This is a genomic window from Neisseria sp. HMSC067G12, assembly GCF_001812725.1.
In the GTDB taxonomy this organism is placed as follows: domain Bacteria; phylum Pseudomonadota; class Gammaproteobacteria; order Burkholderiales; family Neisseriaceae; genus Neisseria; species Neisseria perflava.
Genome location: NZ_KV810182.1, coordinates 456,148 through 513,384, shown reverse-complemented (window position 1 = coordinate 513,384; position 57,237 = coordinate 456,148). Strand labels below are relative to the sequence as shown.

Below are 57,237 nucleotides of genomic sequence, written 5' to 3'. Positions count from 1 at the left end.
CCTTTACTGGAGAGTTGGTTGGTGCTGCAACGCTTCGGTTTGAGCGAAGAGGATGTGCCGCTGCTGCATGAGACTGTTGCCGGATTGAATGTGCATTGGGGGTTGGACCAAACCATGCGCGAGGGTAAAGACAACCTCTTTACTTGGCAGCAGGCGGTAGAGCGTTTGGCCTTGGGCTGGATGCTGCCTGAAGGCGGCAACGGCATGTGGCAGGGCGTGAGCGCGTGGCATAGCAATGTCAATCAGCTGGACGTGTTCAGCGGTTTTGCCGAATTTATCCGTACTTTAGCCGATATGGCGGCGCAATGGCAAGAGCCTGCCAATGTGGAGAGCTGGGTGCAGCGTTGCCGTGATTTGCTGGAGAAACTGTTTGCTCCGGATACGGACGACCAATACGCCAAGCAGCAGTTTGAGCAGTCTTTGGCGAAATGGCAGGAAGAGGCGCAGTTGGCCGAATTTGACGGATTGTTGCCGTGTAAAACCGTTATCCGCCATATCCGCCGCTTTTTGGACAGCGAAAGCCAAGCCGGATTTTTGAGCGGCGGCATCACTTTTTGCAGTATGGTGCCGATGCGCAGCCTGCCGTTTAAAATGGTTTGCCTACTGGGTTTGAATGACGGCGATTTTCCTCGCAATACCAAAGCGGCGGTGTTCGACCTGATTGCCAAACATCCGAAAAAAGGCGACCGCGCCCGCCGTGACGACGACCGTTATCTCTTCCTCGAAGCCTTAATCAGCGCGCGCGAAATGTTGTATTTGTCTTATATCGGCCGCGATATACGCAATGATGCCGAGTTTGCGCCGTCTTCATTAATCAGCGAGCTGCTGGATACCATCGCCGCCATGACGGGGAAAAGCGGGCGTGAGTTGTCGGAGAAATGGGTGAAACATCATCCTTTGCAGGCGTTTTCGCGCCGTTATTTCCAAAAGGACGCGCTTTCAGACGGCCTCTTCAGTACGCGCCAAGATTATGCCGATGCATTGAACCAACCGCAAGCGGAAGCGCAGCCGTTTTTCCTTGAGGCTTTAAGTCAGGAAGAGCCGGGCAAAACCATTCATCAAGGCGAACTCATCAGTTTTTGGCGCAATCCTGTCAAAGTTTGGCTGAAGAAAAATTTAAGCTGGGATCAGCCGTATCTGGACGGCGCATGGGAATCTGCCGAACCGTTTGAGCCGCAACATGAAGGTCGGATTGCCGATGCCTATTTGGATGCGCGGCGCAAAGGTGAAGATTTTGAAGATACGGCCATTCGGCTGAATGCAGAAAGTCTGATGCCGGTAGGCGAGTTGGGCGGCTTATGGCAGAAGCAGTATCAGATATCTGCGAAAAACGTGGATACCGAGTTGATACACAGTAACAAAAGGCCGTCTGAACCTTATGAAGAATCCTTTGACGATTTGGTTTTACAAGGCACCATCGGCAATCTTTATGAGTGCGGCCGCATTGTGTTCCTAAATCAAAAAGACAATGCACCCAACCGCATTGCCCGTTTATTGGAGCATTTGATTTTTTGCGCCATCGCCCCTAAATCCGTTGAAAGCCGACAAACCTATATTGTCAGCCTGGGACAGACCGAAACCTATGCCGCCATCGGGCAAGAGGTGGCGAGGGCACTTTTGAAAGAATGGTTGGTATATTTCCGAATCGGACAAAATACCCCCTTGCCGTTTTTTGCCAAAACCAGCCTTGCCGCTGCGGAGGAGTACAACAAGAAAGAGGATTGGGATGCTGCCTTGAGAAAAGCCCATGATGTTTTTAATGGCAATAAAATGAGCAAAGGGCAGAAAGAATATACCGAAGTGAAGCTGGTGTTTGGTCATTCGGAAGAATCGCCGCTTGATGAGCCACTATTTGAAAACCTCGTCGTCAATCTACTTGTTCCACTTTTGACCGGCGTAGCAGGGAAAACCAATGCAACAGAACAGGAGTAAAGCATGGCCACTTATGCAGAATATTTGGATTTTGATACTGAAGAAGACAAATTGAAACAGCAGCAACTCTATCAGGCGACCGAGTTGTCGGCGCAAACGGTAGCAGAGGTTAAAAAGATCAGTCGTCCGCAAAACTGGTTGCTTGCCGCTGCGCCATATTGTCCTGATTGTCGCGTGTTTGTGCCGTTTATTCAGAAAATGGCGGAGTTGAACCCCAATATCCGCGTCAACTATATTGCCCGTAACGATTTTGACGACAGCAGCCGTTTCGATAATCCTCGCCAACAGGAAATCGTCCGTACCAACCAAAAAATTCCTGCACTGTTCCTGATGGGGCATGAAGAGGCCGGGCCTGTGTTTAACGAGTTTCCGCAAGTGGTGTTAAACCAAATTGCGGCAGATGAAACCGGTCGCACGGAATTGCGCGATGCGTACCGTGCCGGCGAATTTAATGCCGATATTGAGGCTCAGATTGTAGCGGCGTTGGCATGGGCAGAGCAGCGTTGTTGAGTAGATATTGTTGGTGTGTAAGACTATATTTTGAGCCACTTTGATAAAGGGGACAATTTCTAGTGTAATTTAGTTCTTACCTAGATTTTCTCATTATGTATTTACGTTCTGGAACTTCAATGGTTTGAACAATTTCAAATCCCTCTTTTTGGTAGAGGTCTCTAGCTATTTGATTTGACTCAAAAACCGTTAGGGAAATACTTTCTATTTCTTCATTTTCAAACATTTCTTGAAGAAAGTATTGAAAAGCTTTTCTACCTAATCCTTTTCCCTGCTTCTGTGGAGCTATGAGAAATCTTCCAATATGAAGATTTTTATCTTCTAGTTTGATTTTCTGGATGATGCCTACAAACTCTTCTCCAACAAAAATGGAAAAAATCCCTTCCATCTTTTGCAAGGATTGGGCAATCAAGGGATAAGAAATCTTTGGCCCCATCCATTGCTTCTGAAAACTTTCTCCCAAAGCATTAGACCACTGACAAATGAGTTGGGCATTTTCTAACTGAAGTCCTTTTTCAAAGTGAATTTTCATATTTGCTCCTAAAACTTCTCTTATATCCAACTATTATACTCTTTCTCATATTTTTTCCGAATAATTAAGTATGATTCAACTTTATTTTTTTCTTGTTGGAACGATTCTTGCTTCCTTTCTTTGCTTTGTAATAAAAAGGCCGTCTGAAAAGATTTCAGACGGCCTTTTTTGATGCTCAACGTTTGATCAAATCTCGATTTTATTCGGCGTAAAGGTTTGCCATTTGTTGCAGGCTGGGCAGTGCCAGAAGAAGACTTGGGATTTGAAGTGGCAGTTGCGGCAGCGGTACATAACGCTTTTTTGCAGCTGGCGGCCGATAATGGAACGAATCATATCGGTGTCGGCTTTCCACTCCGGATTCATACTGCTGAGTTTCAAGCCAAGCAGGCGGTACACGCCGTTGAGGTCGGGTTTTTGGCGGACGAGTTCGACAGCGATTTGCGCCGCTTCGGTTTCGCCTTTGAGCAGCAGAGCCTTTTCGTAGATGACGTTGATCAGGTCAAGATCGGGAAAGGTTTGCATATAGCCGATGAGGCGGTTGAGGCCTTCTTCCTGCTTGCCTTGCGCGGCATAGGCTTCATAGAGCTTCTCGCCGACCATGCTCAGATAGGCGTGGTTTTGCTGCTCGATGGCGGAATACGCTTCCACTGCGGCAGGGAAGTTGCCCTGACGGTATTCGATGTCGCCGAGGATGATGTTGGCGCGCGTACATTTCTTGTTGGCTTCGAGTGCTTTGCCGATGTTGTAGCGTGCGGCGTCGAAGTTGGACTTGAACAGTGCGGCTTGGGCGATTTCGCAATAGAACTGGGCGATTTCAAACTGGTAGGTTTGTTCGTCATGGCTCAAGAGTTGCGCCATTTCGATGGCTTTTTCCCAGTCGCGGTCTTGTTGGTAAATACTCAAAAGGTGTTGGCGGGCTTCGCGTGCCATATCGCCTTCCTGCAAGCCGAGGAAGATTTGTTCGGCACGGTCCACCAAGCCTGCGCTTTGGTAGTTTTGCGCCAATTCAAAAAGCACGCGCGCGCGTTTTTCGTTGACTGTGTCGGGCGAATCGAGCAGGGCGCGGTGCATATTGATGGCTTTGTCGTTTTCGCCGCGTTGACGGTAGAGCTTGCCTAGGGTCAGGTTTAAGTCGTATGACTGCGGCTGTTGGTCAATCACTTCCGCCAATTCGCGCGCGGCGCGGCCACTGTTGCGGTCAACGAGGGCGTCAAGGCTTTTGTAAAACCCTGCCGGTATGCTTTTAGCCTGTTTCAGGACGGTCTTCATATCGACGCGCGCGGCAAACCAGCCCATAGCGAAGAAAACGGGGAGGAGGACGATGGGCAGTAAGATGACCCACAATTCGTTGTCCATGGTATTCCTTTATTGATTGGTGGCATTACGCTTTGGGAGTGGCTTCGGAAGTCGTTGCCGGTGTTTCGGTTTTGACCGGGGTCAGGTCTTTTTCGGAAAGGTGGGCGTATTTTTTCACTTCGGCACGCAGGCGGTTGTTTTCGCTGCGCAGGGACAGCAGACGGCCGAAGAGGGCAAACATACCGAACACGATACCGATAATAAATGCACCGAAAAGCACGACAATTAGCGGCAGATTGATGTTTTGGCCGGGCAGGTAGAAGAAGGATACGGTGTGGGTATTGGTAATGGCCAGCAGGAGGAAAACAAGAAGAATCAGGATTTTGATGATGGTATAGATGAGTTTCATGGGTTACTCCGGGTTGGCTGCGGTTGGGGCAGGCCGTCTGAAAAATGGTATCAGTTTAAACGATTTGCCGGATTTCGGATAGAACGGCATGTTTCAGACGGCAGGGGAGATGGTGTCTTTATGCTGACGGGTACTTGTCAAACCCATATTGAAAGGCGTATTGTTCAGTCTTTAGTTATTATCTTACAAATCAGAATAAGAAAGGCAATCATCATGAGCAGACCAGTCCCAGCCGTATTCGGCAGCGTTTTCCACGCTGAAATGCCCGTTATCGCTTATCGTGAAGGTAAATGGCAACCGGTAGAATGGCAATCTTCCAAAGACCTGACACTCGCCCCCGGCGCACATGCTTTGCATTATGGCAGCGAATGTTTTGAAGGTTTGAAGGCATTCCGTCAGGCAAACGGCAAAATCGTGATGTTCCGCCCGACTGCTAACATCGCGCGTATGCAGCAAAGCGCAGATATTCTGCACCTACCGTGTCCTGAGACAGAGGCTTATTTGAATGCTTTGATCGAATTGGTCAAACGTTCCGCCGAGGAAATCCCTGATGCGCCTGCCGCTTTGTACCTGCGTCCGACTTTGATCGGTACCGACCCTGTGATCGGCAAAGCCGGTTCTCCTTCCGAAACAGCCTTGCTGTACATTCTGGCTTCTCCTGTCGGTGACTATTTCAAAGCCGGTTCGCCCGTTAAAATCTTGGTGGAAACCGAACATATCCGTTGCGCCCCACATATGGGTCGTGTGAAATGCGGCGGCAACTACGCTTCCGCCATGCCTTGGGTATTGAAAGCCAAAGCAGAGCATGGTGCAAACCAAGTATTGTTCTGCCCGAATGGCGACGTTCAGGAAACCGGCGCGTCCAACTTTATCCTGATTAACGGCGATGAAATCATTACCAAACCGTTGACAGATGAATTCCTGCACGGCGTTACCCGTGATTCCGTGCTGACTGTTGCCAAAGATTTGGGTTACACTGTTACCGAGCGCAACTTTACTGTCGACGAGCTGAAAACTGCGATTGAGAATGGTGCGGAAGCGATTCTGACTGGTACGGCTGCGGTTATTTCTCCAGTAACTTCTTTCGTGATTGATGGCAAAGAAATTGAAGTGAAGAGCCAAGAGCGCGGTTACGCAATCCGTAAGGCGATTACCGACATTCAATACGGTTTGACAGAAGACAAACACGGCTGGTTGGTCGAAGTTTGTTAAGTAGAACGTTAATATAAAAGGCCGTCTGAAATATTTTTTCAGACGGCTTTTTTATTGGCATTTAGAAGGAAAAAGCGATAATAAAATGCTAAATTTTTTAAACAAACGGTAGTATTTTTAGATAATCGGTATATAATGCGCAGTCATGTTGTAAAAATACATATTGGAAATATCGAATTTTATTGATTTTTAGAAGAAGTTAAAAACAGTTATAGATATTTATTCTGTATATTTTGTAAATTTAGTTAAATAGGGAATGCTAAAAACATATCGTGTTAGAATTTCCCTCCTTTTTGGCTTCGCGGGATTCACTCTGTCAAGTCAAAAAGGAAACCAGTGCAAGATAAAACCATTTTTATTTTGCTATAAAAATCAAAAATAACTTAACTCTGGATGAACTAATCAATTAAAAAGGGACTCTGATACATTTCCGTCAAAAATAACCGGATACATGGTACGCGGACAGATCGCCTATATAAAGTCATCCAAGGGTTCTGTCTGACACCATGACCGTTTCCAATCAGAAAACCGGCAGAAGGGGAAACGCTGCCGAGTTTCTCAAAGCGGCCAACTTCAGTTTGGCCTTTATACAGGCAATTGTTGTTACGACAGAATCCGTCTTACCTCTTTAATCAATCGGCTTTTTTGTTGCACGCTTGTGCGGTGGGAAAGGCGATATTCGATACAAGGAAATACGCTGATTATGTCACATAAACTTGCTCCTCTTGGCCGTACCCACATTCGTCACGGCTCATCCACACCTGAAGCAAATTCCAAATCATCTTCTCCTCTAAAAGAATGGATACACACCCACAATTGGGGGGATATGCCGTCGGTTTCTCCTGAGCTTAAGCAATTAAGCGGTAAAAATACGGTAACGAGAGAAGTAGTGCATGTGGCGGAGGCAGCAAGATTTGACAGTTCATCATCATCTTCAGACGGCCTTGTGACAAAAATGCATGTTGCACGGGCCAGTGTTGCTTCTGTAAGCAGCGTTTCCAGTAAACATATCATTGCGCCTAAAGTAACAAATAAACCTGCCGCTACCGATAAAGCAACGGCAGCTAAACCAGTCAATAAATCGATGGAAAAAATTCTGGCTGAAAAGCAAAAAATTTACGAAGAGGCTAAAGCAAAAAAAATAGCCGAGGCTGCCGCTGCCAAAGCAAAGGCGGTCGAACGCGCAAAAGAAGCGCATAAAGCGGCAGTCGAAAAAGCGATTGCAGAGCGTAAAGCCAAACAAGAAGCCGCACGCAAAGAAAAAGAGGCGGAAGACAGAGTTGCCGAAGAAAAAGAAACCGTTGAGATTGTCCATAAAAAGAATCTGAAGGATTCAGACGGCCATGACAAAATAGCGGGCGTTTCTTCCGGTAAAAAAGCAATCAATAGCCACGACGGCCACCTCAGTTCGGGTAAAGCAAACAAAATTGACGACCATGCTGAAGGCAGGGAAGGTCTATCCGGAAAATACCGCGTGTATGAATCTAAAGAGTATGGAAATTACGTTCGTGTGAATGATTTTGGTGCCGATGCGCAGGGTAAAAAAGACAGCCTTCAGGCATTTAAAGCAGCTTTAGAGGTGGCGCACAAAGAAAAAGCCATGGTCTTCTTGGATGGCACTTACTATATTTCCAATCAGATTGTGATGGATAAAACCGTCTCCGGCGCGCGTGGTTTGTTTGGTTCGGGCATGGGCAAAACCAAAGTAACGTTTGATAAAGCGCAAACAGGCGAATTCAATCCGGACACCAACCATGACGATATCCGCGAATTTGCCGGTATCTTGATCGATGGGCAAAACAATAAAACCATTGCCGATTTTTCGGTTCTATATACTAACCCTGATTTTTACCGCAAAGGCTTAAGCTATTTTGGCAAGGTAAACGGTATTTTGGTGAACGATGCGGACAATACTTTAATCAGTAAAGTAGAGGTTTCCGGTGCCAATCGCGCTGGTGTGATGTTTACCTCGACCGCTTCTTTGGAGACGGAAAAAGGTCAAAAGCTGACCTTTAAAGCGCGCGTACAAAGCGGCGAAATCGATGAAAAATATGAAGCGCTGCCTTTGGGTGAAAACAACCGTATTGTCGATTCGTATCTGCACCACAACCGCGTTGCCGGTGCGCTGATCGGTTTCCAACAAAACTTTATTGGCGAGGGCAACCGTTTGGATTGGAACGGCCACGAAGCGGACGGCGGGACAGGCTACGGTATGGCTGTGGCTGCCGGCAGCTACAATTACGGCATCACATACCGTAAAAACACGACCGACCACAACTACCGCAAAGGCTTGGATGTGCATGATGGTACAGGCATTGTCATTGAAGACAATGTGTTAACGGGTGACCGACTGTATGGCATTGTTGCCTACAACCGCCAGTTTTCTATGGATAAAGTCAAAATTACCGGCAATACCATTATCCAAGACCCGAGCTTCCGTTTGAATGTTGATGATGACTTGGGTAAGTACTACCACATGTATTCAGGTATCCAGGTACAAACCAATACCCAATACAAAGATTTGCACTCGGCTGATAAAGGTTATTTCGATATCAGCAATAATGTCATTAAAAATCTGACGGTTTATCAAAACAATATTCAGACTTACGCGATTGAGTTCCGTAACCATGAAAGCAAAATGGATTACACGCTCAATATGGCAAACAACAAGATCAGCGGCGAATCCACCAAATATCTGATTGCCGTCATCAACGATACCTACGACCGCGTTTTATCTAAAAACGGCATTGGTAGCGGTACCATTACCATCAGCGGCAATAATGCCGATATCGGCAAGATTATGAAAGGTGCAGTACCGGTTTATGTGGAAGAACACCATGGCAATGTTGCTATGCATGGTGCGGTAACGATTCACAATAACAAAATTTCCGTGCGTGAAGAATCTGCCGGCTATGTCGAATTTGCTTATTTAAAGAGCAATGCCAAAGAGTACAACATCACCAATAATACATTGAAACTTGGTGGTGATTTGAATGATGCATTGATAGACGTACACAGTACCAACCCTAAAGGCAAAGCATCTTTAAATATAGCCAACAACAAAATCATGACGGACATTAAAGGCAAGTTGTATGATTCATGGCTGCGCTTTGAGAATGACATCAACACGTATTCTGAAGGCAATAGCCATAATGGTGCAGCACTGACAAAGGTGAATACGACCGGCAGTAAAGTTGCCTTGAGCGATATCTTGTCAGAAGTCAACCATATTGTTGAAACGACTAAAGAGACTGTGTATCACCATACTCAGAACGTGTATACATCAGGAGTGGAAGAACATCATACAACGACAGGGATTTTGTAAGCTGTTGAAGCTGTAATCTTTATGGTTTAAATATCGATAAATAAAAAAAGGCCGTCTGAAAATTTTCAGACGGCCTTTTCATCTAACTCACATTATTTAGCCAGTTCGGCACGCAGTTTGTGGGTTACGTTCATCATCACTTGGAGTTGTTCCAGAGTTTCTTTCCAACCACGTGTTTTCAGGCCGCAGTCTGGGTTCACCCACAGACGTTCAACCGGTACAACCTCGATGGCTTTGCGCAACAGGTGCTCAACTTCAGCTTCAGTCGGTACGCGTGGGCTGTGGATGTCGTAAACACCTGGGCCAATGTCGTTCGGGTATTTGAATTCGCCGAACGCAGTCAAGAGCTCCATATCGGAACGTGAAGTTTCGATCGTGATGACGTCAGCGTCCATAGCGGCGATGGCTGGCAGGATGTCGTTGAACTCGGAGTAGCACATATGAGTGTGGATTTGGGTGCTGTCTTCGCAACCGGTAGAGGACAGGCGGAAAGATTCGCCGGCCCAGTTCAGGTAAGCATCCCAATCGGCACGTTTCAAAGGCAGACCTTCGCGGATGGCAGGTTCGTCAATTTGGATGACTTTGATGCCGGCTTTTTCCAGATCCAATACTTCGTCGTTCAGGGCCAGTGCGATTTGTTTGCACACGGTAGAGCGAGGAATATCGTTGCGGACGAAAGACCATTGCAGAATGGTTACAGGGCCGGTCAACATACCTTTCATCGTGCGTTTGGTCAGGCTTTGTGCGTAAGTAGACCAAGCGACAGTCATGGCTTCAGGACGGCTTACGTCACCGAAGATGATAGGTGGTTTAACGCAGCGTGAGCCGTAGCTTTGTACCCAGCCGTATTGGGTGAATGCAAAACCGCTCAACAATTCGCCGAAGTATTCAACCATGTCGTTACGCTCGGCTTCGCCGTGTACCAGTACGTCCAAGTCCAGTTTTTCTTGCTCTTCAACCACCAAGGCGATTTCTTTTTTCATCGCGGCTTCGTAATCGGCAGCAGACAGTTCGCCTTTTTTGAAGGCTGCGCGTGCTTGGCGGATTTCGGTAGTTTGTGGGAAAGAACCGATGTTGGTAGTCGGCAGCAGAGGCAGGTTCAACCATGCTTGTTGCGCTTTGATACGGTCGGCAAATGGAGATTTGCGTTGGTCTGCGTTGGCAGGCAAATCTGCCAGGCGTTTGGCAACGTCTGCACGGTGGATTTCGCTGCTGTTGGCACGGGAGTCGGCAGCAGCTTGGCTGGCAGCCAGTTCTTCGGCAACGGAATCACGGCCTTCGTTCAATGCGGCTTTCAGAACGCGCAATTCTTGGGTTTTTTGCAGGGTGAATGCCAACCAAGAGTACAGATCAGGTTTGTTGGCTTTCAGTTTTTCTTCGACTGACAAGTCAAATGGAGTGTGCAGTAGAGAGCAAGAGCTGGAGATCCACAAACGGTCGCCCAGTTTGGCTTGCAGAGGCTCGACAGTTTCCAAAACTTTGTTCAGGTTGGCGCGCCAAATGTTGCGGCCGTCGATAACGCCGGCAGACAGAACCTTGTCGTAGTCAGCAAATGCGTCCAGTTGCTCAGGAGCGCGTACCAAGTCGATGTGCAGGCCGTCAACAGGCAGGGATTTCAGCAAAGCAGCGTGTTCGGCAACAGAACCGAAGTAAGTGCTCAACAGGATTTTGGCGTTTACTTTGCTCAAAGTGGCGTAAACGTCTTTGTAGGCTTCTACCCATTCTTTAGGCAGGTCAACAGCCAAAGCTGGCTCGTCGATTTGAATCCATTCGGCACCGGCTTCAACCAAAGTGTTCAGGATTTCAACGTAAACAGGCAACAGTTTAGGCAACAGGCTCAGACGGTCGAATTCGACAGCGCCTTTTTCTTTACCTACCCACAGGAAAGTCAATGGGCCGACGATGGTCGGTTTGGCTTTCAGGCCCAAAGCTTGGGCTTCTTGCAGTTGTTGAACGTAGTGTTTGGCGTTGGCTTTGAATTCGGTATCGGCGTGGAATTCAGGCACCAAGTAGTGGTAGTTGGTGTCGAACCATTTGGTCATTTCGATAGCGAATTGGTCTTTGTTACCACGGGCCAGTTGGAAGAATTGTTCCAAAGACAGGTTTTGGCTGTCGAAGCCGAAACGGGCAGGGATGGCACCGGTGGCAACTTGCAGGTCGAGGATGTGGTCGTAGAAAGTGAAATCACCTACGGCAACGTAATCAGCGTTGGCGGCAGCTTGGTGTTTCCAGTTTTTCTCGCGCAAGTCTTTAGCAACAGCCAGCAATTCTTGCTCGCTGATTTCTTTGCGCCAGTATTTTTCTTGTGCGAATTTCAATTCGCGGAAGGCACCGACGCGCGGGAAGCCTGAAAAATGCAATGTTGTCATGTTAACTCTCCTAGTTGGAATTTTGAATCAGGCCGGTATGGCCTGAATGTTCGATATTGTAAATCAGAATGGGGAGGCCGTCTGTTTTATTAACGGGGGCGCACACCCAAAATATGGCAGATGGCGTAAGTCAGTTCGCTGCGGTTGAGGGTGTAGAAGTGGAAGTCTTTGACACCTTCGCGCGAGAGGACTTTGACCATGTCGATGGCGATGCTGGCGGCAACAAGGTTGCGCGTGCCTTGGTCGTCATCCAAACCTTCGTACATTTTAGACAGCCAGCTTGGGATTTTGACGTTGGTCACTTGGGCCATTTTGGTCAATTGTTTGAAATTGGTTACGGGCAGGATGCCGGGAACGATTTCAACGTCAATGCCCATCATCACGCAACGGTCGCGAAAGCGCAGATAGCTTTCCACGTCGAAGAAGAATTGGGTAATAACGTGGTTTGCACCCGCATCGATTTTACGTTTCAGATTAATCAAATCGGCTTGTGCGGATTTGGCTTCCGGGTGCACCTCTGGATAGGCCGCTACGGAAATGTCAAAGTCGGCAACGGAGCGCAACAGCTTGACCAAATCTTCGGCATAGAAAGGTTTTTTCTCATAGCCGGGCGGCTCGTCACCACGCAGGGCAACGATGCGGCGGATACCGCTGTCCCAATAGTCTTTGGCAATTTGACGCAACTCGTCAGGGCTGGCATCGATACCGGTCAGGTGGGGGGCGGCGTCAAGGCCGGTTTCTTGTTTGATGCGTTTGACGATACTGTGTGTGCGGTCGCGTTCGCCGGAGTTTGCACCGTAGGTTACGGAAACGAATTTCGGATGCAAGGTTTGCAGGCGATGGATGGAATCCCATAACATGGTTTCCATTTGTTCGTTTTTCGGCGGGAAAAATTCGAATGAAACGTTGATGTCGCCTTTCAAATCGGAAAGGCTGTTGTTTAAAGCGGCGATTTCTCGAGCGTGATTCATGGTTATGCACCTTCTGCATATCTTTTATTTGTTGTCAGACTGCATAATAAATTTGAGGTTAACATGAGTCAATTTCGAAATTTTCCGAAATTGTATGAATAGATTTAATAAAGACCTCGGGCCGTCTGAAAAACTGCCTGAGGTCTTGTTTGATAGGGAAGGGGGGAAAGATTATTCTGCTTCATCTATCCATGCTTGTTGCACGGCTTCGAGAATACGCTCGCCGCAACGCGCTGGATCATCGTCAAATTCAGGCAAAGCCATAATCAAATCACGCAGTTGGGTAAAACGTACGGTTTTCGGATCGATGCTGTCGCCGTGTAAGTCGTAGAGTTCTTCGGCGATGCGTTGGGTATCTGTCCATTTCATGATGTGTTCCTTTATTGGGTTTGGGCTATTAGTAATTATTTTAATCAAGAAGAAGTCGGACTGCCAGATTGTTTTACGGAAGATGGGCAGATAAATGATGGCGCTATTTTTTAACAAAATAGCATAGTTGCGTTAAAATACGGCAAGACACTTAAAATTCACGGCAATCTGCCGTTTTACACTTTCTATTCCGCTTTGAATGATTTGGTTTTCATGCAAAATTTACATTTCGCTATGCAACCAAATTTTTTGGAATGGCTCTTAAGAAAATCCATCGCTTAAAAATAAAAGGAAAAAAAAGATGAATAACGCACTCAACGCCAAGCTGTCCAAACTGATTTACGCGCTTGCTTCCGATGATCCGGAGTATCTGTCTAAAGCAGGCGCATTTGACCGTTTGCTGTTGTTGGTTCGCGAACTTTATCGGATGCTGGACGAAACAGAAGGTTTGAAGCAGCTGGTGTTCCGTCTGTATTACGGCAAGCATTATGGTTTGATTAAACTGGATGCCGCTTCACCCAATGACGATGCAGGCGCGTTGAGGTTGAAACGTTGGATGGTTTATTCGCGTATCGCCGAGCGTATCGAAAATTGCGGCAAGCATTTGTCGGTCGTGCTTGAAGATGCGGTGTTGGAAAATGGTGCGGACAAATCTCATTATATAGATGAAGCCAATGCCATTATCGAGCGTTTCGGTTTGGTAAGGGATGAGGCTACACTTTCGGCCATCGAGGCGGAGGAGGCGTTGAAAACAGAGCAAGAGTTGCAGGCGACAAATGAGCCTCAAAAATCTGCTCCTAAGCATAACGGCAATCTGCATCAAATCAGAATTCAAGAAAAAATCGAAAATTATTCTGCTACTCAGAAGGTGGCTGCTATGCAGATTTCCCGTATGCGTTTTATTTTTCCTCATATCGAATAATTTGGGATGTAACCAAAAGGCCGTCTGAAACCATAACGCACATGGTTTCAGACGGCCTTTTTCATTGAACCTTGTTTTAATGGTCTTCACGAGCGTGGTTGATGGTGTATTTAGGAATTTCTACAACCAAATCTTCATCGGCAACGACCGCCTGACAGCTCAAGCGTGAATCGGCTTCCAAGCCCCATGCCTGGTCGAGCAGGTCTTCTTCCAGTTCACTCGGCTCTTCTAAGCTGTCAAAACCTTTGCGGATGATGACGTGGCAGGTTGTGCAGGCACAGGATTTTTCGCAGGCGTGATCGACTTCGATATCGTGGTCAAGCAGTACGTCAAGGACGGTTTGGCCTTCCGGTGCATCTTCGATAACTGCGCCTTCGGGGCATAATGTCGCGTGTGGGAGTACGGTAATTTTTGGCATTTTTATTGTCTCGGTTGTTTAAGAGTGGTTGTGGTTAAAGTGGTTTCAGACGGCCTTGGATATTCAATATTCAGGCCGTCTGAAAAATGGGTTTATAACATGATGCCTTTACTTTTTAAATTTTCCAGACATTCGTCCAAGTAAGCATCATCATGTTCAGCATAAATCGGCGAAGTAGCTGTTTCAGCTGCGTGCGAATGGTATGGGGCAATGGCTTTGCCACGATATAGCGGGTCTCTCCATAAAGCATCGGGTTTGTAACCGCGCTTTTCCATCTCTTCCATAATTAACGCGTGATACAGATAGAGTTTGTAGGGCGAATGGGTAAAAACGTAATTTACCGTCGCATGCGGCCTGCCCCAGCCTGCTCCGCGCAGTGCTGCGCATTCGCGGTGTTGCCCCAAAAGCTGGGCGCGGGGGGGTAGGGGGATAAGGGTTTGGTGCCAGAGTCTCATTAAATAAATTACATTTGTGGTTTTAGATCAAATTTTTTGATAACACTTTCTGAGGGACTTGAGAAAGTGGGCAAACTCTTCTAATGTTTTAATACTCTCATCATCTAAACCATCTGGATCGAAGTGCATAATATCGTTTCTAATTTCACGAATTTTATCTAGAGTTTCTATGAATGTTTGTCTATCAAGACTCAATCCGAGACGCGACCAAATGTCAGGTTTGCCCAGAAGAGTGTAATACCCTCCAAAACTCAAATCAGCAATTGATTCAATTGTTTCTGAACTGTTTGGATTTTTTGCGGCTTCAAGTTCACTATTTGTCAAATCAAGTTTATCAAGAAGTTGACGAATTCCATTCTCAATTTCACTAATAAGCAAGAATGGTTTTGCAAGCATATGAAATTGATCGTTTAGATCACTTATGGTTACTATTCCTGTAATAAGAGAATTATTTGTTGACTCCTTAATCAATAAAAAATCATTTTTTGAGATTTGCGTAAGTACACTGAAGATGGTTTCATCTTTAGTTACTATTACGACATCGTCGGACATAAAGTCAGATACAGTTTTGTTTTCTAAGTCACTTAATGAAGACGGAATAGCTAATTTTTCACCTATAGTTTTCCAGCTAATAAACCCATTTGGCAAACGTTCACTTTGCATGACAGGAAGCTGAGAGAAATCATTTAAAAGCATTAGCGTCAAAGCCTGTGATAATTTGGCATTTCTATTAATGAAAGTAGGCTTGCTATTAGCTGCTTTTAAACGACCAATTTTATGGCTTGGATCTATATCAAGATTATCAGATAACGTTTCTGATAATTTTTTCTTGAATGTAACTGATTTATCTATATAAACCTGTTCAAAATCTGGATCAGTAATTAATTCATATTTTTTTAATTCACTACGAATTTTATTAGATATCTTTGCTCCTCTCCTAGATACTCCAAACCATCCTAAAATAGTGCGAACAGGAAAGGTTTGTTCTCTATTGGTAGAATCTGAATCTAAGGAATTTTTTATTGAATTGAGCTGATTTTCATATTCTTCCATTATTATCCCTCTGATGTCTTAGTTAAATATCATCCACACTTTGACCTGTCAGCGCACGTTGGATGTTGCGGTTCATGCGTTTGGCGGCGAAGTTGTCGGTGCTGTGGCTGAGTTTGGCAACGGCGGCACGGATGTCTTCGGCTTTGCCGTCTTTCAGACGGCCTTGCAAGTTGGTGATATCTTGTTGAATCTGTTGCAATTCTTCGGCTTCCAATAAATCGCTATCCAATTCAAGAGCGGCGTTGACGGCGTCGGTCAGACTTTCGGCTTCGACTATGGCTTCGGCGCGTGCTCGTGCGGCCATGTCTTCGGCAGCGTTGCTCATGCTGTCTTTGAGCATTTGAGTGATGGTGCTGTCGTCCAAGCCGTAGGAAGGTTTGACTTCGATTTGCGCCTGTACGCCGGTGCTTTGTTCTTGTGCGGAAACAGACAGCAAACCGTCAGCGTCAACTTGGAAGGTCACGCGGATACGCGCTGCGCCTGCAGCCATGGGCGGAATGCCGCGCAGGGTAAATTTGGCAAGGCTGCGGCAGTCGGAAACGAGTTCGCGCTCGCCTTGCACGACGTGTATCGTCATAGCGGTTTGACCGTCTTTGAAGGTGGTGAAGTCCTGCGCGCGTGCAGTAGGAATGGTGGAGTTGCGAGGAATGATTTTCTCGGCAAGACCACCGTAGGTCTCCAGACCAAGCGATAAGGGTGTCACGTCCAGCAGCAGCCATTCGCCATCGGTTTTGTTGCCGGCAAGGACGTTTGCCTGTATGGCGGCGCCGAGTGCGACGACTTCGTCAGGATTGAGGTTATTCAGCGGGGTTTGGCCAAAGAATGTGGCAACTGCTTGTTGAACGTGCAACATGCGAGTAGAGCCGCCAACCATAATCACGCCCTTAACATCCGCCTTAGTTACTCCGGCATCTTTCAAAGCCTGTTTGACGGGCTCGATGGTTTTTTGTACCAGATTTTGGGTCAGATTGTGAAACTCTTGGCGGGTAATGACGGTATGGACTTTATGGCCGTCTGAAAGTGTGGTTTCGATGACGGCTTCGGTTTGAGTGGTCAGTTTTTCTTTGGCGGTACGGACAAGGGAAAGCAGAAGTTGGCTGTCTTGTTCGTTGAGTTTGGAAAGGTCGTTTTGTTCGAGCAGGTAGCAGAACAAACGATGGTCGAAGTCATCGCCACCCAATGCGCTGTTACCTCCGGTGGCTTTGACTTCAAACAGGCCTTTGGTCAGTTGCAATACGGATACGTCGAATGTGCCGCCGCCCAAGTCATAAACGACAAACGTGCCTTCTGAGGCGTTGTCCAGTCCGTAGGCGATTGCGGCGGCGGTCGGCTCGTTGAGGAGGCGCAATACATTCAAGCCTGCCAAACGCGCGGCATCTTTGGTGGCTTGACGTTGGGCATCGTCAAAATAAGCGGGTACGGTAATGACGGCACCAACCAAATCGCCGCCTAATGATTCTTCTGCACGCGATTTGAGGGCTTTGAGAATTTCTGCCGATACTTCGATAGGCGTTTTGGCACCTTGACGGGTGTTTAACTCGACCACGCGCTCATTGGGTGTAAATCGATAGGGCAGGTATTGCGCCTCTTGTGCGAGGTCGGTAAGGGTGCGGCCGATCAGGCGTTTGGCAGAGCTGACTGTATTTAGCGGATCGGTTTTTTGGGCAGAAAGGGCGTTTTTGCCGACTTCGACTTCGCCATCCAAATAACGGACAACTGAAGGCAGGGTGGTGCGGCCGTCTGAATCGGGCAGGCAGACTGCGCTGCCGCTGCGGACGGTGGCAACCAAGCTGTTGGTTGTACCTAAATCAATGCCTACGGCGAGGCGGTGTTGATGGGGGGCGGCGGACATGCCGGGTTCTGAAATCTGCAAAAGAGCCATGATTGTGTGCCTTCTGATGCTGTATTTATTAGGATGGGGCAGATTTTAGCAGATTTTTGGCAGATAGTTGAGTGGTTTGCTAGGAAATAACCATAAGGCCTAATGTTGTTTTTTAATTGAAAAGAAAGTGGATTTTGAATTCAGACTTGTATTTTTTAAGAAATGCGGATAAAATTCAGCCTCTTTGCCTTGCCTTTTACTTCGCATGGTGAAAGGCTGTTTTTAATCATCCATAAGGAGATAACATGCGTCATTACGAGATCGTGTTTATCGTTCATCCTGATCAAAGCGAGCAAGTGCCTGCTATGGTTGAGCGTTACAAAACCATGATTACTGAAGCCAGCGGTAAAATCCACCGTTTGGAAGACTGGGGCCGTCGTCAATTGGCTTACCCAATCAATAAAATCCACAAAGCACACTATGTTTTGATGAATATCGAAACTACTCCTGAAGTGGTTGAAGAGCTGGAAACTGCTTTCCGCTTCAATGATGCCGTACTGCGTCACCTGACCATCAAAACAAAACACGCTGTAACTGAAGCTTCCCCAATGCTGGGCGGCGAAAAAGCAAAAAACTTGCTGAACGGTGCAGCTGAAGAAGTTGCAGCAGCTGAATAAGATTGAACAATCTGATTAAGCTTACCGCCCGTATCTTGCAGGTTCAGCCTTTGAGATATACGCCGGCAGGAATCCCTGTTTTAGATATTGTGTTGCAACATGAATCTTGGCAGGAAGAAAACGGACAAAAATGTCTGGTCAAATTTGAAATTCCCGCGCGGATTTTAGGTAAGCAGGCTGAGGAATGGCAGTATCGGCAAGATGCAGTCATCGAGTCGGAAGGTTTTTTGGCGCAACGCAGCCAACGCTTCCCCAAGCCGGTACTACGCATACAGAACATTAAAGAATATAAAGGTTAAACGACAATGGCTCGTCAATCATTCAAACGTAGAAAATTCTGCCGCTTTACGGCTGAAAAAATCCAAGAAGTTGATTACAAACAAGTTGATTTGTTGAAAGACTTCATCTCTGAAAACGGCAAAATCATCCCTGCCCGCATTACTGGTACTAAAGCACACTACCAACGTCAGTTGGCTACTGCTGTGAAACGTGCCCGTTTCCTGGCTCTGTTGCCTTACACCGATCAACACAAATAATTTTGGAGTTTAAATCATGCAAATTATTCTGTTAGAAAAAATCGGCGGTCTGGGTAACTTGGGTGACATCGTTACCGTTAAAAACGGTTACGCACGCAACTTCCTGATCCCTGCCGGTAAAGCAAAACGTGCAACCGAAACCAACATGAAAGAATTCGAAGCACGCCGCGCTGAATTGGAAGCCAAACAAGCTGAAATCTTGGCTGATGCTAAAGCCCGTCAAGAAAAACTGGAAGGCCAAACCATTACTGTTGCTCAAAAAGCCGGTGTTGATGGTCGTCTGTTCGGTTCTGTTACCAATGCTGACATCGCTGAAGCGATTGTTGCTGCCGGTATCCAAGCTGCTAAAGCAAACGTACGTCTGCCTAACGGTCCGTTGAAAGCTGTTGGCGAATACGAAGTTGAAGTAGCTCTGCACACTGACGCTGTTGCTAAAATTACCGTTGCTGTTGTTGCAGCCGCTGAGTAATTGATTCATTCAAGGCCGTCTGAAAATCAAGGGTTTCCTTGAATTTCAGACGGCCTTGTTTATCTGCTTGAGCCGAAGTAAGTAAATATTGATTTGTCTATATTTTTAAGTCTGTCTAGAAATATAGCGGAAGAGATGATGTATTGGCCGAATATTCATTCGTGTTCGGGTTTGTCGTATTATTTAGTAAAGAGATTATTTATGAATAAAATCAAAATCTTTGGGATAGGTTTGACTGCTTTGGCTTTAGCTTCATGCGGCACTCCGCAAAAGCCTGCTGTTGATACGGCAAAACCTGTCGAGCCTGTTTCCTCTGCAAAACGCCCTGTATTTGATGCTGCGGCTGAATCTGTTGCCAGCAGCGGTTTTAATGAGAACGTCAATGTTCAGCAGTTTATCCAATATGAAGTGAAAAATCGCCGTTTCAGTGCGGAAGAGTTGCGCAATTTCTTTAATGGCGTGGTGTATAAAGGCAACATTATTACCATTATGTACCGCCCAAGCACTTCGCGTCCTTGGTATGAATTCCGCACCGGTAACTCTGGTGCAGCCAAATTTAATGGCGGCAGACAATTCTATGCGGCAAACCGTGCCGTAATTGATGATGTGGCACGCAAATACGGCGTACCTGCCGAATTGATTGTGGCGATTCTCGGGATTGAAACCAATTATGGTAAAAATACAGGCAGCTTCCGCGTTGCCGATGCCTTGAGTACATTGGCCTTTGATTATCCTCGCCGTGCCGAGTTTTTCCAAAATGAATTGAGTGAACTTTTGCAGATGGCAAAAGAAGAAAAAGAAAATATCTTTGACTTCAAAGGCAGCTATGCCGGCGCGATGGGCATGCCGCAATTTATGCCTTCAAGCTACCGTAAATGGGCGGTGGACTATGATGGTGATGGTCATCGCGATATTTGGAATAATGTTGGCGATGTGGCGGCTTCTGTCGCCAATTATATGAAACAGCATGGCTGGCAGACCGGCGGTAAGATGGTTGTGCCGGTAAGTCTGACGATTACTCCGCACTTGCAGGCGATTATTGATGAGAAAACTGCCTTGACGCGCACTGTCGCAGATTTCAAAGCTTTGGGTGTCGTGCCTCAAGCTGCTATTGCCGATAATGAAAAAGCTGTGCTGTATGCTTTGGAGACCAGCCCGGGCGTATTTGAATACTATTTGGGTCTGAATAACTTCTACACGGTATGGCAATACAACCACAGCCGTATGTATGTAACAGCGGTACGCGATATTGCGAATGCAATCAATAACAATGGCCTGTAAGCCATAAGAAAACCACCCTTTGGGGTGGTTTTTAAATATCGAGGATTTGTAAAGGGGGTTAAGCTATCAGTCTGATTTTCATGGCGTAACGTTTTTTGCTGTGTCCTGAAACAAACTGTCCTCCTCGGGCAGGGGATAAAAACGCATTGCCTTCTGCGGTTGGCTCTGCACAAGTATATTGACCGTTTCGATCGCTCCAAAGGGCATACACAGGCAGATTGTGGGTACGGATATCCAGTTTCAAGCCGTCAAATGCAACGTGTGCATCCTGGTCGGAGGAAACAAATTCGGTATGGGAGATATAGTCGGCATCGTATGGGGCGCCGTTGAAATCAAATTGTGTGCCGGCGGCGGTAAAGTAGGGGTGGAATCCTGGGGACGTGCGGATGGGTGATTCGCCGTAATTGCAGACAGTTAGGATGGCGATGGCTTCATTTTCGTTAGGCAGACTGTAATCGAGCAACCATTCGACGTGTTCATAGCCTTTTTCTGTGCTGATTAATTTTAAGCCGATATCTGATTCATTTTGATGGCGGATTTCCCAGTCTGAAGTTCTGCCGAAACCATGTTGGGCCAGATGATTTTTGCTGTCAGGTCCGAATTGAGGTAGGCAGACGTGCATGCCGCCGCGTAATTTTGTGTCATCGCCTACTTGAACGCTGGTTTTCGGAAATAAGACTTCCCATCCTTTTAGAATCAGGGAATCAATATATCCGCCCATTGTATTTACTTGCATAGTGGCTGATTGGTTGCGTAGTATGATTTCGGACATGATGTTTCAAACTTCAAATTACTTATCATTTATGTAGCATTCTAACATTGCAATGACATGCTGTCGCTGTCGGTTTGATAGAAAATCCTTAATAAAAATCAAAAAAATGCTAGAATATATGCCATTTTCTGAGGCCGTCTGAAAAGCGGAGAATTCTTTTCAGACGGCCTTCCGATTTATTTCCCGTAGAGAAACAACATGGCTTATCAAGTTCTTGCACGAAAATGGCGTCCGAAAACCTTTGCCGATTTGGTCGGTCAGGAACACGTCGTCAAAGCCCTGCGTAACGCGCTGGACGAAGGCCGTCTGCACCATGCCTATCTGCTGACAGGGACACGCGGTGTGGGTAAGACCACGATTGCCAGGATTTTGGCCAAGAGCCTGAACTGCGAAAATGCCGTGCATGGTGAGCCGTGCGGTCAGTGTGAAAGCTGTACGCAAATCGACAGCGGCCGTTATGTGGATCTATTGGAAATCGACGCGGCATCGAATACCGGTATCGACAATATCCGCGAAGTGTTGGAAAACGCGCAATACGCGCCGACTGCGGGTAAATACAAAGTCTATATCATCGACGAAGTGCATATGCTTTCCAAAAGCGCGTTCAATGCCATGCTGAAGACTTTGGAAGAACCGCCTGAACACGTTAAATTTATTTTGGCGACCACCGATCCGCATAAAGTCCCCATTACTGTATTGAGCCGCTGTTTGCAATTTGTGTTGCGCAACATGACAACCCAGCAGGTTGCCGAGCATTTGGCGCATGTCTTGGATCGTGAAAACGTTCCTTATCAGCCACAGGCTTTGCAACTTTTAGGCCGTGCCGCCGCCGGCTCGATGCGCGATGCGTTGAGCCTTTTAGATCAGGCGATTGCCATGGGTTCGGGTAAAGTGGCCGAACAAGATGTCCGCCAGATGATCGGAGCGGTCGATAAACAATACTTGTTTGAATTGCTTGAAGGAATCATCAATCAAAACGGGGAAGCCTTGCTGGAAAAGGCTCAGGAAATGTCCGCCAGAGCGATTGGTTTTGACAGCGCGTTGGCAGAATTGGCCATGTTGTTGCAACGTTTGGCTTTGATTCAAACTATTCCTTCCGCCTTGGCAAATGACGATCCTGAACGTGAAACTTTGCAGCGATTAAGTCAGGCTTTGAGTGGCGAGCAGATTCAGCTTTATTATCAATGCGCTATTCATGGTAAACAGGATTTACCGCTGGCTCCAGACGAGTATGCCGGTTTTGTCATGACGCTTTTGCGCATGCTTGCATTTGCGCCGTTGGCCGCTTCGGGTTGCGATACGCAAAGTCAGATTGAACACACGGATTTGCATTCCGACCATCAGAAAGCTGAGGCCGAAAAAAAGCCTTTTCAGCTGCCGAAATCTGAGCCGATAGCAGCACCGGCGGTTGAGAAAGAGGCTGTTCCGACTAAACAGGATATCGTTGAAAGGCCGTCTGAAGAAACTATTCAGTCTGCTCAACAACAGGGGGATGTCCCGCCTTGGGAAGACATGCCGAGCCAAGTATCGGCTGAGCCGCCTCAAACACAAACGGCGCAGATGCAAGAAACTGCGGAGCCATTGCCTGTTGCAAAAGTTCAGACGGCCCCTGAACCGGAAGAATATCCGCACATAGATGAGGAAATTCCACCTCCGTATTTTGATGAAGCATATGCATATGAAGATTCACACCGTGCTGATGTGATGGAAGTACTGCAGCCGGTTGTGTCTGAAGAAGAGGAGGGAGATGAAGAAGAGCTTCAGTTCGCTCCTTTGCCTGAGTTTAAAACTGAGAATTGGCACAGCATTATCGAACGATTTGCCCGTAAATTAGGCGCGGCGCAGATGTTGGCACAAAATGCGGCATGGACGAGTTATGATACGGAAGCAGGATTAATCATGCTGTCGTTGACGGATGAGGCCAAAGCTACTGCCAATAAAGAGCGCTTGGACAAAATCTGCCAGACGTTGAGCGAGGCTTACCATCTTGGCAATTTAAGGCTGCAAACCGAGCCTTGGCAGGATGATAAAGGCTGGGAAACGCCGGTGATGCGCCGCAAACGTATTCAAGAAGAAGGACGGCAGCAGGCGCAAGATTTGCTGGAAGCGGATACAACGGCGCAGAAAATTTTGCAAATCTTTGAAGCGCAATGGCTGCCGGATTCTTTAGAGTTAGTAGGGCATTCTTAAAATACTGACATACAAGGCCGTCTGAAAGGCAATAGCGTTTTTCAGACGGCATGAGTGAAACCCATTTATTCAAACCCATAGGAGTAAAACATGTTCGGAAAAGCCGGATTAGGCGGCCTGATGAAACAGGCTCAACAAATGCAAGAAAACATGAAAAAGGCACAAGCCAAGCTGGCTGAAACCGAAGTTGAAGGTGAAGCAGGCAATGGTTTGGTGAAAGTTGTGATGACGTGTTCGCACGTTGTTCGCAAACTTGAAATCAGCCCTGATTTGATTCAAGAAGCCGCAGACGACAAAGAAATGCTGGAAGATTTGGTATTGGTCGCTATCAATGCCGCTTCTGAAAAAGCCGAAGAAACGACCAACAAAACCATGGGTGCATTTACCCAAGGCCTGCCGGCAGGCATGGGCGACTTCTTCCGTTGATTTAAAAATAAATAAAAGGCCGTCTGAAGCCAGATTTGGGTTTCAGACGGCCTTTTTTATTATGAGGATTCATGGGCTTTCTTTGGGAAAGAACAAGCGTTCCTTATTGATGTAAAAAAGCCTGAACAGAAGTTCAGGCTTTTAAATTTGGCTCCCCGACCTGGGCTCGAACCAGGGACCTGCGGATTAACAGTCCGTCGCTCTACCGACTGAGCTATCGGGGAATGGGGCGTATTATAATGGCTGGAAAAAATGTGTCAATCAATATTTTTAAGGAAATGGTGCAAAATATTTCAAATGTTTGAATGTTAAAAATATTTTGTAATCAAGTTTCACATGCTCCTCAGCCGTTTCAGACGGCCTTTAGTATTTGGCGTTAACCAATTTGCCGTTTTGGAATACTTGTTGCTGCATCACCGTGCCGTTGTAGGCGTAAGTGGTTAACGAGCCATTGCTTGGCGTGGCGCGGAACTGCATCAGTTGGTTACGGCTGAGAACGTAGGGGTCCGTGCGTTTTTGACTGTTGTCGCTGTAAAAGTCTTGGACGACGTATTCGTTGTTACGTTTGCTGATCAGTTGGCGATGGAAGCCACCTTTGACTGCGCTGTTGCTGGGTGTGCCGTGTGCATCAAAATAGGTCACGATTTGTTCTTCTGAGATACGGATGCCGTCTGAATCCGTGCCTTTGGTGGTTTTGGTTTTATCCAAGCCGACAGGGATGTTGATGGATGTACCTAAGCCGACATGGCGGCCGATGCCGGTGCCGACACCTAAGCCGACGGAAACGCCGGGTGTGCCGACTGTACATGCGCTGAGTGAAGCGGCCAAAAGGGCAGGTAAGAGAATTTTTTTCATAATGTGTATCCTTGTAATAAGAAATGTTTGTAATGTTGGAAGTATAGTATTTTTGCGGGGTGGCTGGTGTTAGTATTGGTAAAAGGACGCAAGGCCGTCTGAAAAACAAGATAGAAACGGATATATCATTCTGGTGTAGAATGTGCCGGAATAATGATTTAATAAGAATGTGAATGAATAATGAAAACTTTAAAATTTACGAAGATGCACGGCTTGGGCAATGATTTTATGGTGGTCAATGCCATCGAGCAGGACTTTGATCCGTTGGCTGCGCCGCTTGCCCAATGGGCAGACCGCTATCGCGGCGTGGGGTTTGATCAGTTTTTGGTGGTGGAGAAGCCTTCTTCTGATGCGGTCGATTTTCGGTATCGTATTTTCAATGCGGATGGTCGGGAAGTAGAGCAGTGCGGCAATGGTGCGCGTTGTTTTGCGCGTTTTGTCGCGGATAAGGGTTTGACGGATAAAACGGAAATTTTGGTTGAAACGGCCAAAGGGATTATTGTGCCGAAGCTGTTGGATAACGGTTTGGTTACCGTCAACATGGGTAAACCGCGTTTCATGCCGTCTGAAATTCCGTTTGTGCCTGCGCATGGTGAAACGGAAGATGCGCTGACACATATTGTCTTGGTCGGTTTGGAATCTGTACCGGTAAGCTGTGTGAATATGGGTAATCCGCATGCAGTGATTTTGGTTGATGATGTTGAGGCTGCGCCGGTGGAGCATTGGGGCGGTGCCATTGAATCGCACGAGCAGTTTCCTGAACGGGTCAATGTCGGTTTTATGCAGATTGAAGATGAGTTGTCCGTCCGGTTGCGTGTGTTTGAGCGCGGGGTGGGGGAGACTCAGGCCTGCGGCACTGGAGCGTGTGCGGCCGTGGTGGCCGGCGTGCGCAATAGCCTGCTGAAAGCGGGTACGCCTGTGCGTGTTACTCTGCCTGGGGGCGAACTGTTTATCAGTTGGGAAGAAGGCGGCGATGTGCAAATGACCGGCCCTGCTGAAACCGTTTTCGAAGGCGAGTTGCAGTATTCATGATGGTTTCTTTGGATTTTTGGTTTGCCATTGCGTATGCTGCGGTATCGTTGGCGTTTATTTTTCGTGCGCAGCGGTTTCAATGGTTTTGGGCTGCGATATTGTTGTGGCTGGGGATTTCGGCTCTGGGCGCGCGCCTGTTGCCCGGAATGTGGGGCTTTACGCATACAGGCCCTTTGTTCATCCCTCATTTTTACCTGACCGCCGCCAGTGTTTTCTTCTTTATTGACGATTGCAGTAAAACGGAAGACAGAAAGTTTTGGTCGGCAGGCGAATATGCCGGTTTGACCTTATTTGCCGTTTCCAACGTCGTCATGACTTTGGCCTTTGTTTTCCTGGCCTGCACGGTTTATTTCATCTTGCCACTGGCAGGCTCGGTTTTTGCATGGGCGGCCTTGCTGAAAATTTATGCGTTGAAACCTATTTATTGGTTTGCATTGCAGGGCGTCCTGATGCTGGTGTTTTATCTGCACAGAGTGGTTGTTTGCAAGCAGTCTGCCTCTCTTTTCAGTATGCGGCAGATGTGGGCAGGCTGGACGGTTGCCGTCGTGATGCAGGCTGTGGTTGCCGTTGCATTGATTTTTGAGCGCAGTGGATATTGACCGCGCTTGAACCAAAAGTTATAAAGAAAGAAATTTTCGATATTAGTTTTTCAGACGGCCTGAGTTTAATATGCAGGCTATATTACATCTAAATCAGGAGCAGGAAATGAAAATTGCAAATAATATTACCGAGCTGATCGGCAACACACCTCTGGTGAAACTGAACCGCCTGACCGAAGGTTTAAAAGCGCAAATCGCCGTTAAACTTGAATTCTTTAATCCGGGCAGCAGTGTGAAAGACCGTATTGCCGAATCTATGATTGAAGCGGCCGAGCAAGCCGGTAAAATCAATAAAGATACCGTTATCGTTGAGGCAACCAGTGGCAATACCGGTATCGGTTTGGCCATGGTGTGTGCGGCCCGCGGTTATAAATTGGCCATCACCATGCCTGAAAGCATGAGTAAAGAACGCAAAATGCTGCTGCGTGCGTTTGGTGCAGAATTGATTTTGACCCCTGCTGCCGAAGGCATGGCAGGCGCTATCGCCAAAGCCCAATCTTTGGTGGACGAACATCCGAGCACTTATTTCATGCCGCGCCAATTTGATAACGAGGCCAATCCTGAAGTTCACCGTAAAACCACTGCCGAAGAAATTTGGCGCGATACAGACGGTAAAGTGGATATTTTCGTGGCCGGTGTGGGTACGGGCGGCACGATTACCGGTGTGGGCGAAGTATTGAAAAAACACAAACCCGAAGTTCAAATCGTGGCTGTCGAGCCTGAAGCTTCCCCGGTATTGAGTGGCGGCGAAAAAGGCCCTCATCCGATTCAAGGTTTGGGTGCAGGCTTTATCCCCAGCGTTTTGAATACGACTGTTTACGACAGCATTTCCAAAGTACCTAACGAGGCAGCGTTTGAAACTGCACGCGCTATGGCCGAAAAAGAAGGCATTTTGGTGGGTATTTCTTCAGGTGCGGCAGTATGGAGCGCTTTGCAACTGGCCAAAAAACCTGAAAACGAAGGCAAGCTGATCGTTGTCTTGTTGCCGTCATATGGCGAGCGCTATCTTTCTACACCTCTGTTTGCCGATTTGGCATAATATAGGATTGTTGTTAAAAGGCCGTTTTCAGACGGCCTTTTTTGCGTATGGGCTTGAGATATCGTATGAAATCTGTTGTAATTCAGTAAATGAGCTTTGAATACCGTTATTCAAAAGTTGGTTTCTTCAACGAATCATGCTTATAATGCGCATTATGAAAAAATACATTCTTCCTATCCTTGCCGTAGCGGCACTTGCCGGTTGTGAATCGATTTATGTTCCAACATTGAAAGAAGTGCCAGTTCGACCAACCAATGTCAAAAAGCCTAAGGCTGATTCACAAGTTTCAGCTACCGGTTATCATTTGGCTCCTTCGCATTGGGCAGATGTTTCCAAGATTCATGATGAAGCACGTCGCTTGAGTACCCAAGTGAGCCAAGGTAGTCTGACCAAAGTTCAGGCTGCCCAATATTTGAACCGCTTCCGAATCCAACAAGTGGGACGCAACTCTGTCGATGACAGTATGTACGAAGTTTATCTGCGTTCTGCCGTTGACAGCCAACGTGGTGAAATTACTACCGAGCAATCCAAACAGTACATCCAAGGTGCTTTGCGCGGTTGGCAACAGCGTTGGAAAAACATGGATACCAAACCAAGCAATCCTGCGTTTACCAACTTCCTGATGGAAGTTATGGGTATGCAGCCTTTGAAATAAAAAGTCATAAACTGAGAAGGCCGTCTGAATATTCAGACGACCTTCTTTTTGTATTTATATATGTGTAGTCGGACTTTATCCAATTAAGAACCAAACAGCTTGTCAGCCGCTTGACGGGCTTTTTCTTGAATATCTTCGGTCAGATAGTTTTTCATCTGAGAATAAACCAGCGCAATGACGGCAATGTCATCGCTGAAGCCAAATGGAATCAGAAGGTCGGGAATGCTGTCAATAGGACTGAGGAAGTAAACCAGTGCGCCGACAATAATCATTTTTGCACGTTTGGGTGTATGTTCGGATTCCCAGAGATAATAAAGCGCATAAAGCTGGCGGACGACAGGTTTACCCAAGCGACCGGCAAAGCGTCCGAGTTTTTTCATGAAGCCGGATGTGTCTAAGTTTCGACGGCGGAAGGAGGGGATGTAGTCTTCCGGATCGGGTGTGTTTTGATGAGGGGAGTGTGTCATGATGCAGCTTCCTTTTTAGGTATGGAAACATGGTTGGTGTTACGTCGTATTTTAGTCTATTTTGGGCGGATGAAATGTCTTTGAATGTATAACTATGTAAGAGTAGTGATGATAATGCAATGGTAATAAGTTAAGAATGGCTTATGCCTTTGTAAAGATTAGGTATCAAGAGTGAGAATTTATCTCACAATAGATACAATTCTCAAACAATAATGATGTTATCGTAAGTGCTTTGATGGGGAGATGGCTTAATTGCAGGAAAGTAACAAAAAAGGCTAGCCACACAAAAAAAATCTAAGAATGATTGTTTGATTTTATTAGTCTTTTGGTAAAAATCATTAGAGCATTCATAAATTGCACTGTTCAAAATGAGATAAAACAGGTAAATTATGGTTTATGTAGCTTATTGTAGTGCTGAGCTATAGGTTTTGAGCTGATAATAAATCTAGAGGAACTGACCATGTCCGCCAAATCACGCCCGGTATTTTTGGAAATTCCGAATATCCGATTGCCCATACCGGGGATTGTATCTATTCTTCACCGTATCAGCGGCGTCGGCTTGTTTGTGATGCTGCCTGTTCTCTTGTATTTCTTCTCCGGAACGCTGGATCGCGAAGCGTCGTTTGAAGCATATCGTACTGCTATTTCCAATCCGTTTGTGAAGCTGATCCTTATCGGTCTGTTGTGGGCATATCTGCACCACTTTTTCGCCGGTATCCGCTTTCTGTTTTTGGATGTGCATAAAGGCCTGGAATTAAATACTGCCCGTACTACTGCTAAAGTTGTATTTGCTTCTGCTTTGATTCTGACCGTCGTTTTGGGAGCTTTGTTATGGTAGAACGTAAATTGACAGGTGCGCATTACGGTTTGCGCGATTGGGCAATGCAACGTGCAACTGCGGTCATCATGTTGGTGTACACCGTGGTTCTTTTGGTTGTTTTGTTTACGTTGCCTAAAGAATATTCGGCATGGCAGGCATTTTTTGATCAAACTTGGGTAAAAGTATTTACCCAAGTGAGCTTCTTGGCTGTATTCCTGCATGCATGGGTAGGTATCCGCGATTTGTGGATGGACTACATTAAGCCTTTCGGTCTGCGTTTGTTTTTACAAGTTGCCACCATCGTTTGGTTGGTAGGCTGCTTGGTGTATTCTGTTAAAGTAATTTGGGGGTAAATATGGGTTATCCTGTTCGCAAGTTTGATGCCGTGATTGTTGGCGGTGGTGGTGCAGGTTTACGCGCAGCCCTCCAATTGTCTAAATCCGGCCTGAATTGTGCTGTTTTGTCTAAAGTCTTCCCAACCCGTTCTCATACTGTAGCGGCTCAAGGTGGTATTTCTGCTTCATTGGGTAATGTGCAAGAAGACCGTTGGGATTGGCATATGTACGATACCGTGAAAGGTTCTGACTGGTTGGGCGACCAAGATGCGATTGAGTTTATGTGTCGCGCCGCGCCTGAAGCCGTAATTGAGTTGGAACACATGGGTATGCCTTTTGACCGTGTGGAAAGTGGCAAAATCTACCAACGTCCTTTCGGTGGTCATACTGCCGAACATGGTAAACGTGCGGTAGAACGTGCATGTGCGGTTGCCGACCGTACCGGTCATGCGATGTTGCATACTTTGTACCAACAAAACGTCCGTGCCAATACACAATTCTTTGTGGAATGGACGGCACAAGATTTGATTCGTGATGAAAACGGCGACGTCGTCGGTGTAACCGCCATGGAAATGGAAACCGGCGAAGTTTATATTTTCCACGCTAAAGCCGTGATGTTTGCTACCGGTGGTGGCGGCCGTATTTATGCGTCTTCAACCAATGCTTATATGAATACCGGTGATGGTTTGGGTATTTGTGCCCGTGCAGGTATTCCGTTGGAAGACATGGAATTCTGGCAATTCCACCCGACCGGTGTAGCCGGTGCCGGTGTATTGATTACTGAGGGTGTGCGCGGTGAGGGTGGTATTCTGTTGAATGCCGATGGCGAACGCTTTATGGAACGTTATGCTCCAACCGTAAAAGACTTGGCTTCCCGTGACGTGGTTTCCCGTGCGATGGCGATGGAAATCTACGAAGGTCGCGGCTGTGGTAAAAACAAAGACCACGTTTTGCTGAAAATCGACCATATCGGCGCAGAAAAAATTATGGAAAAACTGCCGGGCATCCGCGAGATTTCCATCCAGTTTGCCGGTATCGACCCGATTAAAGACCCAATTCCTGTTGTGCCGACTACCCACTACATGATGGGCGGTATTCCGACTAACTACCATGGCGAAGTTGTCGTTCCGCAAGGTGAAGATTACGAAGTGCCTGTAAAAGGTCTGTATGCGGCAGGTGAGTGTGCTTGTGCTTCCGTGCACGGTGCGAACCGCTTGGGTACCAACTCCCTGTTGGACTTGGTGGTATTCGGTAAAGCTGCCGGCGACAGCATGATTAAATTCATCAAAGAGCAAAGCGACTGGAAACCTCTGCCTGCTAATGCCGGTGAGTTGACCCGCCAACGTATCGAGCGTTTGGACAACCAAACCGATGGTGAAAACGTTGATGCATTGCGTCGCGAACTGCAACGCTCCGTACAACTGCATGCCGGTGTGTTCCGTACCGATGAGATTCTGAGCAAAGGCGTTCGAGAAATCATGGAGATTGCCGAGCGCGTGAAACGTACTGAAATCAAAGACAAGAGCAAAGTATGGAATACCGCGCGTATCGAAGCTTTGGAGTTGGATAATCTGATTGAAGTAGCGAAAGCGACTTTGGTGTCTGCCGAAGCACGTAAAGAATCGCGTGGCGCACACGCTTCAGACGACCATCCTGAGCGCGATGACGAAAACTGGATGAAACATACCCTGTATCATTCAGATACCAATACTTTGTCTTACAAACCGGTACATACCAAGCCTTTGAGCGTGGAATACATCAAACCGGCTAAACGCGTTTATTGATGAGTTTTCAGACGGCCTTTACCTTAAAGGCCGTCTGAAACCTAACCATACCCACATTGAACTGCTTGAATTCATAATACAAAATCATTGAGCAGTTTATGAGAAAAGGAACACTTCTCATGGAAAAAATGAGTTTTGAAATTTACCGTTACAACCCGGACGTTGATGCCAAACCTTATATGCAACGTTACGAGTTGGAATTGGAACCAACCGACGTTAAGCTTTTGGACGCTTTAGTGCGCCTGAAAGCACAAGACGATACATTGTCTTTCCGCCGTTCTTGCCGCGAAGGTATTTGCGGTTCTGACGGTATGAACATCAACGGTAAAAACGGCTTGGCATGTCTGACCGATCTGCGCAGCCTGAAACAGCCGGTTAAAATCCGCCCTCTGCCAGGTCTGCCTGTTATCCGCGACCTGATTGTGGATATGACCCAGTTCTTCAAACAATATCACTCAATCAAACCTTACGTTGTCAACGACAACCCTATCGATGCGGACAAAGAGCGTCTGCAAACTCAGGAAGAGCGTAAAGAGTTGGACGGTTTGTACGAGTGTATTTTGTGCGCCTGCTGTTCGACTGCCTGCCCGTCATTCTGGTGGAATCCTGATAAATTCGTTGGTCCGTCTGGCTTGCTGAATGCTTACCGTTTCATTGCGGATAGCCGTGATACCATCACTAATGAGCGTTTGGATAATCTGAACGACCCATACCGTTTGTTCCGTTGCCACACCATTATGAACTGCGTAGACGTATGTCCTAAACACTTGAATCCGACCCGAGCCATCGGTAAGATTAAAGAGATTATGTTGAAACGAGCCGTTTAAGAAATGATGGTTTTTGACGATATTGCCAAACGGAAAATCCGTTTTCAAACCCGCCGGGGATTGTTAGAACTAGACTTAATCTTCGGCAGGTTTATGGAAAAAGAATTCGAGCACCTGAGTGATCAGGAGTTGTCCGAATTTTCCGAAATCCTCGAATTTCAAGACCAAGAGTTGCTTGCCTTGATTAACGGACATTCGGCAACGGACAAGAAACACCTGATTCCCATGCTTGAAAAAATCAGACAGGCATGATGTGTTATAGAGCTTGTTTGCGATGCCAATCCGAACAAGCTTTTTCCATACTGAGGCCGTCTGAAAAAAGGACCGTGCCGCTTGGGCGGCAACGAAAGCCCCAACTTACAAAGGAGTTTAAGAATGTCTAAATCAGTCAAGCTCACCACCCCAAATCAAGAGACCTTGGAACTGCCAGTATTGGAAGCAAGTATCGGCCATGATGTGGTTGACATCCGTGCGTTGACAAAAAATACAGGTCTGTTTTCATTCGACCCAGGATTCGTGTCCACTGCAAGTTGCGAATCCAAAATCACTTATATTGACGGCGATAAAGGTCTGTTATATTACCGTGGTTATCCTATCGAGCAGTTGGCCGAAAAATCCGATTACTTGGAAGTTTGTTACCTGTTGATCTACGGCGAGCTGCCTACGCCCGAACAGAAAAAAGAATTTGATGCTACAGTCAGCCACCATACTATGGTGCATGAACAGTTGACTTGGTTCTTCCGCGGTTTCCGTCGCGATGCGCACCCGATGGCGATGATGGTGGGTGTGGTTGGCGCTTTGTCTGCTTTCTATCAAGACAGCTTGGATATTACCAATCCTGAACACCGCAAAATCGCGATTTACCGCTTAATCTCCAAAATTCCGACCATTGCGGCAATGTGTTACCGTTATTCCAACGGTTTGCCGTTCAATTATCCAAAAAATAACCTTTCCTATGCTGAAAACTTCTTGCACATGATGTTTGCCACACCGTGTGAAGAATACAAACCTAATCCAGTCTTGGCCCGCGCGCTCGACCGCATCTTTATTTTGCATGCCGACCACGAGCAAAATGCTTCTACTTCGACCGTACGTTTGGCAGGCTCTTCAGGGGCGAACCCATTTGCCTGTATCGCTGCTGGTATCGCCTGTCTGTGGGGTGCTTCACACGGCGGTGCAAACGAAGCTGTGTTGAAGATGCTGGATGAAATCGGCGATGTGTCTAATGTTGCCGCATACATGGAAGGTGTGAAACAACGCAAATACCGTCTGATGGGCTTCGGTCACCGCGTATACCGCAATATGGACCCACGAGCCAACATCATGCGCGAAACCTGTTATGAAGTCTTAAAAGAATTGGGCTTGGAAGACAGTCCTAAATTCAAGCTGGCGATGGAATTGGAACAAATTGCACTGAAAGACCCATTCTTTGTTGAACGCAAGCTGTATCCAAACGTCGACTTCTACTCTGGTATCGTCTTGTCTGCATTGGGCATTCCAACTGAAATGTTTACCGTTATCTTCGCATTGTCGCGCAGTGTAGGTTGGATTTCTCATTGGCATGAAATGATTAGCGATCCGGCACTGAAAATCGGTCGCCCACGTCAACTTTATACCGGTGCAGAACGTCGCGATTACGTTCCGGTAGATAAACGCTAATAAACAATACATTAATATATTGTTGAAAAGTCGTTTGAAAAAATCGAATTGCCGTTTTCAATGAGGTTGGTCGTAATTAATTAAGTTGATAGCAGGTAATTTGATTTGAAATAGGGTAGAATAAAGTGTCATTTCAGACGGCCTGAATTCCGTTCGGAGAACACGGGATTCTACCCTTTGTTTATATTTTAAAGAAAAGAGCTCACGCCATGATGGACGAAAAACTCAATTTCTCTTATCTGTTTGGTTCTAATGCGCCATACATCGAGGAGTTGTATGAAAAGTTTCTGGATAATCCGGAATCTGTCGATGAAAAATGGAAACAGTACTTTACCGATTTGAGTAAACAGCCGGGCGCAGTCGCTGTCGATGTTGCCCATACACCGATTCGTGAATCATTTGCCACTTTGGCTAAAAAGAAAATTGCCGCAGCCGTCTCAGGCGGTGTAGATGAGGCAATGATGAAAAAGCAAGTCAGCGTTTTGCGACTGATTTCTGCCTATCGTATCCAAGGCGTGGGTGCAGCCCAACTTGATCCGCTCAAACGTATTCCTCCTCAAAATATCGAAGCTCTCGATCCTAAATTCCATGGTCTGTCAGATGCCGATATGGCGCTTCAGTTCAATATGGGCGAGGGCGATTTTTCCGGTCAGAGCAAACTGCCTCTGTCCCAAATCATCAGTAACCTCAAACAAACCTACTGCGGCCATATCGCGGTAGAGTACATCTACATTCCAAATACCGAAGAGCGTCGCTGGGTTCGCAATTATTTTGAAAGCGTACTGTCTACGCCAAGCTACAACGTTGAACAAAAACGCCGTATCTTGAAAGAAATGACTGCTGCCGAAACTCTGGAACGCTACCTGCATACCAAATATGTCGGCCAAAAACGCTTTGGTGTAGAAGGCGGTGAAAGCGCGATTGCCGGTTTGAATTACCTGATTCAAAACGCTGGTAAAGACGGCGTGGAAGAAGTCATCATCGGTATGGCACACCGTGGCCGTCTGAATGTTTTGGTTAACATTTTGGGTAAAAAACCGGCTGATCTGTTTGCTGAATTTGAAGGCCGTGCCGAAATCAAATTGCCTAGCGGCGACGTGAAATACCACATGGGCTTCAGCTCCGACATTGCTACGCCACACGGCCCGATGCACGTTTCTTTGGCATTCAACCCGTCACACTTGGAAATCGTTAACCCGGTAGTGGAAGGTTCTGCACGCGCCAAACAAAAACGTTTGGGCGAAAACGGCCGTGATAAAGTTTTGCCAGTATTGATTCACGGTGACTCCGCATTTATCGGTTTGGGTGTTAACCAAGCAACATTCAACCTGTCTAAAACACGCGGTTATACCACCGGTGGTACTGTTCACATCGTGATCAACAACCAAATCGGCTTTACGACTTCCGATACCCGCGATACCCGTTCAACCGTACACTGTACCGATATCGCAAAAATGGTTTCCGCTCCGGTTATCCATGTGAATGGCGATGATCCTGAACGCGTTTGCTTTGCCATCCAAGCCGCTTTGGATTACCGCAAAAAATTCCATAAAGACATCGTGGTCGACGTTGTCTGCTACCGTAAATGGGGTCACAACGAGGGCGATGATCCGACCCTGACCCAACCGATGATGTACAAAAAAGTATCGCAACACCCAGGTGCGCGTGCTTTGTACACCGAGCAACTGATTGCCGAAGGCGTGGTAACTCAAGCTGAGGCTGACGGCTACATCCAAGCTTACCGTGATGCTTTGGACAAAGGCGAACATGTTGAACAAACAACTTTGAGCAACTTCCAACGCACACAAATCGACTGGAGCAAATACCAAGGCAAAGATTGGCGCGAAAAAATCGAAACCGGTTTGCCTGCCGCGGATATTGAGCGTCTTACCGAGAAATTTACCGCCGTGCCAGAAGGCTTTGCCTTGCATCCGACTGCAAAACGTGTGATTGAAGCGCGTAAAGCAATGGCATCTGGCAAACAAGCCATCGACTGGGGTATGGCCGAAACCCTCGCATACGCAAGTCTGCTGACCAAAGGTCATGGCGTGCGTATCTCCGGTGAGGACTCCGGCCGCGGTACATTCTCACACCGTCATGCAGTGTTGCACGATCAAAAACGCGAAAAATGGGACGACGGTACTTATGTTCCTCTGCGCCATATGGGCGAAGGCATGGGCGAGTTCCTGGTTATCGACTCCATTTTGAACGAAGAAGCCGTGATGGCGTTCGAGTACGGCTTTGCCTGCTCCGCTCCTGACAAGCTGACCATTTGGGAAGCTCAATTCGGTGACTTCGCCAACGGCGCGCAAGTAACTATCGACCAATTCCTGTCTTCAGGCGAAACCAAATGGGGTCGTTTGTGCGGCCTGACCACCATCCTGCCGCACGGCTACGACGGTCAAGGCCCTGAGCACTCTTCTGCACGCGTAGAACGTTGGTTGCAACTGTGTTCTGAGAACAATATGCAAGTCATCATGCCGTCTGAAGCGTCGCAAATGTTCCACCTTTTGCAACGCCAAGTCTTGGGTTCATACCGCAAACCGCTGGTGATTTTCATGTCCAAACGCCTGTTGCGCTTCAAAGGTGCAATGAGCCCGCTGGAAAACTTCACCGAAGGTTCGACTTTCCGTCCGGTTATCGGTGATACCGCCGAACGCGCAAGCAACGACAGCGTGAAACGCGTGGTATTGTGTGCCGGTCAGGTTTACTATGACTTGGAAGCTGGCCGTGCCGAGCGTAAACTGGAAGATGATGTTGCGATTGTTCGCGTTGAGCAGCTGTATCCGTTCCCATACGACGAGGTTAAAGCTGAACTGGCGAAATATCCGAACGCAAAATCTGTGGTTTGGGCACAAGAAGAGCCGAAAAACCAAGGCGCGTTCTACCAAATCCGCCACCGCATCGAAGACGTCATCAGTGAAGAGCAAAAACTGTCTTATGCCGGTCGTCCAAGCAGCGCATCGCCTGCAGTGGGCTACTCAAGCAAACACATTGCTCAATTGAAACAATTGGTTGAAGACGCTTTGACATTGTAAACCAAGTAGCATTCCGTCTGAGTCTGCTCAGGCGGAATGCCCATATGCAGAATTACAAACACACAACAGGCCGTCTGAAAGGGCCATTGGAGACACAAAATGATTATTGATGTAAAAGTACCTATGCTGTCTGAAAGCGTATCTGAAGGCACGCTCTTAGAATGGAAGAAAAAAGTTGGCGAAGCAGTTGCCCGTGACGAAATCCTGATCGATATCGAAACTGACAAAGTGGTTTTGGAAGTACCTTCTCCACAAGCCGGCGTATTGGTTGAAATCGTAGCGCAAGACGGTGAAACCGTTGTTGCCGACCAAGTTTTGGCGCGCATCGATACCGCTGCTACTGCCGCTGCTGAAGCCCCAGCCGCCGCGCCTGCAGAAGCAGCTCCAGCCGCTGCTCCTGCTGCTGCACAAAACAACGCCGCTATGCCTGCTGCCGCCAAACTGGCTGCCGAGACCGGTGTTGACGTGAACGCATTGCAAGGTTCCGGCCGTGACGGTCGCGTATTGAAAGAAGACGTACAAAATGCCGCTGCCAAACCTGCCGCAGCCGCTGCTCCTGCTGTTGCACTTCCTGCCGGCGCACGTCCTGAAGAACGCGTACCAATGAGCCGCCTGCGTGCCCGTGTTGCAGAACGCCTCCTGGCTTCTCAACAAGAAAACGCTATTCTGACTACATTCAACGAAGTCAACATGAAACCAATCATGGACTTGCGTGCGAAGTACAAAGAAAAATTCGAGAAAGAACACGGCGTGAAATTGGGCTTTATGTCCTTCTTCGTTAAAGCCGCTGTTGCCGCCCTGAAAAAATATCCGGTTGTGAATGCTTCTGTTGACGGCAAAGACATCGTTTACCACGGCTACTTCGACATCGGTATCGCAATTGGCAGCCCACGCGGTTTGGTTGTACCAATCCTGCGCGATGCCGACCAAATGAGCATTGCCGACATCGAACAAGCAATTGTTGATTACGCGAAAAAAGCCAAAGACGGCAAAATCGCTATCGAAGATCTGACCGGTGGTACATTCAGTATTACCAACGGCGGTACTTTCGGTTCTATGATGTCTACCCCGATCATCAACCCGCCTCAATCTGCGATTTTGGGTATGCACGCCACTAAAGAGCGCGCTGTGGTTGAAAACGGTCAAGTTGTTGTCCGTCCAATGATGTATCTGGCTCTGTCTTATGACCACCGTATCATTGACGGCCGCGAAGCTGTATTGACCTTGGTAGCCATTAAAGACGCGTTGGAAGACCCAGCTCGCCTGTTATTGGATCTGTAATCGTTTCAGACGGCCTTTTATTTGTTAATGAAAAGGCCGTCTGAATTTTTATTTAGATGTAGCGTAATGTAGTATCGTGCTACAATAGGCTCAACGAACGATTGAGGCCGTCTGAAACATTTGATTCGAATGAATCGGCAGATATGGACTTTCAGACGGCCTTTTCTTAAAACCATCAAAACGCAGTCATTCAAAATAAAAAAGAAACGAAAAGTATCGTTTTTATTTTGAGATACTGCTAAAAGCAAAGGATGACACGATGTCTCAATATGATGTAGTAGTGATTGGTGCAGGCCCGGGCGGATACGTTGCCGCCATCCGTGCCGCGCAACTGGGTTTCAAAACCGCTTGCGTTGATGCAGGCGTTAACAAAGCAGGCAATGCCCCTGCATTGGGCGGTACTTGCTTGAACGTAGGTTGTATCCCTTCCAAAGCCCTGTTGCAATCCAGCGAACATTTCCACGCTGCGCAACACGAGTTTGCCGAACACGGTATCACTGTCGGCGACGTAAAATTCGACGCGGCCAAAATGATTGAGCGCAAAGATGCCATCGTGACCAAACTGACCGGCGGCGTGAAATTCCTGTTCCAAAAAAACAAAGTAACTAGCCTGTTCGGTACTGCTTCCTTTGCCGGTAAAAATGGCGATGCCTACCAAATTGAAGTCGATAACAAAGGTGAGAAAACCGTTATCGAAGCCAAACACGTCATCGTAGCCACCGGTTCCGTACCGCGTCCGCTGCCACAAGTTGCTATCGACAACGTGAACGTATTGGACAACGAAGGCGCATTGAACCTGACCGAAGTACCTGCCAAACTCGGCGTGATCGGTTCCGGCGTAATTGGCTTGGAAATGGGTTCCGTATGGAACCGCGTGGGTGCAGAAGTTACCATTCTTGAAGCTGCGCCGACCTTCTTGGCTGCCGCAGACCAACAAATCGCCAAAGAAGCCTTCAAATACTTCACTAAAGAGCAAGGTTTGAGCATCGAATTGGGCGTGAAAATCGGCGACATCAAATCTGAAGGCAAAGGCGTTTCCGTTGCTTACGAAACTGCTGCCGGCGAAGCCAAAACCGAAGTATTCGACAAACTGATCGTTGCCATCGGCCGTATTCCAAACACCAAAGGCCTGAACGCCGAAGCCGTAGGCTTGGAAAAAGACGAACGTGGCTTTATCAAAGTAGATGGCGAATGCCGTACCAATCTGCCTAACGTATGGGCAATCGGTGACGTGGTTCGCGGCCCGATGTTGGCACACAAAGCCAGCGATGAAGGCGTTGCCGTTGCAGAGCGCATTGCCGGTCAAAAACCGCATATCGACTTCAACAACGTACCGTTCGTGATTTACACCGACCCTGAAATCGCTTGGGTGGGTAAAACCGAAGAGCAACTCAAAGCCGAAGGCGTGGAGTACAAAAAAGGTACTTCAGGTTTCGGCGCAAACGGTCGCGCATTGGCAATGGGCAAAGCCAAAGGTACGGTTAAAGTGTTGGCAGATGCCAAAACCGACCGCATCTTGGGCGTACACATGATTGGCCCGGTTGTCAGCGAATTGGTTACCGAAGGCGTGACTGCGCTCGAATTCTTCGCCAGCAGCGAAGACATCGCCCGCATTATCCATGCCCACCCAACCTTGTCCGAAGTGGTTCACGAAGCTGCATTGGCGGCCGACAAACGCGCTTTGCACGGTTGATAGACATTAAGGCCGTCTGAAATTTTTCAGACGGCCTTAAGACCTTCGACAAATTGAATGTTCCGAGAGCTCCGTTTTCTGATTTATAATTCCGTCAGACAAACAAACAGCATTTACATTCATTATGAACAAAGAAATAGTCGGTATTTTCTTTATACCGGCGGGCATCATCAGCATGTGTATGGCCGCATTGTGGCAGATGTATGTGATGATGACCGAAACTTATACGCTCAACCGTTTCAAAGATAAAGAATTGGTTTGGCGCGTGGCATTGTTGTTTATCAGTTTCAGCCTTGCCGTTTATCTGCTCTGCCCGAATTCGCGTAAAAAAGGCATCGTCTTTTTTATTCTCGGGGGAGGCGGTGCAACCATGTATCTGCTGGCGCGGATGTGGTTGCCCTTCAGTAAATAGTAGGGCCGTCTGAAAATATGGGATTGGCCGCAGGGCGATTCCTAAAACCCACTCACCTTAAGGAGAAATCCATGAATTTACACGAGTATCAGGCTAAAGAACTGCTGGCTAGCTACGGTTTGCCCGTACAAGGCGGTATTTTGGCACACAACGGCGAAGAAGCCGCTGCAGCTTACGACAAATTGGGCGGCAAATTCGCTGTTGTCAAAGCACAAGTACACGCTGGCGGCCGCGGTAAAGCGGGCGGCGTAAAAGTCGTTAAAAGTCGCGAAGAAGCTAAAGAAGTGGCTGAAAGCCTGATTGGCACCAACTTGGTAACTTACCAAACCGATGCCAACGGCCAACCTGTCAACAGCGTTTTGGTTTGCGAAGACATGTATCCTGTTCAAACCGAGCTGTACTTGGGCGCAGTGGTTGACCGTTCTACCCGCCGCGTTACATTCATGGCTTCTACCGAAGGTGGCGTGGAAATCGAAAAAGTTGCTGCCGAAACTCCAGAAAAAATCTTCAAAGTAACCGTTGATCCTCTGGTCGGCCTGCAACCTTGCCAAGCTCGCGAAGTTGCCTTCCAACTGGGCTTGAAAGACAAACAAATCAACGAGTTCGTCAAACTGATGACCGGTGCGTACAAAGCGTTTATCGAAAACGACTTCGCCCTGTTTGAAGTAAACCCACTGGCAGTTCGCGAAAACGGCGCACTGGCTTGCGTGGACGGCAAAATCGGTATCGACAGCAACGCGCTCTACCGCCTGCCAAAAATCGCTGAATTGCGCGACAAATCTCAAGAAAACGAACGTGAGCTGAAAGCTTCTGAATTCGACCTGAACTATGTTGCCCTGGAAGGCAACATCGGCTGTATGGTTAACGGTGCCGGTTTGGCGATGGCCACTATGGACATCATCAAACTCAAAGGCGGCCAACCTGCCAACTTCTTGGACGTTGGCGGCGGCGCAACCAAAGACCGCGTGGTTGAAGCGTTCAAACTGATTTTGGAAGACAAATCCGTTAAAGGCGTATTGATCAACATCTTCGGCGGTATCGTACGTTGCGACATGATTGCGGAAGCCATCGTGGCAGCCGTTAAAGAAATCAACGTCAACGTTCCTGTCGTTGTTCGTTTGGAAGGTAACAACGCCGAACTCGGCGCGAAAATCCTGAACGAATCAGGTCTGAAACTGACTTCTGCAGACGGCCTGAATGACGCAGCCGAAAAAATTGTTGCAGCCGTAAACGCCTAAGGAGAAAAGAATGAGCGTATTGATTAATAAAGACACCAAAGTATTGGTTCAAGGTTTCACCGGTAAAAATGGTACTTTCCACTCCGAACAAGCTCTGGCTTACGGCACTAAAGTTGTCGGCGGCGTTACCCCAGGCAAAGGCGGTCAAACCCACCTGAACCTGCCTGTATTCAACACTATGAAAGAAGCCGTTAAAGAAACCGGCGCGGACGCATCTGTAATTTACGTTCCAGCTCCGTTTGTTTTGGATTCTATCGTTGAAGCCGTTGATTCAGGCGTAGGCTTGGTCGTTGTGATTACCGAAGGCGTGCCAACTCTGGACATGCTCAAAGCCAAACGCTATCTGGAAACTAATGGTAACGGTACCCGCTTGGTCGGCCCTAACTGCCCTGGCGTGATTACTCCGGGTGAGTGCAAAATCGGTATTATGCCGGGCCACATCCACACTCCGGGCCGCATCGGTATTATTTCCCGTTCCGGTACGTTGACTTACGAAGCTGTGGCACAAACCACCAAACTGGGCTTGGGTCAATCAACCTGTATCGGTATCGGCGGCGACCCGATTCCTGGTATGAACCAAATCGACGCACTGAAACTCTTCCAAGAAGACCCAGATACTGACGCCATCATCATGATCGGTGAAATCGGTGGTACTGCGGAAGAAGAAGCAGCCGAATACATCCAATCCAACGTAACCAAACCTGTTGTAGGTTACATCGCTGGTGTTACCGCTCCTAAAGGCAAACGTATGGGCCACGCCGGTGCGATTATCTCAGGTGGTAAAGGTACTGCCGAAGAAAAATTCGCCGCTTTCGAAAAAGCCGGTATCGCTTACACCCGCAGCCCTGCTGAGTTGGGCACTACCATGCTGGAAGTGTTGAAAGCAAAAGGTTTGGCATAAGATTAAGTCTTTAAGCTGAATGGAAAAGGCCGTCTGAAGTTTTCAGACGGCCTTTTTTAAATTTCATCGGGTTGTTTTCATAATAAGCACTTAATTTTATTTAAATTAACGTTTATTTTGGAATAAACGGTTATAATTTATTAACAGATAAATATTCTGTAACCATATCAACCTATATCAAGGAGAGAAGCATGAAAAAACACGATTTTGAAGCACGTCGCGAGGCTTTACTGAAAGACATCCGAGAAGTAATGGATGATGTGGAAGAGTTGTACCGCAATGGTGTTGAAGCCGGTTCGGAAGAGGGCAGCAAAGCTCGAGCCAAATTGGAAGAAAAATTGGCCGTGGCCAAAGAGCGCTTGAGCCGTTTTGAAGAAGAGGCCGGCGAACGTTTGCGCCATCATGCCGAGCGTGCGCGTGAAAAATACGAGCAGTTTGAAGAAGCGGCTCAGGAGCGTTTGAAAGAAGGCAAAGAGCGTTTTGCCGAATTTGAAGCCGATGCGGGCGAACGTTTGAAACGCGGTGCCAAACACGCTGATGAAGTGGTGCATGAAAAACCATATTATGCGATGGGTTTTGCCGCATTGGCCGGTTTGGTTGTCGGTGTGTTGTTGAATCGCCGTTAATGCGAATATGTTAAGGCCGTCTGAACAGGCGTGCACATGAAATCATGGATTTCATTGCGCTGTGCAGACGGCCTTAGCCTTATGTTTCCTAAGAAAAAGGATAATCGAGATGGGAATTCGCCAGCGTTTTGAACATGGCAAGGCTTTGTTGAATCAGGGCGCGGATTTGCTGTTGCTGCGTTTGCAGGTATTGAGCTTGGATTTGACGCGTCAGGCGGAGAATGTGTTTCGTTTGGCGATATGGCTGGTATTGTCCGGCGCGCTGTTGATGGTGGGCTTGGTCGGTTTACTGTTCGGCTTGAACCGCGTGTTGTCGGATGTGGCTGCTTTGTGGGTATTTTTCGGCATTTTCTTTGTAAGCCTGTTGATTATTGCTGTATTGTTCCGCAAAGTATCGGCAGATTATCGGGAGCAGGGCAGCCGTGTGGCTGAGACCTTGCAGGATATTCGATCGGACATTGCGTATTTGCGCGGTGAGATAGACAAGGATACGGACGATGAAGCGACAGGAGTATGAAGAAGCGCGCGAGCTGCTGCTTTTAGAAGCCAAGCTGGTGCGGCTGCGGATTGAAGCGGAAAATTTGAAACTGCGTAAAGCGGAAGAAAGTAATGCTCGGCAGACTAATCGCTTGGTAATGTTGGCCGATGTGGCGTATCAGTTGAGCCAAACGCGTTTGCTGTCTCAACGCTCTTTGTTCTCTACATCGCGCCGTCGGCATTGGATTTGGCTGGTATTGGCAATCATACTGGGTTTGTCGAGATAACCGAGGGCGGAGGTTTGGTCAAAATGATATTTGCGGCGTGTTGTTGGCTCGTGTGAGCCGCTTGTTGAGGACGCTGCGTCATTGTGTTGCCGAAACTGAAACTTTATCTATGTTGAGTATTTTTTACAAAAGACACCGGCCGTCTGAACATTTCAGACGGCCTCAATGTTTGGAGTTTCAGATATAATGGCGGCAATTTTGAAATTATTAAATGAAGGATAAATGATGAACCGTTTGTATCCCCACCCGATTATCGCCCGTGAGGGCTGGCCGATTATCGGCGGCGGTTTGGCTTTGAGCCTGCTGGTATCGATGTGCTGCGGCTGGTGGTCTTTGCCGTTTTGGGTGTTTACCGTATTTGCCCTGCAGTTTTTCCGCGACCCTGCGCGTGAGATTCCGCAAAATCCTGAAGCGGTGTTGAGTCCTGTTGACGGCCGTATCGTGGTGGTTGAGCGCGCACGCGATCCGTATCGTGATGTCGACGCTTTGAAAATCAGTATTTTTATGAACGTGTTCAACGTGCATTCGCAAAAATCGCCTGCCGATTGTACGGTAACGAAAGTGGTTTATAACAAAGGCAAATTCGTGAATGCGGATTTGGATAAGGCCAGCACGGAAAACGAACGTAACGCGGTGTTGGCGACTACGGCTTCTGGTCGTGAAATTACTTTTGTTCAAGTGGCCGGTTTGGTGGCGCGCCGTATTTTGTGCTACACCCAAGCCGGTGCGAAACTGTCCCGTGGCGAACGCTATGGCTTTATCCGCTTTGGTTCGCGCGTGGATATGTATTTGCCTGTCGATGCGCAGGCGCAAGTGGCGATTGGCGATAAAGTTACCGGCGTCAGCACTGTATTGGCGCGTTTGCCGCTGACTGCGCCGCAAACTGAATCTGAGCCTAAAGCCGCAGCTCCACAAGCCGCACCAGCTTCTCAAGCTGCTCCGGTTGAAACAGTGGCAAACCCATCTACCGAACAGCAGCAAATCGAAGCAGCAGCGGCTAAGATTCAAGCGGCTGTGCAAGATGTATTGAAAGATTAATGGCTGGTTTTTCAGATAAAAGTTTAAATACCTTAATAGAAGAATTTAAAGGTAAATATTAGGGAAGTTGAAGCGGTAATGAGTGATCTGAGTAATATAGTTGATTTTATTAAAGAAATAGAGAAATTAAAGTCAGTAACAAGATTTAATAGAACCCTTGATGGAAGATTTGAAAATAGCGCTGAGCATTCTTGGCAGAGTGCGATGGCTTCGATTGTTCTTCAAGATTATTATCCTGAAAAATTGAATATGGAAAAGGTAATTTCTATGTTACTAATCCATGATTTAGGTGAGATTTATGCCGGAGATACTTGGGTTTTTAATGATGAGAAAAAAGTTCATTCTCATGATAGAGAGCTAGAATCTATAGAAAAAACAATGAGAATCCTTCCAGAAGAAAAATATTTGAATATGAAAAATTCTTGGTTGGAATTTGAAAAAGGGCAGAGTGCTGAGGCAAGATATGCAAGAGTTATTGACGCATTGGTGCCACTTATAAATCATTTAGAAGTATCAGAATTAAATTATAATCCAGATAATATTAGTTCAGATATGGTATTAGAAAAGAAAAAATTTATAAAAGGTGAATCTAAAGAGTTATGGAAACTGACTGAAGAGTTGGTTAAGGAAAGTGTGGAAAAGGGCATATATTTATAATATCAATTGATCTTTAAAATAGTTGAGGAATATTGTGATATGTAGCTTTTCTTGTATAACTCTTTTATTTATTTCTCAAAAATAATGGTTGTTTTATGTTTGAGTACTAATAAAATGGCATCATTAGGTTTAATGATTGGTTAAAATAAGAAAAAAGGTTTTCAGACGGCCGTCTGAAAACCTTTTTTGTTTGCCTGTCCGATTTTAAAATTTCACGTTCACGCCGCCGGTAAAGCTGCGGCCCATTTGAGGCGTATCGGAGAGGAAGCTACTGTGGGCGTAAACGGATTGGTTGAGCAGGTTGTCGGCTTTGACATACCAATTCCACTCGCCATAGCGCGTATTGCGGCGGTAGTTTGCGCCGAGGTTGAGCATATGGTGTCCGGGCGTGCGCGTTTCGTAGCGGGCGAGTTTGTTTTGGGCGAACACACGGTAGTAGTCCAAATTGGCATCGATGCGGTCGGTCAGCGCGGCTTTCAGGTGGACGCCGAGGCGCGCAGCCGGAACACGAGGGGCGTTTTGGTCGTCCTGTGCGATGAAAGGACGGTTGCCGTAGGCATCTTCCCTGCCGGGCAGGGATGGCAGGTTTTTCAGACGGCCTCGTACATAGTCGCCGGAAACGCCGATACGGTAGCGCGGCGTGGGCTTGAAGTAGATTTCGCCTTCCGCGCCGTAGAAGTCCGCGCCGGATTGGTTGTAGCGCACGAGCTTCATTTCGCTGTCGTCTTCGATGGATTTGGGGCCGCGTCCGTCGTTTAAGGTTTGGGCGTAAATGTAGTTGCCGAAGCGGTTGCGGTAGAGTGCCAGATTGTATTGCCAGCGGTCGCCTTCATAGCCCAGCGCGATTTCGATGTTGTTGGAACGCTCTTTGTTGAGGTGTTTGTTGCCGACTTCAAAGGTGTTGGTGGCAACGTGTTTGCCGTGTGCGTACAGCTCTTGCGTTGACGGCAGGCGTTCCTGATGGGAGGCGGTCAGGCTGAGTTTGTGGTGTGGCGTGAAATACCAGTTGCCCGAAAGTGCGAACGAGCGGGCGGTTTGGCGGTGCGCGCCGAGGTCGGGCAGGGGCTGGTTGTAGTAGTTTTCCCGATCAATCAATGCTTTGTCGTACTGGATGGAAGCTTTTTGTTTTTCCACGCGTACGCCGCCTTCAAGCGTGAAGTTGTCCCAGTTTGCCTGTTCTACACCGAAAAAGCTGTAATGGCGCACATTGTTGTCAATCAGCATCGGTTGTTGGACAGTTTCGGGAATGGCGGAAAGCGCGCTGGATTTTTGTCCCAAATATTGCACGCCCCAGCTGCCTTTCAGACGGCCTATGGGTTGGTGGCGTAACTCGATACGGGCGTTGTGTGTTTTGTTTTTGAAGAAATTTTCTACTGCATCGCCTGCTTTTTCGTCGTGGTGGTAGTCGTTGCGGTTCAGATGTACGCGTAGGGCTTCAAAACCGGGGAGCGGCTGCTTCCATTCGGCGCGGAGTTCGTAGCGTTTGTTGCGCAGGTCTATCCAAGGTTTGCCGTTGTGGGCATGGGCGTGTGAATCATCGTCGTCGTGGAAGCCGCAGCTCAAGCCCGGATTGTCGTAATCGACGTCTTCTTCGGTCAACAGGTGCGGATAAAGCTGCAAATAGCGTTTGTTAATCAAGCTCTTTTGCCAGATGATGTCGGCGTGGCAGTCGTCGTAGAGATGGCTGTGGGCAGGCAGGCCGTAGCGGTCGCGACGGTCGCTGTATGCCACGCCGAGGAAACCTTTATCCCCAACCCAAGACAGGCCGATGCTGCCTGTTTTTGAATCGGCATGGCTGTCGGGCAGTCGTTTCAGACGGCCTTCTTCTTTTTGATAGCGCGGTACGGCGTAATCGCCCGATTTGCGGTACAAGCCTTCGGTATGCAGCACGAAGTTGTTGCCCAAGCCGATATTGATGCCTGCGGATGTCAGTTTTTCCAAATTGCCGCTGCTCAAACGCAACCCGGCTTCGCCCGATACGCCGTTTTCAGGCATTTTTTCGGGGATTTTGCCATCGGCAACATCGACCAAACCGGCTACATTGCCCGAGCTGTACAAGAGCGTAACCGGGCCGCGCAGGATTTCGACCTGTTGCGACAAGGCACTGTCCACCATCAAGGCATGGTCGGGCGAGAAGTCCGCCATATCGCCCGTTTCGCCGTGATGGTTCAGCACTTTAATCCGTCTGCCTGTTTGACCGCGAATAACGGGAGCAGACGCGCCGCCGCCGTATTGCGAGGCATGAATGCCCGGTACGCCGTCTAAAGCATCGCCCAAGTTGACGGCTTTTTGGCGCAAGGTATCGCCGGAGATGATTTTGTCGGAGGCGGTCGAAGTGTGCAACAGCCCCGAAGTGGCGCGCGGACGGCTTTTGCCGACGACGGTAACCTCGTCCAAGTCCACCGACTGCTCGGTTTCATGCGCTTGGGAGAGGATGGGGGTGCTGATTAAAAGAATAGATAAAACAATGGGTTTGAGTGTGGTTTGTGTCATTTTAGTTTCTCATCATATTTTGAAAGGCTGTTATTATATAACATTTCATTGTTTATATAATAAGATTTTTGAGAAAAAAGGCCGTCTGAAAACGAAGCGTGGTTTTCAGACGGCCTTTAGCTTGTATGTAGGTTTAAATGAAAACGGAACAATCTCTCTGCTGCCTGGTTTGGGTAAGGCAGAAAGTCATGGCAGATTGTTTGCTTTCATTGAAAGCATTACTTGGTCTCAGCGGCTTTAGCGCCAGCGGTCTCGGCAATCAGATCAAGGAATACTAACGGCTTTTTGCCGATATTTTTGAGTGCGTGGGACTGGCCGGGGCGGGCGATGGTAATGTCGCCGGCGCCGACTTCGGTTTGTTTGCCTTCGCTGTCGGTAAACAGGCCTTTGCCGGATACGATGATGTAAACATCTTCATTGCCGGTATGTTTGTGTTGGCCGATAGAAGCGCCAGGCGGAAGAGTGAGCCAGCCGATTTCTTTGAATGCGTCTTGGTCGGCGGTTTGATGGCGCGTGAAGGCAAAGCTGCCGAGCAAGGGGCCTTGGCCTCCGGCTGCGTTTTCGCGGTTCCATTCAGTTAAGTCGGCTTTTTTGTACACTTGGATGTTGCGGTTGGTGGGGGTAGTTTGTTCGGTGGCTTGAGCATTTAGAGATGTGCCGAGCAGAAGGGCAACAGATAATGCGGCAAATAGTGGTTTCATGGTGGTTCTCCGTTTGTCAGGTTGAGTCAGATAATGCGGATTCCGTTTTCAGACGGCCTGCGGGGTTGAAATGTGTAACCCCGCAGGCTTCCCCCAAGATTTATTTCACATTGCGCAGATAGTTCAACAATAAAGGAACAGGGCGGCCGGTTGCACCTTTTTCACCGCCGGATTTCCATGCGGTACCCGCAATGTCGAGGTGTGCCCATGGATAGTCTTCGGTAAAGTAGGACAGGAATGTTGCGGCGGTAATCGTGCCTGCACCTGGCGTACCGATGTTTGGAATGTCGGCAAAGTTGGATTTGAGCTGGTCTTTGTAGGTCTCAAAGAGCGGCAGTTGCCATGCTTTGTCGTCCACGTTGCGGGAAGCGGCCAGCAGGCTGTCGACCAAATCTTGATTGTTGCCCATCACGCCGCTGACGTCATGACCCAAGGCGATAATGCACGCGCCGGTCAGGGTGGCGACGTCGATGACGGCTTTGGGTTTGAATTGTTCGGCGTAAGTGAGCGCATCACATAAAATCAGACGGCCTTCGGCATCGGTGTTCAACACTTCGATGGTCAAGCCTTTCATGCTTTTCACGACGTCGCCCGGTTTGTTGGCTGCGCCGGAAGGCATGTTTTCACAAGTGGCGACGATGGCAATCAGGTTGATCGGCAGTTGCAGTTTGACGGCGGCGCAGAAGGTGCTGATGACGGTTGCCGCGCCGCACATGTCAAACTTCATTTCGTCCATGTTCAGGCCGGGTTTGAGGGAAATGCCGCCGGTGTCGAAAGTAATGCCTTTGCCGACCAATACCACAGGCGCGGCTTCTTTGTCGGCCGCACCGAAATAGCTTAGTTCGACCAAATATGGATCCTCAACGCTGCCTTTGGCAACAGACCAGAACGAACCCATGTTTTCTTTGATGTAGTCTTTTTCGATGATTTTAGCGTGTGCGCCCAATTTTTCGGCTTCGGCTTTGGCGGTACGTGCGAGGAATTCAGGCGTACATTCGTTTGGTGCGGCATTGCCCAAGTCGCGGCAGAGGCTTTGTCCGTAAACTTGCGCTTCGGCAACGCGCAGGGCTTCTTTGACGGCGGCTTCGTGTACGCTGTGGAACACGGCTTCTGCAAATTTGGCCGGTTTGGCTTCTTTTTTATAGCGATCGAAACGGTAGGCGGCATTGCCGAACGCAATCGCAAACGCTTCGGTAACGGCGGCGGCTTGCGCTTCTTCAAAGGCGTGAACGGCCACATTGACCGTTTCTTGATTTTGCGCCCATTTGGCGACTTCGGCTGCGGCTTTGTTTAATGCGGCGCGGTCGGTTTTTTCGAGGCGGGCGACGGCAATGGCTTGTAAACCGTTGTCCGTCGGGATTTTGGTGTCGGCGAAATTTTGACCTTCTTCAAGGGATGCGAAGAGGGCGAGGGCAGTCGGGTTGCTCAGTTGCGATGCTTCGGCGCAGACAAATAATTGCGCACCTGCCTGTTGAGCCTGCAAAGTTTCGGCTTTTGTGCTAAATTTCACGTTTATTCTCCTGATTGGAACGGTTGTCGGTTGTTCAGACGGCCTGTGACCAACCGTCCGAACAGATGAAAATCATTGTACTCCATTTGTGTCATGCCGTCTGAAGCCTTATTAATAAATATAGGTTTCCCATAAACCGTATACCACGCTCAATCTTATGATTTACCAAAGAAACTTTATTAAAGAACTTTCCTTTACCGCCGTCGGCATCTTTGTCGTCCTCTTGGCGGTATTGGTGTCCACGCAGGCTATCAACCTGCTTGGCCGCGCAGCCGACGGGCGTGTCGCCATCGATGCCGTGTTGGCCTTAGTCGGCTTCTGGGTAATCGGCATGACGCCGCTTTTGCTGGTGTTGACCGCATTTATCAGTACATTGACCGTATTGACCCGCTACTGGCGCGACAGCGAGATGTCGGTTTGGCTCTCTTGCGGATTGGCATTGAAACAATGGATACGCCCGGTCATGCAGTTTGCCGTGCCGTTTGCCATTTTGATTGCCGTCATGCAGCTTTGGGTAATGCCGTGGGCAGAGTTGCGCAGCCGCGAATATGCCGAAATTTTGAAGCAGAAGCAGGAGTTGTCTTTGGTGGAAGCCGGCGAGTTCAATAACTTGGGCAAGCGCAACGGCAGGGTTTATTTTGTCGAAACCTTCGATACCGAATCAGGCATCATGAAAAACCTGTTCCTGCGCGAGCAGGACAAAAACGGCAACGACAACATCGTTTTTGCCAAAGAAGGCAATTTTTCGCTGACCGACAACAAACGCACGCTTGAATTGCGCGACGGCTACCGTTATAGCGGTACGCCCGGCAAAGCCGATTACAACCGCGTTTCTTTCCAACACCTCAGCCTGATTATCAGCACCACGCCCAAACTTATCGACCCTGTTTCACACCGCCGAACCATTCCGACCGCCCAACTGATTGGCAGCAGCAATCCCCAACACCAAGCGGAATTGATGTGGCGTATTTCCTTGACCGTCAGCGTTTTGTTGCTGTGCCTGCTTGCCGTGCCGCTTTCCTATTTCAATCCGCGCAGCGGCCACACCTACAATATCTTGATTGCCATCGGTTTGTTTTTGGTTTACCAAAACGGGCTGACCTTTCTGCGCAATGCTGTGGAAGACGGCAAAATCCATTTTTGGCTCGGACTGCTGCCTATGCACATCATCATGTTTGTGATTGCCGTCGTCCTGCTGCGTGTGCGCAGTATGCCTAGCCAACCCTTCTGGCAGGCGGTTGCCAAAAGTCTGACATTGAAAGGCGGAAAATGAACCTGATTTCACGTTACATCATCCGTCAAATGGCGGTTATGGCGGTTTACGCCCTCCTTGCCTTTCTCGCTTTGTACAGCTTTTTTGAAATCATCAACGAAGTCGGCGATCTTGGAAAAGGCAGCTATAACGGTGCAAAATTGGGGCAGTATGTTTTAATGCAGATGCCTGCGCGCGCATATGAACTGATGCCGCTCGCTGTTTTGATCGGCGGCCTGATTTCCCTCAGCCAACTGGCTTCAGGCAGTGAGCTGACCGTTATCAAAGCCAGCGGCATGAGCACCAAAAAGCTGCTGTTGATTTTGTCGCAGTTCGGTTTGATTTTCGCCATTGCCACCGTCGCTCTTGGCGAATGGGTTACCCCCACTCTGAGCCAAAAAGCCGAAAACATCAAAGCCGCCGCCATCAACGGCAAAATCAGTACCGGCAATACCGGCCTTTGGTTGAAAGAAAAAAACAGCATCATCAACGTGCGCGAAATGTTGCCCGACCATACGCTTTTAGGCATCAAAATTTGGCAGCGCAACGATAAAAACGAACTGACCCAAGCCGCGGAAGCCGAATCAGCGGTTTTGAATCCAGATGGCAGCTGGCAGCTGAAAAATATCCGCCGCAGCATATTGGGCGAAGATAAAGTCGAGGTTTCTACTGCTGTCGAAGAAAACTGGCCGATTTCCGTCAAACGCAACCTGATGGATGTATTGCTCGTCAAGCCTGACCAAATGTCTGTCGGTGAATTGACCACCTACATCGACCATCTGGAAAAAAACAACCAAAATACCCAAGTCTATGCCATCGCATGGTGGCGCAAGCTGGTGTATCCCGTTGCCGCATGGGTGATGGCGCTTGTTGCCTTCGCCTTTACCCCGCAAACCACGCGTCACGGCAATATGGGCTTGAAACTTTTCGGCGGTATCTGTCTCGGTTTGCTGTTCCACTTTGCCGGACGGCTCTTCGGCTTTACCAGCCAGTTGTACGGCGTGCCGCCGTTTTTGGCAGGCGCATTGCCGACGGTTTTGTTTGCACTGTTGGCGGTGTATCTGATACGCCGTCAGGAAAAAAGATAAGGCAAAATAAACTTCAGGCCGTCTGAAAGGCAATCTTCAGACGGCCTGAGTATTTTGTGTGCAAAAAACAAAATGCTAAAGTAAAATAATACCTTTCCAAACCAATGCGGCTATTGAAAATGTCCCAAACCATCTGCTTGAATATGATTGTCAAAAACGAAGCGGCAATCATCGAAGAAACACTGGCCAACATCACCGACCACATCAAACTTGACTACTACGTCATCAGCGACACCGGCTCGACCGATGATACCGTCGGCGTGATCCGCCGCTTTTTCGATGCAAAGGGCATCGCAGGCGAGATTCATCATGATGGTTGGCAAAATTTTGCATACAACCGCAATCAGGCGTTGAAACACGCAAAAGGCAAAACCGATTACGTGTTGATTTTTGATGCAGACGACCGCTTTGAAGGTAAATTGGAATTACCCGAACTGACCGCCGACCGTTACCGTCTCCGCATGCGAAATGCCATGGGCAGCGTGGTTTATTACCGTCCGCTGTTGTTGCGCAATGACGGTACATTCTACTGGCGCGGCGTGTTGCACGAGTTTATCGAAACCGACAAACAAGATACCAGCGAAGCCACGCTTCATGGCGACTATACGGTACTCAGCGGCCGTTTCGGCGCGCGCAGCAATATGGCGAACAAATACCTGCTTGACGCCGTTTCTTTGGAGAAAGCGTTTTACAGCCCTGAAGATGAAGACCTGAAACCGCGTTACGCCTTTTATGCGGCGCGTTCTTATTGGGATTCTGATATGCCCGAGCGTGCGAGCGAATGGTTTAAAAAACGCATCGAGTTGGGCGGTTGGATCGAGGAAGTGTCGGTTTCTTACCAACAGCTGGGCGAGTGCTACAAATTAATGGGCAAACGCGATGAAGCCTTGGCGACTTGGCTGGCAGGCTACGATTACAACCCGCGCCGTGCCGAGTGTCTCTATCTTGCGCAAACCATGCTGCGTCAGGAAGGGAAATACCGTATTTCCCATGCAATCGGCCTGATGGCGAAACGCATTCCGTTCCCGACAGACGATATTCTTTTTGTCCAAAACAATGTTTATCATTTGGACATCGACTATGAATTGTCGGTTACCGCCTATGCGGCCGGCGATTTGCGTCAAGGCTATGAGTCTTGCCGTCACTTGCTCTTGCTGAATGTGCGCGAGGCATTGACCACGGTGACCATGCAAAATATGTGGCTCTACCGCGAACACGCGCAAACCGAAACGCGCGAAGTGTTGGAGCAGCTGGTGGCCGTCATGCAGCCTTATGCCGTGCAGGGCGGACGTTTGGCGGAAGTAACCGAATATTTTGCCGATATTTTGAAAAACCGTTAATCAGGACTTTGACCCAGCTGTCAGGCCGTCTGAAAGGAAATTTTTTGAGCAAGCGCAATCTGTTTTCCGTCGATAAATCTTTGGAAAAGCCCGAACGCGTCCTCTTGGTCGGCGTGATGTTGACGGCGGACTATTCCGGCGCAAACGAAACGCGCGAGCGCGGCTTTCAGACGGCCTTGACCGAAGCGGCAGAATTGGTGGGCGCGGCCGGCGGCGATTTGGTTTCTATCGAAACTTCACGCCGCGACAAACCGCATCCGGCTTTGTTTGTCGGTACGGGCAAGGCGGAAGAATTGGCGGCAGCGGTTAAGCAGTATGATGTCGGGCTGGTTGTGTTCAACCACGAACTCACGCCGACACAAGAGCGTAATCTGGAAAAAGAGCTTCAATGCCGTGTCCTCGACAGAGTGGGTTTGATTTTGGCGATTTTTGCCAAACGCGCCCAATCGCAGGAAGGTAAGTTGCAGGTAGAGCTGGCTCAGTTGAACCACTTGAGCGGACGGCTGGTGCGCGGTTATGGACACCTGCAAAGTCAGAAGGGCGGTATCGGCTTGAAAGGGCCGGGCGAAACCCAGTTGGAAACCGACCGCCGTTTAATCGGACAAAAAATTACGGCATTGAAAAAACAGCTTACCGATGTCCGCAAACAACGTGCCACGCGCCGCAAATCGCGCATGAGCGGCCGTCTGAAAACCTTTGCCATCGTCGGCTATACCAATGCCGGAAAATCCAGCCTGTTTAACCGTTTGACTAAAGCAGACGTATTGGCGAAAGACCAGTTGTTCGCCACCTTGGATACCACTGCACGCCGGCTTTTTCTGTCGCACGAGGCGAGCGTGATTTTGACCGATACCGTCGGCTTCGTCCGCGATTTGCCGCACAAGCTGGTGTCGGCGTTTTCCGCTACTTTGGAAGAGACGGCGATGGCGGATGTGCTGCTGCACGTCGTTGATGCGTCCAATCCCGATTTTGAACGGCAGATGGATGATGTCAACGACGTCTTAGAAGAAATCGGCGCGCATGAAATTCCGCAATTGGTGGTGTACAACAAAATCGATTTACTGCCGTCGGGTATGCGTGAAGCAGGCATTTTGCGCGACAATTCCGGACAGGCAGTCGGCGTGAATGTTTCCGTTGCCGAAAGTTTGGGCTTGGACGGTTTGCGCGAAGCGATGATTGAATTGGCCGTACAGCCGAATGCTTGATAGTATGGAATGAAACAAGGCCGTCTGAATCTTCAGACGGCCTTACCGTAAAATTCTAAATCTGAGGATTATGCCGACAGAGGGCTTTTCTTTTTGAACACGCTTTCGTAAAGCATCCAAGCGGCGAGGCTCAGGTATACGGTGCTGGACAAAATGCCGATAACGGCAAAAATAGGCATAAGGCGATCAATCATGGTGAGGTTTCCCAATAAGTTAGTTTTATAAGTAAATGTGTGTTTTTTGATTTCCGTCTTCGCGGAATGCCTAAAGTATGCTGCTTAAATGGATTGAGGTCAACAAAGAATGTATCGGGATTTTTAAAAAAGTTCCATTTTTACATTAAAATAATCGGAAGTTTTTAAAGATAAACGGTATTTATATATTACCGTTCATCGTTTGATGAACGGTCAATACTTTGTTTTCCATATTTTTTATAAAATCCGACAGCCTGTTAATTCAAAATTGAATGAAAAGAGGCGGAAAAACGCTTTTTGCTAAAATGTAACACCCAGGGACGGTTGTTTCAGGCCGTCTGAAAAATAAATCGAACACATGATGACATCTCCCACACACTCCCAAAAAAACTGCTTTCATTGCGGACTTGAAGTCCCCGAGCATCTGCATCTGACGGTTCGTTTTGAAGACGAAGAACACGAAACCTGCTGCGCCGGCTGCCAAGCAGTGGCGCAGAGCATTATTGATGCCGGTTTGGGCAATTATTACAAACAGCGTACCGCCGACGCGGAAAAATCCGAATTGCCGCCGCCGGAAGTGTTGTCGCAATTAAAGCTGTACGATTTGCCTGAAGTGCAGGCGGATTTTGTCGAGGTAGGCGTTGGGGATGAACGCGAGGCGGTGTTGATGCTGGGCGGCATTACCTGCGCCGCGTGTGTGTGGCTGATTGAGCAGCAGTTGTTGCGCATGAAGGGCGTGGTGCGTGTGGATTTGAATTACAGTACCCACCGCTGCCGCGTGGTGTGGGACAGCGCCCACATCGAATTGTCGGATATTTTGCTGAAAATCCGCCAAACCGGTTATACCGCCGCGCCTTATGATGCACAAAAAATCGAAGCGCAGGCGCAGAAAGAGCGCAAGCAGTTTATCGTCAGATTGGCCGTGGCCGGTCTGGGCATGATGCAGACGATGATGTTTGCCCTGCCGACTTATTTTTACGGCGGCGACATCGAGCCGCTTTATTTGGAAATCCTGCATTGGGGCGGCTTTTTGATGGTGTTGCCCGTTGTGTTTTACAGCGCGTTGCCGTTTTACCGCGGCGCATGGCGCGACTGGAAAAACCGCCGTGTCGGCATGGATACGCCGATTGCCATTGCCATTGTGATGACCTTTATCGCCGGTATTTACAGCCTGGCCACCAACGCAGGGCAAGGCATGTATTTTGAATCCATCGCCATGCTGCTGTTTTTCCTGTTGGGCGGGCGTTTTATGGAACAGATTGCCCGACGCAAAGCAGGCGATGCGGCGGAGCGGTTGGTCAAACTGGTTCCGGCATTTTGCCACCGTTTGCCGGCTTATCCGGAAAGCGAAGCCATCGAGGAAGCCGCAGTCGTCCGCCTCAATATCGGCGATACGATTGTTGTGAAGCCCGGCGAAGTCATTCCGGTGGACGGTACGGTTTTGTCCGGCGAGAGCGAAGTCAACGAAGCCATGTTGACCGGTGAAAGTTTGCCTATCGTGAAAAGGCCGTCTGAAAAAGTAACCGCCGGCACGCTCAACACCAGCAGCCCTTTAATCATCCGCACCGACCATACCGGCGGCAACACGCGCCTGTCCCATATCGTCAAACTGCTCGACCGTGCGCTGGCGCAAAAACCGCGTGCCGCCGAGTTGGCCGAAAAATACGCGTCCAGTTTTGTGTTTGGCGAACTCTTGCTTGCTATTCCCGTTTTTATCGGCTGGGCTTGGTATGCCGACGCGCACACCGCCTTGTGGATTACCGTCGCCCTGCTGGTCATTACCTGCCC

55 protein-coding genes and 1 tRNA gene (2 of these 56 cut by a window edge) are annotated in these 57,237 nt (G+C 48.2%); 38 read left to right on the top strand and 18 right to left on the bottom strand.

Annotated features, from left to right (window positions below):
• Positions 1–1,932 carry the 3' portion of an exodeoxyribonuclease V subunit gamma gene (recC, locus tag HMPREF2871_RS02460; protein ID WP_004521059.1) on the top strand. The gene continues 1,368 nt to the left of window position 1, outside the view, so 1,932 of the gene's 3,300 nt are visible here — the last part of the coding sequence; its start codon lies beyond the left edge, outside the window; its stop codon occupies positions 1,930–1,932.
• A 3-nt stretch (positions 1,933–1,935) separates the two neighbouring features.
• A complete protein-coding gene (locus tag HMPREF2871_RS02455) occupies positions 1,936–2,442 on the top strand; it encodes a thioredoxin family protein (RefSeq protein ID WP_004521060.1) in 507 nt (168 codons plus the stop codon).
• 76 nt (positions 2,443–2,518) lie between these two features.
• On the opposite strand, the gene HMPREF2871_RS02450 is transcribed toward HMPREF2871_RS02455, so the two are convergent.
• The 3 genes from HMPREF2871_RS02450 to HMPREF2871_RS02440 all read right to left on the bottom strand — a co-directional run bounded on the left by HMPREF2871_RS02450 (position 2,519) and on the right by HMPREF2871_RS02440 (position 4,679).
• A complete protein-coding gene (locus HMPREF2871_RS02450) occupies positions 2,519–2,974 on the bottom strand; it encodes a GNAT family N-acetyltransferase (RefSeq protein ID WP_004521061.1) in 456 nt (151 codons plus the stop codon).
• Between the two features lie 186 nt (positions 2,975–3,160).
• Positions 3,161–4,330 carry a lipopolysaccharide assembly protein LapB gene (gene lapB, locus HMPREF2871_RS02445; RefSeq protein ID WP_003684462.1) on the bottom strand — a complete coding sequence of 390 codons (1,170 nt, stop codon included), beginning with the start codon at positions 4,328–4,330 and terminating at the stop codon, positions 3,161–3,163.
• Between the two features lie 25 nt (positions 4,331–4,355).
• Positions 4,356–4,679, bottom strand: a complete 324-nt coding sequence (locus HMPREF2871_RS02440) for a LapA family protein (protein ID WP_004521063.1) — start codon at positions 4,677–4,679, stop codon at positions 4,356–4,358.
• Between the two features lie 213 nt (positions 4,680–4,892).
• Here HMPREF2871_RS02440 and ilvE point away from each other — a divergent pair, with 213 nt between their 5' ends.
• The gene (ilvE, locus tag HMPREF2871_RS02435; RefSeq protein ID WP_049344435.1) at positions 4,893–5,891 is read left to right on the top strand and encodes a branched-chain-amino-acid transaminase; all 999 of its coding nucleotides are present in this window, start codon (positions 4,893–4,895) and stop codon (positions 5,889–5,891) included.
• 1,084 nt (positions 5,892–6,975) lie between these two features.
• Positions 6,976–9,216 carry a right-handed parallel beta-helix repeat-containing protein gene (locus tag HMPREF2871_RS02430; RefSeq protein ID WP_049344445.1) on the top strand — a complete coding sequence of 747 codons (2,241 nt, stop codon included), beginning with the start codon at positions 6,976–6,978 and terminating at the stop codon, positions 9,214–9,216.
• 92 nt (positions 9,217–9,308) lie between these two features.
• Here the strand turns inward: HMPREF2871_RS02430 and metE are convergent, their stop codons facing one another.
• The 3 genes from metE to iscX all read right to left on the bottom strand — a co-directional run bounded on the left by metE (position 9,309) and on the right by iscX (position 12,925).
• Positions 9,309–11,585: a 5-methyltetrahydropteroyltriglutamate--homocysteine S-methyltransferase gene (metE, locus tag HMPREF2871_RS02425; RefSeq protein ID WP_049344433.1), complete on the bottom strand. Its 2,277-nt coding sequence runs from the start codon at positions 11,583–11,585 to the stop codon at positions 9,309–9,311.
• 89 nt (positions 11,586–11,674) lie between these two features.
• A complete protein-coding gene (gene metF / locus HMPREF2871_RS02420) occupies positions 11,675–12,556 on the bottom strand; it encodes a methylenetetrahydrofolate reductase (protein WP_049323818.1) in 882 nt (293 codons plus the stop codon).
• A 171-nt stretch (positions 12,557–12,727) separates the two neighbouring features.
• A complete protein-coding gene (gene iscX, locus HMPREF2871_RS02415) occupies positions 12,728–12,925 on the bottom strand; it encodes a Fe-S cluster assembly protein IscX (protein ID WP_003682097.1) in 198 nt (65 codons plus the stop codon).
• A gap of 301 nt (positions 12,926–13,226) precedes the next feature.
• On the opposite strand from iscX, the gene HMPREF2871_RS02410 reads away from it, so the two are divergent.
• The gene (locus tag HMPREF2871_RS02410) at positions 13,227–13,847 is read left to right on the top strand and encodes a hypothetical protein (protein WP_049344431.1); all 621 of its coding nucleotides are present in this window, start codon (positions 13,227–13,229) and stop codon (positions 13,845–13,847) included.
• 76 nt (positions 13,848–13,923) lie between these two features.
• On the opposite strand, the gene fdx is transcribed toward HMPREF2871_RS02410, so the two are convergent.
• The 4 genes from fdx to hscA form a co-directional block, all read right to left on the bottom strand.
• Positions 13,924–14,265, bottom strand: a complete 342-nt coding sequence (fdx, locus tag HMPREF2871_RS02405; protein WP_003745561.1) for an ISC system 2Fe-2S type ferredoxin — start codon at positions 14,263–14,265, stop codon at positions 13,924–13,926.
• Positions 14,266–14,357: 92 nt separating this feature from the next.
• Entirely contained in the window at positions 14,358–14,720 is a 363-nt protein-coding gene (locus HMPREF2871_RS02400) for a TIGR02328 family protein (protein ID WP_049344426.1), read from the bottom strand.
• 27 nt (positions 14,721–14,747) lie between these two features.
• On the bottom strand, positions 14,748–15,773 hold the full coding sequence (locus HMPREF2871_RS02395; RefSeq protein WP_049344424.1) for a CBS domain-containing protein: 1,026 nt from the start codon (positions 15,771–15,773) through the stop codon (positions 14,748–14,750).
• Positions 15,774–15,795: 22 nt separating this feature from the next.
• Complete coding sequence (hscA, locus tag HMPREF2871_RS02390; protein WP_049344422.1) at positions 15,796–17,655, bottom strand: Fe-S protein assembly chaperone HscA; 1,860 nt, start codon at positions 17,653–17,655, stop codon at positions 15,796–15,798.
• A 245-nt stretch (positions 17,656–17,900) separates the two neighbouring features.
• On the opposite strand from hscA, the gene rpsF reads away from it, so the two are divergent.
• The 5 genes from rpsF (at position 17,901) to mltB (ending at position 20,558) form a co-directional block, all read left to right on the top strand.
• A complete protein-coding gene (gene rpsF, locus HMPREF2871_RS02385) occupies positions 17,901–18,272 on the top strand; it encodes a 30S ribosomal protein S6 (protein WP_003686150.1) in 372 nt (123 codons plus the stop codon).
• Positions 18,269–18,571: a primosomal replication protein N gene (priB, locus tag HMPREF2871_RS02380; protein ID WP_180947864.1), complete on the top strand. Its 303-nt coding sequence runs from the start codon at positions 18,269–18,271 to the stop codon at positions 18,569–18,571. Before rpsF ends, priB begins: the two co-directional genes overlap by 4 nt.
• A gap of 6 nt (positions 18,572–18,577) precedes the next feature.
• Positions 18,578–18,808, top strand: a complete 231-nt coding sequence (rpsR, locus tag HMPREF2871_RS02375) for a 30S ribosomal protein S18 (RefSeq protein WP_003678863.1) — start codon at positions 18,578–18,580, stop codon at positions 18,806–18,808.
• Between the two features lie 16 nt (positions 18,809–18,824).
• Positions 18,825–19,277: a 50S ribosomal protein L9 gene (gene rplI / locus HMPREF2871_RS02370; RefSeq protein WP_049344420.1), complete on the top strand. Its 453-nt coding sequence runs from the start codon at positions 18,825–18,827 to the stop codon at positions 19,275–19,277.
• 201 nt (positions 19,278–19,478) lie between these two features.
• Positions 19,479–20,558, top strand: coding sequence for a lytic murein transglycosylase B (mltB, locus tag HMPREF2871_RS02365; protein ID WP_049337071.1), 1,080 nt, complete (start codon positions 19,479–19,481; stop codon positions 20,556–20,558).
• Between the two features lie 58 nt (positions 20,559–20,616).
• Here mltB and HMPREF2871_RS02360 read toward each other — a convergent pair whose 3' ends face one another.
• Entirely contained in the window at positions 20,617–21,330 is a 714-nt protein-coding gene (locus HMPREF2871_RS02360) for an aldose epimerase family protein (RefSeq protein ID WP_004519255.1), read from the bottom strand.
• Between the two features lie 198 nt (positions 21,331–21,528).
• Here HMPREF2871_RS02360 and dnaX point away from each other — a divergent pair, with 198 nt between their 5' ends.
• Together dnaX and HMPREF2871_RS02350 are read left to right on the top strand one after the other, a co-directional pair.
• Positions 21,529–23,520, top strand: coding sequence for a DNA polymerase III subunit gamma/tau (gene dnaX, locus HMPREF2871_RS02355; protein WP_049337069.1), 1,992 nt, complete (start codon positions 21,529–21,531; stop codon positions 23,518–23,520).
• Positions 23,521–23,610: 90 nt separating this feature from the next.
• Positions 23,611–23,946, top strand: coding sequence for a YbaB/EbfC family nucleoid-associated protein (locus HMPREF2871_RS02350; protein WP_049344419.1), 336 nt, complete (start codon positions 23,611–23,613; stop codon positions 23,944–23,946).
• A gap of 148 nt (positions 23,947–24,094) precedes the next feature.
• On the opposite strand, the gene HMPREF2871_RS02345 is transcribed toward HMPREF2871_RS02350, so the two are convergent.
• Both HMPREF2871_RS02345 and HMPREF2871_RS02340 read right to left on the bottom strand, forming a co-directional pair.
• A tRNA-Asn gene (locus HMPREF2871_RS02345) sits at positions 24,095–24,170 on the bottom strand.
• Between the two features lie 139 nt (positions 24,171–24,309).
• The gene (locus HMPREF2871_RS02340; protein WP_049344418.1) at positions 24,310–24,801 is read right to left on the bottom strand and encodes a hypothetical protein; all 492 of its coding nucleotides are present in this window, start codon (positions 24,799–24,801) and stop codon (positions 24,310–24,312) included.
• A 180-nt stretch (positions 24,802–24,981) separates the two neighbouring features.
• On the opposite strand from HMPREF2871_RS02340, the gene dapF reads away from it, so the two are divergent.
• The 4 genes from dapF to HMPREF2871_RS02320 all read left to right on the top strand — a co-directional run bounded on the left by dapF (position 24,982) and on the right by HMPREF2871_RS02320 (position 28,126).
• The gene (gene dapF / locus HMPREF2871_RS02335; protein WP_049344417.1) at positions 24,982–25,833 is read left to right on the top strand and encodes a diaminopimelate epimerase; all 852 of its coding nucleotides are present in this window, start codon (positions 24,982–24,984) and stop codon (positions 25,831–25,833) included.
• Positions 25,830–26,432, top strand: a complete 603-nt coding sequence (locus HMPREF2871_RS02330) for a hypothetical protein (RefSeq protein ID WP_049344415.1) — start codon at positions 25,830–25,832, stop codon at positions 26,430–26,432. Before dapF ends, HMPREF2871_RS02330 begins: the two co-directional genes overlap by 4 nt.
• A 106-nt stretch (positions 26,433–26,538) precedes the next feature.
• Complete coding sequence (gene cysK, locus HMPREF2871_RS02325) at positions 26,539–27,471, top strand: cysteine synthase A (protein WP_141747887.1); 933 nt, start codon at positions 26,539–26,541, stop codon at positions 27,469–27,471.
• A gap of 145 nt (positions 27,472–27,616) precedes the next feature.
• Positions 27,617–28,126, top strand: coding sequence for a membrane lipoprotein lipid attachment site-containing protein (locus tag HMPREF2871_RS02320; protein ID WP_049344413.1), 510 nt, complete (start codon positions 27,617–27,619; stop codon positions 28,124–28,126).
• 83 nt (positions 28,127–28,209) lie between these two features.
• Here the strand turns inward: HMPREF2871_RS02320 and HMPREF2871_RS02315 are convergent, their stop codons facing one another.
• Positions 28,210–28,593 (bottom strand): YkvA family protein, encoded by a 384-nt coding sequence (locus HMPREF2871_RS02315; RefSeq protein WP_049329785.1) that lies wholly within the window; start codon positions 28,591–28,593, stop codon positions 28,210–28,212.
• Between the two features lie 460 nt (positions 28,594–29,053).
• Here HMPREF2871_RS02315 and sdhC point away from each other — a divergent pair, with 460 nt between their 5' ends.
• The 17 genes from sdhC to HMPREF2871_RS02230 all read left to right on the top strand — a co-directional run bounded on the left by sdhC (position 29,054) and on the right by HMPREF2871_RS02230 (position 45,666).
• Positions 29,054–29,431 (top strand): succinate dehydrogenase, cytochrome b556 subunit, encoded by a 378-nt coding sequence (gene sdhC, locus HMPREF2871_RS02310; protein ID WP_049336763.1) that lies wholly within the window; start codon positions 29,054–29,056, stop codon positions 29,429–29,431.
• Complete coding sequence (sdhD, locus tag HMPREF2871_RS02305) at positions 29,425–29,766, top strand: succinate dehydrogenase, hydrophobic membrane anchor protein (protein ID WP_003678837.1); 342 nt, start codon at positions 29,425–29,427, stop codon at positions 29,764–29,766. The genes sdhC and sdhD overlap by 7 nt, the downstream gene beginning before the upstream one ends.
• A 2-nt stretch (positions 29,767–29,768) precedes the next feature.
• Entirely contained in the window at positions 29,769–31,532 is a 1,764-nt protein-coding gene (gene sdhA / locus HMPREF2871_RS02300) for a succinate dehydrogenase flavoprotein subunit (protein WP_049336762.1), read from the top strand.
• A 119-nt stretch (positions 31,533–31,651) separates the two neighbouring features.
• Positions 31,652–32,359 (top strand): succinate dehydrogenase iron-sulfur subunit, encoded by a 708-nt coding sequence (locus tag HMPREF2871_RS02295; RefSeq protein ID WP_003678833.1) that lies wholly within the window; start codon positions 31,652–31,654, stop codon positions 32,357–32,359.
• A 3-nt stretch (positions 32,360–32,362) separates the two neighbouring features.
• Complete coding sequence (locus HMPREF2871_RS02290) at positions 32,363–32,611, top strand: FAD assembly factor SdhE (protein ID WP_003678830.1); 249 nt, start codon at positions 32,363–32,365, stop codon at positions 32,609–32,611.
• 123 nt (positions 32,612–32,734) lie between these two features.
• Positions 32,735–34,018 (top strand): citrate synthase, encoded by a 1,284-nt coding sequence (gene gltA / locus HMPREF2871_RS02285; RefSeq protein ID WP_004519267.1) that lies wholly within the window; start codon positions 32,735–32,737, stop codon positions 34,016–34,018.
• Between the two features lie 209 nt (positions 34,019–34,227).
• Complete coding sequence (locus HMPREF2871_RS02280; protein WP_049336760.1) at positions 34,228–37,056, top strand: 2-oxoglutarate dehydrogenase E1 component; 2,829 nt, start codon at positions 34,228–34,230, stop codon at positions 37,054–37,056.
• A 99-nt stretch (positions 37,057–37,155) separates the two neighbouring features.
• Entirely contained in the window at positions 37,156–38,337 is a 1,182-nt protein-coding gene (odhB, locus tag HMPREF2871_RS02275; protein WP_002217383.1) for a 2-oxoglutarate dehydrogenase complex dihydrolipoyllysine-residue succinyltransferase, read from the top strand.
• 259 nt (positions 38,338–38,596) lie between these two features.
• On the top strand, positions 38,597–40,030 hold the full coding sequence (lpdA, locus tag HMPREF2871_RS02270; RefSeq protein ID WP_002225317.1) for a dihydrolipoyl dehydrogenase: 1,434 nt from the start codon (positions 38,597–38,599) through the stop codon (positions 40,028–40,030).
• 124 nt (positions 40,031–40,154) lie between these two features.
• A complete protein-coding gene (locus tag HMPREF2871_RS02265; RefSeq protein ID WP_002242554.1) occupies positions 40,155–40,442 on the top strand; it encodes a hypothetical protein in 288 nt (95 codons plus the stop codon).
• 17 nt (positions 40,443–40,459) lie between these two features.
• Complete coding sequence (gene sucC, locus HMPREF2871_RS02260; RefSeq protein ID WP_004519273.1) at positions 40,460–41,680, top strand: ADP-forming succinate--CoA ligase subunit beta; 1,221 nt, start codon at positions 40,460–40,462, stop codon at positions 41,678–41,680.
• 10 nt (positions 41,681–41,690) lie between these two features.
• Complete coding sequence (sucD, locus tag HMPREF2871_RS02255) at positions 41,691–42,581, top strand: succinate--CoA ligase subunit alpha (protein ID WP_002221113.1); 891 nt, start codon at positions 41,691–41,693, stop codon at positions 42,579–42,581.
• A gap of 191 nt (positions 42,582–42,772) precedes the next feature.
• A complete protein-coding gene (locus tag HMPREF2871_RS02250) occupies positions 42,773–43,207 on the top strand; it encodes an ElaB/YgaM/YqjD family protein (RefSeq protein ID WP_004519274.1) in 435 nt (144 codons plus the stop codon).
• 109 nt (positions 43,208–43,316) lie between these two features.
• Entirely contained in the window at positions 43,317–43,724 is a 408-nt protein-coding gene (locus HMPREF2871_RS02245; RefSeq protein ID WP_049330957.1) for a phage holin family protein, read from the top strand.
• Positions 43,705–43,971, top strand: coding sequence for a hypothetical protein (locus HMPREF2871_RS02240; RefSeq protein WP_049335359.1), 267 nt, complete (start codon positions 43,705–43,707; stop codon positions 43,969–43,971). Before HMPREF2871_RS02245 ends, HMPREF2871_RS02240 begins: the two co-directional genes overlap by 20 nt.
• Positions 43,972–44,196: 225 nt before the next feature.
• A complete protein-coding gene (locus tag HMPREF2871_RS02235) occupies positions 44,197–45,009 on the top strand; it encodes a phosphatidylserine decarboxylase (protein ID WP_049335360.1) in 813 nt (270 codons plus the stop codon).
• A gap of 78 nt (positions 45,010–45,087) precedes the next feature.
• Positions 45,088–45,666 carry an HD domain-containing protein gene (locus HMPREF2871_RS02230; RefSeq protein WP_049335362.1) on the top strand — a complete coding sequence of 193 codons (579 nt, stop codon included), beginning with the start codon at positions 45,088–45,090 and terminating at the stop codon, positions 45,664–45,666.
• Positions 45,667–45,870: 204 nt separating this feature from the next.
• Here the strand turns inward: HMPREF2871_RS02230 and znuD are convergent, their stop codons facing one another.
• The 3 genes from znuD to HMPREF2871_RS02215 form a co-directional block, all read right to left on the bottom strand.
• Positions 45,871–48,159 carry a TonB-dependent zinc receptor ZnuD gene (gene znuD / locus HMPREF2871_RS02225; RefSeq protein ID WP_049335364.1) on the bottom strand — a complete coding sequence of 763 codons (2,289 nt, stop codon included), beginning with the start codon at positions 48,157–48,159 and terminating at the stop codon, positions 45,871–45,873.
• A gap of 218 nt (positions 48,160–48,377) precedes the next feature.
• Complete coding sequence (locus HMPREF2871_RS02220; protein WP_049335365.1) at positions 48,378–48,860, bottom strand: cupin domain-containing protein; 483 nt, start codon at positions 48,858–48,860, stop codon at positions 48,378–48,380.
• A gap of 100 nt (positions 48,861–48,960) precedes the next feature.
• Positions 48,961–50,370 carry a leucyl aminopeptidase gene (locus HMPREF2871_RS02215; protein ID WP_049335367.1) on the bottom strand — a complete coding sequence of 470 codons (1,410 nt, stop codon included), beginning with the start codon at positions 50,368–50,370 and terminating at the stop codon, positions 48,961–48,963.
• Positions 50,371–50,527: 157 nt separating this feature from the next.
• On the opposite strand from HMPREF2871_RS02215, the gene lptF reads away from it, so the two are divergent.
• The 4 genes from lptF to hflX all read left to right on the top strand — a co-directional run bounded on the left by lptF (position 50,528) and on the right by hflX (position 55,255).
• Entirely contained in the window at positions 50,528–51,643 is a 1,116-nt protein-coding gene (gene lptF, locus HMPREF2871_RS02210; RefSeq protein WP_003686055.1) for an LPS export ABC transporter permease LptF, read from the top strand.
• On the top strand, positions 51,640–52,710 hold the full coding sequence (lptG, locus tag HMPREF2871_RS02205; protein WP_049335369.1) for an LPS export ABC transporter permease LptG: 1,071 nt from the start codon (positions 51,640–51,642) through the stop codon (positions 52,708–52,710). Before lptF ends, lptG begins: the two co-directional genes overlap by 4 nt.
• A gap of 119 nt (positions 52,711–52,829) precedes the next feature.
• The gene (locus tag HMPREF2871_RS02200) at positions 52,830–54,050 is read left to right on the top strand and encodes a glycosyltransferase (RefSeq protein WP_239665350.1); all 1,221 of its coding nucleotides are present in this window, start codon (positions 52,830–52,832) and stop codon (positions 54,048–54,050) included.
• Positions 54,051–54,094: 44 nt separating this feature from the next.
• The gene (gene hflX, locus HMPREF2871_RS02195; protein ID WP_049344412.1) at positions 54,095–55,255 is read left to right on the top strand and encodes a GTPase HflX; all 1,161 of its coding nucleotides are present in this window, start codon (positions 54,095–54,097) and stop codon (positions 55,253–55,255) included.
• A gap of 68 nt (positions 55,256–55,323) precedes the next feature.
• On the opposite strand, the gene HMPREF2871_RS12050 is transcribed toward hflX, so the two are convergent.
• Positions 55,324–55,449, bottom strand: a complete 126-nt coding sequence (locus HMPREF2871_RS12050; protein ID WP_003678791.1) for a hypothetical protein — start codon at positions 55,447–55,449, stop codon at positions 55,324–55,326.
• A gap of 361 nt (positions 55,450–55,810) precedes the next feature.
• Between HMPREF2871_RS12050 and HMPREF2871_RS02190 the strand changes: the two genes are divergently transcribed.
• On the top strand, positions 55,811–57,237 hold the 5' portion of the coding sequence (locus HMPREF2871_RS02190; protein WP_049344441.1) for a heavy metal translocating P-type ATPase. The gene runs 1,060 nt beyond the window's last position; 1,427 of the gene's 2,487 nt are visible here — the first part of the coding sequence; the start codon lies at positions 55,811–55,813; the stop codon falls past the right edge of the window.

Bases quoted from the DNA above. Each gene is read 5' to 3' on its own strand.
- HMPREF2871_RS02455 (WP_004521060.1), top strand. From the start codon at position 1,936: ATGGCCACTTATGCAGAATATTTGGATTTTGATACTGAAGAAGACAAA.
- HMPREF2871_RS02450 (WP_004521061.1), bottom strand. From the start codon at position 2,974: ATGAAAATTCACTTTGAAAAAGGACTTCAGTTAGAAAATGCCCAACTC.
- lapB (WP_003684462.1), bottom strand. From the start codon at position 4,330: ATGGACAACGAATTGTGGGTCATCTTACTGCCCATCGTCCTCCTCCCC.
- HMPREF2871_RS02440 (WP_004521063.1), bottom strand. From the start codon at position 4,679: ATGAAACTCATCTATACCATCATCAAAATCCTGATTCTTCTTGTTTTC.
- ilvE (WP_049344435.1), top strand. From the start codon at position 4,893: ATGAGCAGACCAGTCCCAGCCGTATTCGGCAGCGTTTTCCACGCTGAA.
- HMPREF2871_RS02430 (WP_049344445.1), top strand. From the start codon at position 6,976: ATGGAAAAAATTCTGGCTGAAAAGCAAAAAATTTACGAAGAGGCTAAA.
- metE (WP_049344433.1), bottom strand. From the start codon at position 11,585: ATGACAACATTGCATTTTTCAGGCTTCCCGCGCGTCGGTGCCTTCCGC.
- metF (WP_049323818.1), bottom strand. From the start codon at position 12,556: ATGAATCACGCTCGAGAAATCGCCGCTTTAAACAACAGCCTTTCCGAT.
- iscX (WP_003682097.1), bottom strand. From the start codon at position 12,925: ATGAAATGGACAGATACCCAACGCATCGCCGAAGAACTCTACGACTTA.
- HMPREF2871_RS02410 (WP_049344431.1), top strand. From the start codon at position 13,227: ATGAATAACGCACTCAACGCCAAGCTGTCCAAACTGATTTACGCGCTT.
- fdx (WP_003745561.1), bottom strand. From the start codon at position 14,265: ATGCCAAAAATTACCGTACTCCCACACGCGACATTATGCCCCGAAGGC.
- HMPREF2871_RS02400 (WP_049344426.1), bottom strand. From the start codon at position 14,720: ATGAGACTCTGGCACCAAACCCTTATCCCCCTACCCCCCCGCGCCCAG.
- HMPREF2871_RS02395 (WP_049344424.1), bottom strand. From the start codon at position 15,773: ATGGAAGAATATGAAAATCAGCTCAATTCAATAAAAAATTCCTTAGAT.
- hscA (WP_049344422.1), bottom strand. From the start codon at position 17,655: ATGGCTCTTTTGCAGATTTCAGAACCCGGCATGTCCGCCGCCCCCCAT.
- rpsF (WP_003686150.1), top strand. From the start codon at position 17,901: ATGCGTCATTACGAGATCGTGTTTATCGTTCATCCTGATCAAAGCGAG.
- rpsR (WP_003678863.1), top strand. From the start codon at position 18,578: ATGGCTCGTCAATCATTCAAACGTAGAAAATTCTGCCGCTTTACGGCT.
- rplI (WP_049344420.1), top strand. From the start codon at position 18,825: ATGCAAATTATTCTGTTAGAAAAAATCGGCGGTCTGGGTAACTTGGGT.
- mltB (WP_049337071.1), top strand. From the start codon at position 19,479: ATGAATAAAATCAAAATCTTTGGGATAGGTTTGACTGCTTTGGCTTTA.
- HMPREF2871_RS02360 (WP_004519255.1), bottom strand. From the start codon at position 21,330: ATGTCCGAAATCATACTACGCAACCAATCAGCCACTATGCAAGTAAAT.
- dnaX (WP_049337069.1), top strand. From the start codon at position 21,529: ATGGCTTATCAAGTTCTTGCACGAAAATGGCGTCCGAAAACCTTTGCC.
- HMPREF2871_RS02350 (WP_049344419.1), top strand. From the start codon at position 23,611: ATGTTCGGAAAAGCCGGATTAGGCGGCCTGATGAAACAGGCTCAACAA.
- HMPREF2871_RS02340 (WP_049344418.1), bottom strand. From the start codon at position 24,801: ATGAAAAAAATTCTCTTACCTGCCCTTTTGGCCGCTTCACTCAGCGCA.
- dapF (WP_049344417.1), top strand. From the start codon at position 24,982: ATGAAAACTTTAAAATTTACGAAGATGCACGGCTTGGGCAATGATTTT.
- HMPREF2871_RS02330 (WP_049344415.1), top strand. From the start codon at position 25,830: ATGATGGTTTCTTTGGATTTTTGGTTTGCCATTGCGTATGCTGCGGTA.
- cysK (WP_141747887.1), top strand. From the start codon at position 26,539: ATGAAAATTGCAAATAATATTACCGAGCTGATCGGCAACACACCTCTG.
- HMPREF2871_RS02320 (WP_049344413.1), top strand. From the start codon at position 27,617: ATGCGCATTATGAAAAAATACATTCTTCCTATCCTTGCCGTAGCGGCA.
- HMPREF2871_RS02315 (WP_049329785.1), bottom strand. From the start codon at position 28,593: ATGACACACTCCCCTCATCAAAACACACCCGATCCGGAAGACTACATC.
- sdhC (WP_049336763.1), top strand. From the start codon at position 29,054: ATGTCCGCCAAATCACGCCCGGTATTTTTGGAAATTCCGAATATCCGA.
- sdhD (WP_003678837.1), top strand. From the start codon at position 29,425: ATGGTAGAACGTAAATTGACAGGTGCGCATTACGGTTTGCGCGATTGG.
- sdhA (WP_049336762.1), top strand. From the start codon at position 29,769: ATGGGTTATCCTGTTCGCAAGTTTGATGCCGTGATTGTTGGCGGTGGT.
- HMPREF2871_RS02295 (WP_003678833.1), top strand. From the start codon at position 31,652: ATGGAAAAAATGAGTTTTGAAATTTACCGTTACAACCCGGACGTTGAT.
- HMPREF2871_RS02290 (WP_003678830.1), top strand. From the start codon at position 32,363: ATGATGGTTTTTGACGATATTGCCAAACGGAAAATCCGTTTTCAAACC.
- gltA (WP_004519267.1), top strand. From the start codon at position 32,735: ATGTCTAAATCAGTCAAGCTCACCACCCCAAATCAAGAGACCTTGGAA.
- HMPREF2871_RS02280 (WP_049336760.1), top strand. From the start codon at position 34,228: ATGATGGACGAAAAACTCAATTTCTCTTATCTGTTTGGTTCTAATGCG.
- odhB (WP_002217383.1), top strand. From the start codon at position 37,156: ATGATTATTGATGTAAAAGTACCTATGCTGTCTGAAAGCGTATCTGAA.
- lpdA (WP_002225317.1), top strand. From the start codon at position 38,597: ATGTCTCAATATGATGTAGTAGTGATTGGTGCAGGCCCGGGCGGATAC.
- HMPREF2871_RS02265 (WP_002242554.1), top strand. From the start codon at position 40,155: ATGAACAAAGAAATAGTCGGTATTTTCTTTATACCGGCGGGCATCATC.
- sucC (WP_004519273.1), top strand. From the start codon at position 40,460: ATGGGATTGGCCGCAGGGCGATTCCTAAAACCCACTCACCTTAAGGAG.
- sucD (WP_002221113.1), top strand. From the start codon at position 41,691: ATGAGCGTATTGATTAATAAAGACACCAAAGTATTGGTTCAAGGTTTC.
- HMPREF2871_RS02250 (WP_004519274.1), top strand. From the start codon at position 42,773: ATGAAAAAACACGATTTTGAAGCACGTCGCGAGGCTTTACTGAAAGAC.
- HMPREF2871_RS02245 (WP_049330957.1), top strand. From the start codon at position 43,317: ATGGGAATTCGCCAGCGTTTTGAACATGGCAAGGCTTTGTTGAATCAG.
- HMPREF2871_RS02240 (WP_049335359.1), top strand. From the start codon at position 43,705: ATGAAGCGACAGGAGTATGAAGAAGCGCGCGAGCTGCTGCTTTTAGAA.
- HMPREF2871_RS02235 (WP_049335360.1), top strand. From the start codon at position 44,197: ATGAACCGTTTGTATCCCCACCCGATTATCGCCCGTGAGGGCTGGCCG.
- HMPREF2871_RS02230 (WP_049335362.1), top strand. From the start codon at position 45,088: ATGAGTGATCTGAGTAATATAGTTGATTTTATTAAAGAAATAGAGAAA.
- znuD (WP_049335364.1), bottom strand. From the start codon at position 48,159: ATGACACAAACCACACTCAAACCCATTGTTTTATCTATTCTTTTAATC.
- HMPREF2871_RS02220 (WP_049335365.1), bottom strand. From the start codon at position 48,860: ATGAAACCACTATTTGCCGCATTATCTGTTGCCCTTCTGCTCGGCACA.
- lptF (WP_003686055.1), top strand. From the start codon at position 50,528: ATGATTTACCAAAGAAACTTTATTAAAGAACTTTCCTTTACCGCCGTC.
- lptG (WP_049335369.1), top strand. From the start codon at position 51,640: ATGAACCTGATTTCACGTTACATCATCCGTCAAATGGCGGTTATGGCG.
- HMPREF2871_RS02200 (WP_239665350.1), top strand. From the start codon at position 52,830: ATGTCCCAAACCATCTGCTTGAATATGATTGTCAAAAACGAAGCGGCA.
- HMPREF2871_RS12050 (WP_003678791.1), bottom strand. From the start codon at position 55,449: ATGATTGATCGCCTTATGCCTATTTTTGCCGTTATCGGCATTTTGTCC.